Origin of the sequence: Micromonospora sp. B9E7 (genome assembly GCF_039871815.1) — a bacterium.
Classification (GTDB): Bacteria; Actinomycetota; Actinomycetes; order Mycobacteriales; family Micromonosporaceae; genus Micromonospora.
Map to the genome: position 1 here is coordinate 1 of NZ_JBDPLX010000025.1, position 57,671 is coordinate 57,671.

General features: G+C 71.7%; 46 protein-coding genes and 1 pseudogene (1 of these 47 running past the window's edge). 30 read left to right on the forward strand and 17 right to left on the reverse strand.

What is annotated here, in order from left to right; translation table 11 throughout:
* On the reverse strand, positions 1-1,595 hold a 1,595-nt coding region (locus tag ABGB10_RS28625; RefSeq protein WP_347664106.1), incomplete at its 3' end, for an NAD(P)/FAD-dependent oxidoreductase.
* 146 nt (positions 1,596-1,741) lie between these two features.
* On the opposite strand from ABGB10_RS28625, the gene ABGB10_RS28630 reads away from it, so the two are divergent.
* Complete coding sequence (locus ABGB10_RS28630; RefSeq protein ID WP_347664107.1) at positions 1,742-2,905, forward strand: alkaline phosphatase PhoX; 1,164 nt, start codon at positions 1,742-1,744, stop codon at positions 2,903-2,905.
* Here ABGB10_RS28630 and ABGB10_RS28635 read toward each other — a convergent pair.
* Positions 2,875-3,753, reverse strand: a complete 879-nt coding sequence (locus ABGB10_RS28635; protein WP_347664108.1) for a YhjD/YihY/BrkB family envelope integrity protein — start codon at positions 3,751-3,753, stop codon at positions 2,875-2,877. The genes ABGB10_RS28630 and ABGB10_RS28635 overlap by 31 nt on opposite strands.
* A 51-nt stretch (positions 3,754-3,804) precedes the next feature.
* Here ABGB10_RS28635 and ABGB10_RS28640 point away from each other — a divergent pair, with 51 nt between their 5' ends.
* The 9 genes and pseudogenes from ABGB10_RS28640 (at position 3,805) to ispG (ending at position 14,573) form a co-directional block, all read left to right on the forward strand.
* Positions 3,805-4,356, forward strand: a complete 552-nt coding sequence (locus tag ABGB10_RS28640) for a GNAT family N-acetyltransferase (RefSeq protein WP_347664109.1) — start codon at positions 3,805-3,807, stop codon at positions 4,354-4,356.
* Positions 4,357-4,804: 448 nt separating this feature from the next.
* Complete coding sequence (locus tag ABGB10_RS28645; protein ID WP_347664110.1) at positions 4,805-8,791, forward strand: CARDB domain-containing protein; 3,987 nt, start codon at positions 4,805-4,807, stop codon at positions 8,789-8,791.
* A 69-nt stretch (positions 8,792-8,860) separates the two neighbouring features.
* Positions 8,861-9,044 (forward strand): annotated as a pseudogene (locus tag ABGB10_RS28650) (Scr1 family TA system antitoxin-like transcriptional regulator); the annotation flags it as partial.
* Positions 9,034-9,231 (forward strand): DUF397 domain-containing protein, encoded by a 198-nt coding sequence (locus ABGB10_RS28655; RefSeq protein ID WP_347664111.1) that lies wholly within the window; start codon positions 9,034-9,036, stop codon positions 9,229-9,231. The pseudogene ABGB10_RS28650 and the gene ABGB10_RS28655, both read left to right, overlap by 11 nt.
* A 269-nt stretch (positions 9,232-9,500) precedes the next feature.
* Positions 9,501-10,136, forward strand: coding sequence for a hypothetical protein (locus tag ABGB10_RS28660; protein ID WP_347664112.1), 636 nt, complete (start codon positions 9,501-9,503; stop codon positions 10,134-10,136).
* A gap of 105 nt (positions 10,137-10,241) precedes the next feature.
* Positions 10,242-10,886, forward strand: coding sequence for a Uma2 family endonuclease (locus ABGB10_RS28665; RefSeq protein WP_347664113.1), 645 nt, complete (start codon positions 10,242-10,244; stop codon positions 10,884-10,886).
* A 43-nt stretch (positions 10,887-10,929) separates the two neighbouring features.
* Positions 10,930-12,141 carry a 1-deoxy-D-xylulose-5-phosphate reductoisomerase gene (gene dxr, locus ABGB10_RS28670; protein WP_347664114.1) on the forward strand — a complete coding sequence of 404 codons (1,212 nt, stop codon included), beginning with the start codon at positions 10,930-10,932 and terminating at the stop codon, positions 12,139-12,141.
* Positions 12,141-13,391 carry a site-2 protease family protein gene (locus tag ABGB10_RS28675; RefSeq protein ID WP_347664115.1) on the forward strand — a complete coding sequence of 417 codons (1,251 nt, stop codon included), beginning with the start codon at positions 12,141-12,143 and terminating at the stop codon, positions 13,389-13,391. Before dxr ends, ABGB10_RS28675 begins: the two co-directional genes overlap by 1 nt.
* A gap of 9 nt (positions 13,392-13,400) precedes the next feature.
* Positions 13,401-14,573, forward strand: coding sequence for a flavodoxin-dependent (E)-4-hydroxy-3-methylbut-2-enyl-diphosphate synthase (gene ispG / locus ABGB10_RS28680; protein ID WP_112588507.1), 1,173 nt, complete (start codon positions 13,401-13,403; stop codon positions 14,571-14,573).
* Between the two features lie 112 nt (positions 14,574-14,685).
* Here ispG and ABGB10_RS28685 read toward each other — a convergent pair whose 3' ends face one another.
* A complete protein-coding gene (locus ABGB10_RS28685) occupies positions 14,686-15,279 on the reverse strand; it encodes a PadR family transcriptional regulator (RefSeq protein WP_347664116.1) in 594 nt (197 codons plus the stop codon).
* A gap of 112 nt (positions 15,280-15,391) precedes the next feature.
* Between ABGB10_RS28685 and ABGB10_RS28690 the strand changes: the two genes are divergently transcribed.
* Together ABGB10_RS28690 and ABGB10_RS28695 are read left to right on the forward strand one after the other, a co-directional pair.
* Positions 15,392-16,732, forward strand: a complete 1,341-nt coding sequence (locus tag ABGB10_RS28690) for an MFS transporter (protein WP_347664117.1) — start codon at positions 15,392-15,394, stop codon at positions 16,730-16,732.
* Complete coding sequence (locus ABGB10_RS28695) at positions 16,662-17,501, forward strand: GNAT family N-acetyltransferase (protein WP_347664118.1); 840 nt, start codon at positions 16,662-16,664, stop codon at positions 17,499-17,501. The genes ABGB10_RS28690 and ABGB10_RS28695 overlap by 71 nt, the downstream gene beginning before the upstream one ends.
* Before the next feature lie 270 nt (positions 17,502-17,771).
* On the opposite strand, the gene ABGB10_RS28700 is transcribed toward ABGB10_RS28695, so the two are convergent.
* Entirely contained in the window at positions 17,772-18,338 is a 567-nt protein-coding gene (locus tag ABGB10_RS28700) for a hypothetical protein (protein WP_347664119.1), read from the reverse strand.
* 1,147 nt (positions 18,339-19,485) lie between these two features.
* On the opposite strand from ABGB10_RS28700, the gene ABGB10_RS28705 reads away from it, so the two are divergent.
* Positions 19,486-23,082, forward strand: coding sequence for an ABC transporter ATP-binding protein (locus ABGB10_RS28705; RefSeq protein ID WP_347664120.1), 3,597 nt, complete (start codon positions 19,486-19,488; stop codon positions 23,080-23,082).
* Positions 23,083-23,129: 47 nt separating this feature from the next.
* On the opposite strand, the gene ABGB10_RS28710 is transcribed toward ABGB10_RS28705, so the two are convergent.
* The 4 genes from ABGB10_RS28710 to ABGB10_RS28725 form a co-directional block, all read right to left on the reverse strand.
* Positions 23,130-24,197, reverse strand: a complete 1,068-nt coding sequence (locus tag ABGB10_RS28710) for an NADH:flavin oxidoreductase/NADH oxidase (RefSeq protein WP_347664121.1) — start codon at positions 24,195-24,197, stop codon at positions 23,130-23,132.
* Between the two features lie 70 nt (positions 24,198-24,267).
* Positions 24,268-25,560: a dicarboxylate/amino acid:cation symporter gene (locus ABGB10_RS28715; RefSeq protein ID WP_347664181.1), complete on the reverse strand. Its 1,293-nt coding sequence runs from the start codon at positions 25,558-25,560 to the stop codon at positions 24,268-24,270.
* Between the two features lie 158 nt (positions 25,561-25,718).
* Positions 25,719-26,429, reverse strand: coding sequence for a DUF998 domain-containing protein (locus ABGB10_RS28720; RefSeq protein ID WP_347664122.1), 711 nt, complete (start codon positions 26,427-26,429; stop codon positions 25,719-25,721).
* Positions 26,422-27,387 carry a glutathione S-transferase C-terminal domain-containing protein gene (locus ABGB10_RS28725; protein ID WP_347664123.1) on the reverse strand — a complete coding sequence of 322 codons (966 nt, stop codon included), beginning with the start codon at positions 27,385-27,387 and terminating at the stop codon, positions 26,422-26,424. The genes ABGB10_RS28720 and ABGB10_RS28725 overlap by 8 nt, the downstream gene beginning before the upstream one ends.
* 106 nt (positions 27,388-27,493) lie before the next feature.
* On the opposite strand from ABGB10_RS28725, the gene pcaF reads away from it, so the two are divergent.
* The 5 genes from pcaF to ABGB10_RS28750 all read left to right on the forward strand — a co-directional run bounded on the left by pcaF (position 27,494) and on the right by ABGB10_RS28750 (position 34,449).
* Complete coding sequence (gene pcaF / locus ABGB10_RS28730) at positions 27,494-28,699, forward strand: 3-oxoadipyl-CoA thiolase (RefSeq protein WP_347664124.1); 1,206 nt, start codon at positions 27,494-27,496, stop codon at positions 28,697-28,699.
* 101 nt (positions 28,700-28,800) lie between these two features.
* A complete protein-coding gene (locus tag ABGB10_RS28735) occupies positions 28,801-29,613 on the forward strand; it encodes an SAM-dependent methyltransferase (protein ID WP_347664125.1) in 813 nt (270 codons plus the stop codon).
* A gap of 4 nt (positions 29,614-29,617) precedes the next feature.
* Entirely contained in the window at positions 29,618-31,828 is a 2,211-nt protein-coding gene (locus ABGB10_RS28740; protein ID WP_347664126.1) for an EAL domain-containing protein, read from the forward strand.
* A 112-nt stretch (positions 31,829-31,940) separates the two neighbouring features.
* Positions 31,941-32,441 carry a DUF456 domain-containing protein gene (locus ABGB10_RS28745; RefSeq protein ID WP_347664127.1) on the forward strand — a complete coding sequence of 167 codons (501 nt, stop codon included), beginning with the start codon at positions 31,941-31,943 and terminating at the stop codon, positions 32,439-32,441.
* A gap of 421 nt (positions 32,442-32,862) precedes the next feature.
* Positions 32,863-34,449: an amino acid permease gene (locus tag ABGB10_RS28750; RefSeq protein ID WP_347664128.1), complete on the forward strand. Its 1,587-nt coding sequence runs from the start codon at positions 32,863-32,865 to the stop codon at positions 34,447-34,449.
* Between the two features lie 14 nt (positions 34,450-34,463).
* Here ABGB10_RS28750 and ABGB10_RS28755 read toward each other — a convergent pair whose 3' ends face one another.
* Positions 34,464-35,609 carry a PQQ-dependent sugar dehydrogenase gene (locus ABGB10_RS28755; protein WP_347664129.1) on the reverse strand — a complete coding sequence of 382 codons (1,146 nt, stop codon included), beginning with the start codon at positions 35,607-35,609 and terminating at the stop codon, positions 34,464-34,466.
* A gap of 91 nt (positions 35,610-35,700) precedes the next feature.
* Between ABGB10_RS28755 and ABGB10_RS28760 the strand changes: the two genes are divergently transcribed.
* From ABGB10_RS28760 to ABGB10_RS28785, 6 genes are all read left to right on the forward strand, one after another.
* Entirely contained in the window at positions 35,701-37,065 is a 1,365-nt protein-coding gene (locus tag ABGB10_RS28760) for a glutamine synthetase family protein (protein ID WP_347664130.1), read from the forward strand.
* 120 nt (positions 37,066-37,185) lie between these two features.
* Positions 37,186-38,541 carry an aldehyde dehydrogenase family protein gene (locus ABGB10_RS28765; RefSeq protein ID WP_347664131.1) on the forward strand — a complete coding sequence of 452 codons (1,356 nt, stop codon included), beginning with the start codon at positions 37,186-37,188 and terminating at the stop codon, positions 38,539-38,541.
* A gap of 5 nt (positions 38,542-38,546) precedes the next feature.
* Positions 38,547-39,314, forward strand: a complete 768-nt coding sequence (locus ABGB10_RS28770; protein WP_347664132.1) for a 3-oxoacyl-ACP reductase — start codon at positions 38,547-38,549, stop codon at positions 39,312-39,314.
* Entirely contained in the window at positions 39,311-40,102 is a 792-nt protein-coding gene (locus ABGB10_RS28775; RefSeq protein WP_347664133.1) for a gamma-glutamyl-gamma-aminobutyrate hydrolase family protein, read from the forward strand. Before ABGB10_RS28770 ends, ABGB10_RS28775 begins: the two co-directional genes overlap by 4 nt.
* Entirely contained in the window at positions 40,062-40,613 is a 552-nt protein-coding gene (locus ABGB10_RS28780) for a pyridoxamine 5'-phosphate oxidase family protein (protein ID WP_347664134.1), read from the forward strand. The genes ABGB10_RS28775 and ABGB10_RS28780 overlap by 41 nt, the downstream gene beginning before the upstream one ends.
* A 193-nt stretch (positions 40,614-40,806) precedes the next feature.
* The gene (locus tag ABGB10_RS28785; protein WP_347664135.1) at positions 40,807-44,466 is read left to right on the forward strand and encodes a SpoIIE family protein phosphatase; all 3,660 of its coding nucleotides are present in this window, start codon (positions 40,807-40,809) and stop codon (positions 44,464-44,466) included.
* A gap of 20 nt (positions 44,467-44,486) precedes the next feature.
* Here ABGB10_RS28785 and ABGB10_RS28790 read toward each other — a convergent pair whose 3' ends face one another.
* Positions 44,487-44,801: an STAS domain-containing protein gene (locus ABGB10_RS28790; protein ID WP_347664136.1), complete on the reverse strand. Its 315-nt coding sequence runs from the start codon at positions 44,799-44,801 to the stop codon at positions 44,487-44,489.
* A gap of 95 nt (positions 44,802-44,896) precedes the next feature.
* Here ABGB10_RS28790 and map point away from each other — a divergent pair, with 95 nt between their 5' ends.
* Together map and ABGB10_RS28800 are read left to right on the forward strand one after the other, a co-directional pair.
* Positions 44,897-45,754 (forward strand): type I methionyl aminopeptidase, encoded by an 858-nt coding sequence (gene map / locus ABGB10_RS28795; RefSeq protein WP_347664137.1) that lies wholly within the window; start codon positions 44,897-44,899, stop codon positions 45,752-45,754.
* The gene (locus ABGB10_RS28800; protein WP_278137977.1) at positions 45,751-46,464 is read left to right on the forward strand and encodes a VIT1/CCC1 transporter family protein; all 714 of its coding nucleotides are present in this window, start codon (positions 45,751-45,753) and stop codon (positions 46,462-46,464) included. The genes map and ABGB10_RS28800 overlap by 4 nt, the downstream gene beginning before the upstream one ends.
* 6 nt (positions 46,465-46,470) lie before the next feature.
* Here the strand turns inward: ABGB10_RS28800 and ABGB10_RS28805 are convergent, their stop codons facing one another.
* The 7 genes from ABGB10_RS28805 to ABGB10_RS28835 form a co-directional block, all read right to left on the reverse strand.
* On the reverse strand, positions 46,471-47,208 hold the full coding sequence (locus ABGB10_RS28805; protein WP_347664138.1) for a nucleotidyltransferase domain-containing protein: 738 nt from the start codon (positions 47,206-47,208) through the stop codon (positions 46,471-46,473).
* A 207-nt stretch (positions 47,209-47,415) separates the two neighbouring features.
* Positions 47,416-47,916: a nitroreductase/quinone reductase family protein gene (locus tag ABGB10_RS28810; protein WP_347664139.1), complete on the reverse strand. Its 501-nt coding sequence runs from the start codon at positions 47,914-47,916 to the stop codon at positions 47,416-47,418.
* A 101-nt stretch (positions 47,917-48,017) separates the two neighbouring features.
* Complete coding sequence (locus tag ABGB10_RS28815; protein WP_347664140.1) at positions 48,018-50,786, reverse strand: FtsX-like permease family protein; 2,769 nt, start codon at positions 50,784-50,786, stop codon at positions 48,018-48,020.
* Positions 50,783-51,496, reverse strand: coding sequence for an ABC transporter ATP-binding protein (locus ABGB10_RS28820; protein ID WP_347664182.1), 714 nt, complete (start codon positions 51,494-51,496; stop codon positions 50,783-50,785). The genes ABGB10_RS28815 and ABGB10_RS28820 overlap by 4 nt, the downstream gene beginning before the upstream one ends.
* Positions 51,497-51,513: 17 nt before the next feature.
* On the reverse strand, positions 51,514-52,116 hold the full coding sequence (locus ABGB10_RS28825; RefSeq protein ID WP_347664141.1) for a PadR family transcriptional regulator: 603 nt from the start codon (positions 52,114-52,116) through the stop codon (positions 51,514-51,516).
* Between the two features lie 52 nt (positions 52,117-52,168).
* The gene (locus ABGB10_RS28830; protein WP_347664142.1) at positions 52,169-52,606 is read right to left on the reverse strand and encodes a ferritin-like domain-containing protein; all 438 of its coding nucleotides are present in this window, start codon (positions 52,604-52,606) and stop codon (positions 52,169-52,171) included.
* A complete protein-coding gene (locus ABGB10_RS28835; protein ID WP_347664143.1) occupies positions 52,603-53,130 on the reverse strand; it encodes a hypothetical protein in 528 nt (175 codons plus the stop codon). The genes ABGB10_RS28830 and ABGB10_RS28835 overlap by 4 nt, the downstream gene beginning before the upstream one ends.
* Positions 53,131-53,284: 154 nt before the next feature.
* Between ABGB10_RS28835 and rimP the strand changes: the two genes are divergently transcribed.
* The 4 genes from rimP to infB all read left to right on the forward strand — a co-directional run.
* Positions 53,285-53,974, forward strand: coding sequence for a ribosome maturation factor RimP (gene rimP / locus ABGB10_RS28840; protein ID WP_347664144.1), 690 nt, complete (start codon positions 53,285-53,287; stop codon positions 53,972-53,974).
* Positions 53,971-55,014, forward strand: a complete 1,044-nt coding sequence (gene nusA, locus ABGB10_RS28845) for a transcription termination factor NusA (RefSeq protein WP_347664145.1) — start codon at positions 53,971-53,973, stop codon at positions 55,012-55,014. Before rimP ends, nusA begins: the two co-directional genes overlap by 4 nt.
* Positions 55,015-55,030: 16 nt before the next feature.
* Positions 55,031-55,363 (forward strand): YlxR family protein, encoded by a 333-nt coding sequence (locus tag ABGB10_RS28850; protein WP_347664146.1) that lies wholly within the window; start codon positions 55,031-55,033, stop codon positions 55,361-55,363.
* Positions 55,364-55,456: 93 nt separating this feature from the next.
* Positions 55,457-57,671, forward strand: the 5' portion of a protein-coding gene (gene infB, locus ABGB10_RS28855) for a translation initiation factor IF-2 (RefSeq protein ID WP_347664147.1). The gene runs 803 nt beyond the window's last position; only the first 2,215 of its 3,018 coding nucleotides appear in the window; it begins with the start codon at positions 55,457-55,459; its stop codon lies beyond the right edge, outside the window.

A 57,671-nucleotide genomic window follows, 5' to 3' on the forward strand; every position in this document is an offset into this window, starting at 1 on the left:
GGGTAGGGCAGGTCGGCGAGGATTCTCTGGGCGGCGTTGTGGCCGGCGGCGCCGATGACGCTGCCGGCCGGGTGGCAGCCGGCGCTGCCCGCGTACACGCCGTCGATCCCGGTGGCGTACGGCATCCGGTCGGTGAACGAGACCGTGTTGTCGACGTGGTGGATGTGCCCGCCCGTGATGCCGAAGTGCTCCTCGATGCCGGGCGGGGGCAGTGGCACCGCGTCGGCGATCAGGTCACCGGTGCCGGGGGCGTACCGCTCGACGATCTCGACCAGCCGGTCGACGTAGCCGGGCAGCTCCGCGTCCCAGGTGGTGCCGGTCAGCTCGTAGGGGACCGACTGGACGAACAGCGCCGACGAGTGGTGCCCGGCGGCGTCGGAGAGCGACGGGTCGACGGTGGTGTGCAGGTACCACTCGATCGTCGGCTCCGCCGGCAGTCGCCCGGCCTGCACGTCCGCCCACATCGCCCGCAGCGCGGTCATCGGCGAGGTGGCCTCCCCGCCGACCAGCGAGGCGGAGCCGGGCAGCAGGTGGATGGTCGAGCCGAACGGGCTCGGCGTGCCGGCCGGTAGGCAGGAGAACCGGGGCAGCCCGGTGAGCGCCAGGTTGAGCTTGAGGGTGGTGCCGGGGCGGCGGACCGCCGTCATCCGTTCGCCGAGTGGCGCCGGGAGCGCGCCGTCGGGCAACAGGTCCATCAGCCGGTACGGGTCACACGCGCCGAGCACCACCCGGGCGGCGACCTGTCGGCCGTCGGCCAGCACGACTCCGCTCGCCGCGCCGCCGTCCAGGGTCACCGCGCTCACCGGCGTACCGGTCAGGATTGTCGCCCCGGCGGCGCGTGCGGCCTCGGCGAACGTCCGCGAGACGGTGCCCATCCCACCTTCGGCGATCATCCAGGTGCCGCCCGAGCCCGGGAGTCTGCACATGTTGTGCACGAGGAAGTTGTGGCCGGTGCCGGGGTCGTCCGGGCCGGCGTTGAGGCCGGACAGCCCGTCGGTCACCGCGTACATGCTGACCAGCAGTTCGGAGCGGAACTCGAACCGGGCCAGGTAGTCGGCGACCGAACCCTGCACGAGGTCGACGAAGACCTGCCGCAGCGCCGGTCGGACGTGTCGCTCGGCGGTCTCCTGGACGCTCAGTGGCTCGGCCAGCCAGGCCGGGGCGAGGTCCTCGCGCAGCGCCGCCAGCTCGGCCTGCATGGCGTCGTCGGCGGCGACGTCGGCGGGGGAGAAGAACTCGGCGAGCTGCGCCCGGGTCGCGGCGGTGTCACTGCCGAAGAGCAGGTACGGCGAGCCGAGGCCGCCCGGCGTGGGTAGGAAGTAGTGCGGGTCGCGGCGCAGCACCGGGATCCGTACGTCGAGGGTGGCGAGCAGCTCCGGCGGCATCAGCCCGAGCAGGTACGAGCCGGTGGAGTGCCGCAGCCCGGGCACCTTCGGGAACGGGTTCTCGGTGCGGGTCGCGCCGCCGAGCACGTCGGCGGCCTCCAGCACCAGGACGTCCAGGCCGGCGCGGGCCAGCAGCACTGCGGAGACCAGGCCGTTGTGCCCGGCACCGATGATCACGACGTCGGCGCGGGCCGGAATCTCACTGCTCATGCCGCGGCAGCCTAGTCCGCCTCGCCCGGGAAGGTCAGCCCAACGCCTGCCGACCCGTCACCCCTCGTTCATCGGGCAGTGGCTGCGATCGATGCCGGTGCGGTCCTACCGTCGGTTGGACATCGACCACACCGGGAGGTTCACCGATGGACCGTCGTACCGTCCTGCGTTCCGCCGTCGCCGGCGCCGCCGCCTTCTCCGGCAGCCTCTGGGCGGGCGCTGCGCTGGCCGCCCCCGCCCAGCCCGGCCCCGGCCCGTACGGGGACCTGTTGGCGGCCGACGTCAACGGCATCCAGTTGCCGGCTGGTTTCACCAGTCGGGTTGTCGCTCGTTCTGGTCAGCGGGTCGCCGGCACCTCGTACCTCTGGCACTGGGCTCCGGACGGCGGCGCCTGTTTCCCCGCCGGCGACGGCTGGATCTACGTGTCGAACTCGGAGGTCCCGTTCGTCGGGGGCGCTTCGGCGGTCCGCTTCGGCGCGGATGGTTCGGTCGTCTCGGCGTACCGGATCCTCGGTGGCACGAACGTCAACTGCGCCGGTGGCGCCACCCCGTGGGGCACCTGGCTGTCCTGCGAGGAGGTGCCGCTCGGTCGGGTCTTCGAGACCTGGCCGGACGGCAGCCGGTCGGCCGAGGAGCGGACCCGGATGGGTCGGTTCACCCACGAGGCCGCCGCCTGCGACCCGGACCGCAGGGTGGTCTACCTGACCGAGGACGAGGACGACGGCTGCTTCTACCGCTTCGTGCCGGACACCTGGGGCGACCTGCGTACCGGTCGGGTGCAGGTGCTCTGCGCACCGGCCGACCAGGTCGCCGGGCCGGTCACCTGGCGGGACGTCCCGGACCGGGACGGCTTCCCGATCCCCACCCGGTTCCAGGTGGGAGCGGCGAAGCACTTCGACGGTGGCGAGGGCTGCTGGTACGACCGGGGCACCTGCTGGTTCACCACCAAGGGCGACAACCGGGTCTGGGCGTACGACGCGGTCAACCAGCGTCTCGACCTGGCGTACGACGACTCGTTGGTGCCGGTCGGTACGGCGCCGCTGACCGGGGTGGACAACATCACGGGCACCGCCTCCGGTGATCTCTACGTCGCCGAGGACGGCGGAAACATGGAAATCAACGTCATCACGCCGGCCGGAGTGGTGGCGCCCATCGTGCGGCTCATCGGGCAGTCCTCGTCGGAGATCACCGGCCCGGCCTTCTCCCCGGACGGCTCCCGCCTGTACTTCTCGTCCCAGCGCGGCACCAGCGGTGCGTCAACCGGCGCCAACGGCATCACCTACGAGATCCAGGGCCCCTTCCGCCGCTGACCCCGGGCGGGGCGGGTGCGGTTGGGGCGGTGGGTGCGCCAGTGGGCGAGGGCCAGGGTGGCGGAGTAGCCGGCCAGGACGATCACGTGGAACAGGTACAGCCAGAGGAGGACGGCCACGCCGGCGCCGATCTCGTCGAAGCCACCGAACGGCACGCCCAGGTCCAGGGGGAGCGAGGCGAACAGCACGAAGCCGTGCAGGAATCCGGAGAGGTTCGCGGCGGTGAACGACCCGATCGCGAGCGTGGAGAGCCAGTCCGGTGAGGCCGGCCCGACCACCCGGAACACCCACAGCAGCACCGGCGTGAGCACCAGCCAGACCGCCAGGAACGACAGCACCACGCCGAGCACACCGAACCAGCCGCCCTGGCGGACGAGGCCAGTGGTGAGGGGGAGCGCCAGCAGGATCGACAGCAGCAGCGCGGGGGCCGGCGCGAGCAGCGGCAGCAGCAGCAGCCGGCCACGCCAGCCGACCAGGTGCTCGTCGGAGCGGGGCGCGGCCACCGACACGAATGCCCGGCGCAGACCTTCGCCGTACAGCGACGCGGGCAGCAGTGCGGCCAGCGCCAGCAGCGGGGTCAACTCCACTCCGGCGTTGACCAGCGCGTCCACCGCCCGGGGCGCGCCGATCGCGGTGGGTAGGGCCTCCACGGCGTGCGAGGTGAGCCGGCGTACCCGCTCGGCCCCGGCCAACAGCGCGGTGAGCCAGATGGCCAGGAGGGCGACCGGCACCACCGCGACCGCCCCGTAGAAGGTGATCGCGGCGGCGTGCAGCGACAGGTCCCGCCCCCGCACCGGGCGGAACGCGGCGCTGGTGATCCGCTTCGCCCGCTGCCATCCGTTGCCCATCGCCGTCTCCTTCCCTGTCGTCGGTGCCGCCACTCCTTAAGATCGCCGGTCATGACTGTTCTCACCACCGAACGCCTCATCCTGCGCGACTGGACCGATGATCCGGACGATCTGGCCCGGATCTACGACATCTACTCCCGTCCGGAGATCACCCGCTGGCTGGCCGTGTCGCCCGGCCTGCCGATGACCGACCCGGCCCAGGCCGCCGAGCGGCTGCAGGTCTGGCGGGACCGGCACGCCGCCGACGGCGGCCGGTACGGCACCTGGGCGATCGAGGTGCGCGAGACCGGTCTGGTGGCGGGCACGCTGTTGCTCAAGCCGCTGCCGGGGATCGATGAGGCAGTGCTCACCGAGGACATCGAGACGGGCTGGCACCTGCACCCGGACTCGTGGGGTCACGGGTACGCCACCGAGGCCGCTCGTGCGCTCGCGGCGCGGGAGTTCGCCACCGGTACCTCGGAGATCCACGCGCTCGTGTCGCCCGGGAACGAGCCGTCGATGGCGGTCTGCCGGCGACTCGGGATGACGCACGTGGGCCAGCGCACCGACTGGTACGGCGGCGAGTTGTTGGAGACGTTCGTGCTGACCGCGCCAGATGCCTGATCGTTCCGGTACGAGCTGACGCAAGATCCGCGCAAGTTCGGGGAAGGTATCGCCTCCGGTCGTCGGGAGGCAGCGCCTTCCGCGAACTTGTGGGCAGGCCGGGCGCGGGCGGGGGACGTCAGGGCAGCCAAGCCCGTCAATAGTCACGGTGGTCGAAGTGTTGACGCTCTCGTAGCACGTCAGTAACCTTTGGTCAAAGTAACGCAAGATTTCGACAAAGGTGTGCACGGTTCTGCGCATGCTATCGGAAGATTCAACGGGCCTCCTCGGGGGGCCCGTTGATGGTCGTACCCATCTGGTGTTCCAGGACGAGTGGTGCCCCCGCGCCACCCGTACCGCCCCGTCTCTCTCGACACCGGCCTCTCGCATCGGCCGGCGCTGCACCGCCGCACCCCCACCCCCGTGGTCCAGCCACCGCGGCAACCGTCCCCCGACGACAAGGACAGTGATGAGACGAACGAATCTGTTCAGGATGGTGGCGGCCACGGCCGCCGCTGCGCTGATCGCCACGGCCGGGGCGACCGCCGTCGCGACCCCGGCCGCCGCAGCCCGCCCCGCCGATGTTGCCCGCCCCGCCGCCCCGGCAGCCGCAGCGAGCAGCGACTTCGCCCCGGCCGCCACCAACCTCGCCCAGGGCCGCCCCACCCAGGAGAGTGGCCACGCCGACGTCTACGACTCGTCGAAGGTCGTCGACGGCAACGCGGGCAGCTACTGGGAGAGCGTCAACAACGCCTTCCCGCAGTGGGTGCAGGTCGATCTCGGCTCATCGCAGAGCGTCAACCAGGTCGTACTGAAGCTGCCGACCTCAGGCTGGGCGACCCGGACGCAGACGCTGAGCGTGCGCGGCAGCACCAACGGTTCGTCCTTCACCGACCTGGTCGGGTCGCAGACGTACACCTTCAACCCGGCGAGCGGCAGCACCGTCACGATCAACTTCAGCTCGGCCTCCACCCGCTACGTCCGGATCACCGTCACCGCCAACAGCGGCTGGCCGGCCGGGCAGCTCTCCGAGCTGGAGGTGTACGGCAGCGGCGGCACCACCCCCGACACCACCGCGCCGAGCGCGCCGGGCAACCTCTCGTACACCCAGTCGGGCACCACCATCAGCCTCAACTGGGTCGCGTCGACCGACAACGCGGGCGGCAGCGGCATCGCCGGCTACGACGTCTACCGCAACGGCGCGTTCCTCCAGTCCGTCGGCAACGTGACCACCTTCAACGACACCCAGCCGGCCACGGCGACGGTGTCCTACTACGTGCGGGCGCGCGACGCCGCCGGCAACCTGTCCGGCAACAGCAACACGGTGACCCGCACCGGCAGCGGCGACACCACCGCGCCGAGCGTCCCGGGGACGCTGTCGCAGAGCACGTCGGGCAGCACGATCACGCTCAACTGGGGTGCCTCCACCGACTCCGGTGGCAGCGGTCTGGCCGGCTACAACGTCTACCGGGGCGGGAACCTGATCGCGACCCTGGGCACCGTCCTCAGCTACCAGGACACCCAGCCGGCCACGGCCACCGTGTCGTACCACGTCCGTGCCCGCGACGGCGCCGGCAACCTGTCCGGCAACAGCAACACCGTCACCCGGACCGGAAGCAACCCGCCCGCCTGCACCAACGTGGCGCAGGGCAAGAGCATGACGGCGAGCGGCTCCACCTTCAGCTTCACCCCGGACAAGGCGAACGACGGGCAACTCGGCACCTACTGGGAGGGCGCGGCCAGCTACCCGCAGAACCTGACCGTGGCACTGGGCGCGAACCACTCGATCTCCGGCGTCACCGTCAAGCTCAACCCCGACTCGGCCTGGGGTACCCGTACCCAGACCATCCAGGTCCTCGGCCGCGACCAGGCGTCGTCGGCGTACACCAGTCTGGTGTCGGCGGCGGCCTACCAGTTCGTGCAGGGCACCAACGTGGTGACCATCCCGGTCAGCGCGACCACCGCGGACGTGCAGTTGCGGTTCACCGGCAACACCGGCGCGCCCTCCGGGCAGGTCGCGGAGCTCGAGGTGTGCGGCACGCCGGCGCCCAACCCGGACCTGGTCGTCAGCTCGGTGACCTGGTCGCCGACGTCACCCAGCGAGGTCAGCGCGGTCACCCTGTCGGCCGTGGTGCAGAACATCGGATCCGCCGCCGCAGCAGCCACCACTGTCAACTTCAGCCTGGCCGGCGCGGTGGTGGGCAGCGCCACGGTGGGCGCGCTCGCCGCCGGCGCCTCGACCACCGTGTCGTTCAACGCCGGTACGCGGCCGATGGGCAGCTACGCCGTCTCGGCGGTGGTCGACCCGACGAACACGATCGTCGAGCAGAACAACGGCAACAACAGCTTCACGGCGCCGTCGCCACTGGTCGTCGCGCAGGCCCCGGGCCCGGACCTCCAGGTGCTCAGCATCGCCTCCAATCCGCCGAACCCGGCGGTCGGGGCGTCCGTCACTTTCACCGTGGCGGTCCGCAACCGGGGCACCACCGCGACCGGCGCGACGACTGTCACCCGGCTGGTGGCGGGCAGCACGACCCTCAACACCAACACCGCCTCGATCGCGGCCGGCGCGACGGTCAACGTGGTCGTCAGCGGCAGTTGGACCGCCACCAGTGGCGGTGCCACCCTCACCGCCACGGCGGATGCCACGAACGTGGTCGCGGAGACCAACGAGACCAACAACGCGTTCAGTCAGTCGATCGTGGTCGGGCGTGGCGCGGCGGTCCCGTACGTCTCCTACGAGGCGGAGGCCGGCCGTTACCAGGGCACGCTGCTGGAGACCGACCCGCTGCGTACCTTCGGCCACACCAACTTCGCGAGCGAGTCCTCGGGCCGCAAGTCGGTGCGGCTCAACAGCACCGGTCAGTTCGTGGAGTTCACCTCGGCCAACCAGGCCAACTCCATCGTGGTGCGTAACTCCATTCCGGACGCTCCCGGTGGCGGCGGCATCGAGGCGACCATCAGCCTCTACGTCAACGACGTCTTCTCCCGGAAGCTGACCCTGTCGTCGAGGCACAGCTGGCTCTACGGCAACACCGACGGGCCCGAGGCGTTGACGAACACCCCGCAGGCCGACGCCCGGCGGCTCTTCGACGAGTCGAACGCGCTGCTGGCGCAGTCGTACCCGGCGGGCACCCGGTTCAAGTTGCAGCGCGACTCGGGTGACACCGCCTCGTTCTACGTGATCGATATGATCGACCTGGAGCAGGTGGCGCCTGCGGCGAGCCAGCCGGCCGGCTGCACCTCGATCACGTCGTACGGTGCGATCCCGAACGACGGGCTCGACGACACCGCCGCCATCCAGCGGGCGGTGACCGACGACCAGAACGGTGTCATCGGCTGCGTCTGGATTCCCGCCGGGCAGTGGCGGCAGGAGCAGAAGATCCTGACCGACGACCCGCTGAACCGGGGGATGCACAACCAGGTCGGCATCAGCAACGTCACGATCCGGGGCGCCGGCATGTGGCACTCGCAGCTCTACACGCTGACCGAGCCGCAGAACGTGGTGGGCGGCATCAACCACCCGCACGAGGGCAACTTCGGCTTCGACATCGACAAGGACACCCAGATCTCCGACATCGCCATCTTCGGCTCGGGCCGGATTCGTGGCGGTGACGGCAACGCCGAGGGTGGCGTGGGTCTGAACGGTCGCTTCGGCACCGGCACGAAGATCAGCAACGTCTGGATCGAGCACGCCAACGTGGGTGCCTGGGTGGGCCGTGACTACGACAACATCCCCGACCTGTGGGGGCCGGCCGACGGGCTGGAGTTCAGCGGCATGCGGATCCGCAACACGTACGCCGACGGCATCAACTTCAGCAACGGCACGCGCAACTCGCGGGTGTTCAACTCGTCGTTCCGCACCACCGGTGACGACGCCCTCGCCGTCTGGGCCAACCCGTACGTGAAGGACCGCAACGTCGACATCGCCCACGACAACCACTTCGTCAACAACACCATCCAGCTGCCCTGGCGAGCGAACGGTATCGCCATCTACGGCGGCTACGACAACTCGATCGAGAACAACCTGATCTACGACACCGCGAACTACCCGGGCATCATGCTGGCGACCGACCACGACCCGCTGCCGTTCTCCGGCACGACGCTGATCGCCAACAACGGGCTCTACCGCACCGGCGGCGCGTTCTGGAACGAGGACCAGGAGTTCGGTGCCATCACGATCTTCCCGGCCACTCGGGACATCGTCGGGGTGACGATCCGGGACACCGACATCATCGACTCGACGTTCGACGGCATCCAGTTCAAGAACGGTGGCGGCAACATACCGAACCTCGCCATCACCAATGTGCGGATCGACAAGTCGAACAACGGTGCCGGCATCCTCGCGATGAGCGGCGCGCGCGGTAACGCCAACCTGACGAACGTGACCATCACCAACTCGGCCGACGGCAACATCGTCATCCAGCCGGGCTCTCAGTTCGTCATCAATCCCTGATCGACACGCTCTCCAGGAAGTCGGGGTGTCCGCAGGCTGCGGACACCCCGACTTCCACAATCCCGAGTCGAGGTACGCGAGCCGGAGCCGACGACGATCTACATGGACGGTCCGTGCGGCGCGGTCTACCTTGACAAGACCCACGAGATTCTACGAGGACGCATGGCGCTCCCTCGGCGAGCGGGCGCTCAGCGCCGACGAGTCCCGCGCGATGATCGCGGCCATAGCGAAGGAGATGACCGATGGTGCGTGACGGAGTCTGGCGCACGTCGACCCGATCCGGCAGCGAGGGCGACTGCGTCGAGGTGGCATGCTTCGCCGACTCGGTCGGCGTACGCGACAGCAAGGACCGGCAGGGGCCAACGCTGACCTTCACCGATTCGGTCTGGCCGGCCTTCATCGCGTCAACCCGCGCATCGCAGTCGAACAACCGCCGCTGAGCGGCTCGGCGAACTCGTTCACCGAGATCTTGGAAGAATTCGGCCCCGGGAGGGGCGATTTCCCTCCAAGATCTGTCGCAGGTCCGGGTTAGCCTCCCCGCGATTTTGGGGAGGGGTGCGGGGTGGACGCCTGGGATCGCACAGGCCGCCGCTCGCTGCCGCCCGCACACCTTGGACACTTCTCGTTACGCCGTAACGAAAAATGTCCAAGATCTGCACGAACCACTCGTGCGGGCAGCAGCTGGGGGATCTCCGGGGAGGGGTCTGTCGTGATCGATCACCACGCCTACCTGAACATTCGCGCCCGCTGCGGAGCCACCTTCGATCTGTCGGTCAGGTTGCCTGATCAGGTCTTCCGTGAGATTGGCGGTGAGTCACTGTTCTGCGAGTTCGATGCGGTCCTCGCCCCGGAACTCTGGCCGGCGCTCTGCGCGATGGCCCGCTGGCATGGCGACGAGCACGTCGAGCTGCTGGTCCTTGAGCCGGATTGCGATACGTACTACCTGTCGGAGTATCAGTCGTATCCGGCCCTGTCGTTGTCCGTCGAGGCCAGCGAGGACGACTACTGGGCGCTGATTGGTCACGAGGCTGCCAGCGACATCTTCGGTTCGATCGCGATTTCGGCGAACGTCATCGCGGTGACAGGACCTTCCCGCAGGTGGGGATGCTGGGGTGAGCGGGATCCCGAAGTGGCAGTCTTCCGGGGTTTCCCCACCTTGGCCGTACGCGGCGAATGGCAGGAGCAGTTCGCGCCCATGCTGGACGCATCCGGCGCGCTGCAGGCATACCTCCCGCTGGCCTTCCCCGGTTGGACCGTCCCGGACTTGTGGGCCGCAACCCTGGCCGCCAACTACGGCGACGGGGTCGTGCCATCCCGGCCCATCAATCAGGACCAGTGCGGCTGACCGTCAGCCACTTGGGTGACGCACTGGGTGTGCGATGACGCGCTTCTGGGGCTGCGATGGCTAGGCTGACCTGAGCAGGATGTCCCGCTGAGAAGGTGAGCCTGGATGGCCCAGGCGGCGTACGAGCCGGAGCCGGTGCCACAGCACTCCGAGCCGTCGTTCGACGTGCTGCGGTGGCACGACGAGCCGTGGACCGCGCAGCTCGCCCTCGACCTGTTGCCGGAGACCAACGGCCCCAAGGTTGAGGTCCTGAGCGGAAGCGTGATCGTGACACCACACGCCGGGTACGACCATAAGGACGCGGAGCTGGACCTCGCCTACCTAATCAAGCAGGCGGCGCGTCGCGCAAAGCTGTGGCTCTACCTTGCGACGAACATCGTCTCGGGCCAGGATCTCTTTATCCCGGACATCGTCATTCTCGACGCTCCGGGCGGCGGTCGAACGACGATGGACATCGGGCACGCCGTTCTTCTCGGGGAGATCGTCTCCCCCGGAAACCGGCGCAAGGACATCATCGACCGCCCGCGTGAGTACGCGGCCTCGGGCGTGCCCTTCTTCCTCCGGGTCGACCTGCGCAATCGGGTGCCCACCATCGCGTTGTACGAGCTGACCGAGGGGGAGTACCGCCCGGTGGCTGCCGCTGCGGCGGGGACACGCTTCGTCATGCGGGAGCCGTTCGAGTTCTCCATCGACCTGGGCGACCTGCTCGGCGAGGAGGCGCTGCCGGATGCGTCGGACGGGGACGCCTGAGGCTCCCAGCGGGCGCGCAGCGACGGTGGGGGAGAATGGCCGGGTGACTTCCCCCCGCGACCTAGTCCTGCTCGGGTCCACCGGTTCGATCGGTACGCAGGCCATCGACATCGTTCGGCGCAACCCGGACCGGTTCCGGGTGGTCGCCGTGGGTGCGGGCGGTGGCAACGTGGAGCTGCTCGCCGCGCAGGCCCTGGAACTGGGTGTCGAGGCGGTCGGGGTGGCCAGGGCTTCCGCCGCCCAGGATCTGCAGCTCGCGTTCTACGCCGAGGCGAGCCGGCGCGGGTGGGCCACCGGGGACTTCAAGCTTCCCAAGATCGTGGCCGGCCCGGACGCGATGACCGAGCTGGCCCAGTGGCCGTGCGACATCGTGCTCAACGGGGTGGTCGGCTCGCTGGGCCTCGCTCCTACGCTGGCCGCGCTGCGTGGTGGTCGTACCCTCGCGTTGGCCAACAAGGAGTCGCTCGTGGCCGGCGGCCCGCTGGTCAAGGCCGCGGTGACGCGGCCGGGGCAGATCGTGCCGGTCGACTCGGAGCATTCGGCGCTGGCCCAGTGTCTGCGCTCCGGGACGCGTGGTGAGGTGCGTCGGTTGATCGTCACGGCCAGCGGCGGGCCTTTCCGGGGTCGGCGGCGCGACGAGTTGACGCAGGTCACACCCGAGCAGGCGCTCGCGCACCCGACCTGGAACATGGGCCCGGTCGTCACGATCAACTCGGCGACCATGGTCAACAAGGCGCTTGAGGTGATCGAGGCGCACGAGTTGTTCGACGTGCCCTACGCCGACATCACCGTGATGGTGCACCCCCAGTCGGTGATCCACTCGATGGTCGAGTTCGTCGACGGGTCGACGATCGCCCAGGCCAGCCCACCGGACATGCGGCTGCCGATCGCGCTGGGCATCGGCTGGCCGGACCGGGTGCCCGAGGCCGCCACCGCCGTCGACTGGACGGCCTCGCACACGTGGGAGTTCGCGCCGCTCGACGACGAGGCGTTCCCGGCCGTTGCGCTGGCCAAGGCCGCCGGGGAGGCCGGTCGCAGCCGCCCGGCGATCTACAACGCGGCGAACGAGGAGTGCGTGGCCGCGTTCGTGGCGGGCCGGCTGCCGTTCCTCGGCATCGTCGACACCCTCGAACGCGTGTTGGAGGAGGCTCCGGACTTCGGCGAACCAGGTACCGTCGAGGACGTGCTCGCGGCCGAGTCGTGGGCACGCGCGCACGCGCAGGAGATCATCGCGGGTTCGGTGGAAGGAGCTTGATGTCGTACCTGCTCGGGGTGGTCCTCTTCGCCCTGGCCATTCTCATCTCGGTGAGCCTGCACGAGGCGGGTCACCTGCTGACCGCCAAGGCGTTCGGGATGAAGGTCACGAAGTACTTCGTCGGCTTCGGCCCCACCATCTGGTCGTTCAAGCGGGGTGAGACCGAGTACGGCCTCAAGGGCATCCCCCTCGGCGGCTTCTGCAAGATCGTCGGGATGACGCCGCAGGACGACGACGTCGAGCCGGGCGACGAGTCACGGGTGATGTGGCGCTACCCGGTCTGGAAGCGGACGATCGTGATGGCCGCCGGGTCGATCACGCACTTCGCGCTCGCCCTGGTCACGATCTGGATCCTGGCCGTCTCCGCCGGCCTGCCCAACCCCGACTTCCCGACCACCGACGCGCAGGCCCGCCAGGAGCCCGCCGTCATCCGGCTCAGTGACTGTGTGGTGGCGGAGAACTCGGTTCGGGCGTGCACGCCCGCCGACGCCGCCAGCCCGGCCGCCCAGGCGCAGTTGAAGAACGGCGACCGGATCACCTCGGTCAACGGTGCCCCGATCAACTCCTACGGCGACCTGCTCACCACGTTGCGCGGGCTCAAGCCGGGCGACACCGCGCAGATCGCATACGTCCGCGACGGGCAGCCGGGCACCACCAGCACGGTGCTCGCGCAGACCCAGCGTCCGCCGCTGGACAACCCCAACGGCGCGACCGCGCCGGTGGCCGCGCTCGGCGTCGGGCTCGTCCCCAGCACCCCCACCCGCGTGACGTACGGCCCGATCGGCGCGTTCGGCGCCACCGCGGACTTCACCGGTCAGCTGGCCGTCGGCACGGCCCAGGCGCTGCAGCGGCTCCCGCAGAAGGTCCCCGCCCTGTGGACCGCCCTCACCGGCGGCGAGCGGGACATCGATACCCCGATCAGCGTGGTCGGCGCCAGCCGACTCGGTGGCGAGGCGGTCGAGAACAACGCCTGGCTGGTCTTCTTCATGCTCTTCGTGTCGCTGAACTTCTTCATCGGCGTGTTCAACCTGCTGCCGCTGCTCCCGGTGGACGGCGGCCACATCGCCATCGCCTGGTTCGAACGCGCCCGCTCCTGGGTGTATGCGCGGATCGGCCGGACCGACCCCGGCCGGGTGGACTACCTCAAACTGATGCCCTTCACGTACGCGGTGATCCTGATCGGTGGCGCGTTCACGCTGCTGACCATCGCCGCGGACGTCGTCAACCCCATCACGCTCTTCTCAAGGTGAGTGCCTGAAGTGACAGCTATCAGTCTCGGTATGCCAGCCGTGCCGCCCCCGCCGCTCGCTCCCCGCCGGGCCAGCCGCCAGATCATGGTCGGTTCGGTCCCGGTCGGTGGCGGTGCGCCGGTGTCCGTGCAGTCGATGACCACGACCCTCACCTCCGACATCAACGCCACCCTCCAGCAGATCGCCGAGCTGACCGCGTCCGGCTGCCAGATCGTCCGGGTGGCCGTGCCGTCCCAGGACGACGTCGAGGCGTTGCCCGCGATCGCCAAGAAGTCGCAGATCCCGGTGATCGCCGACATCCACTTCCAGCCGAAGTACGTCTTCGCCGCGATCGACGCCGGCTGCGCTGCCGTCCGGGTCAACCCGGGCAACATCCGCCAGTTCGACGACAAGGTCAAGGAGATCGCCCGCGCCGCCGGGGCGGCGGGGGTGCCGATCCGCATCGGCGTCAACGCCGGCTCGCTGGACAAGCGGCTGCTGTCGAAGTACGGCAAGGCCACCGCCGAGGCGCTCGTCGAGTCGGCGCTGTGGGAGTGCTCGCTGTTCGAGGAGCACGGCTTCCGGGACATCAAGATCTCGGTCAAGCACAACGACCCGGTCGTGATGATCCGCGCGTACCGGCAGCTCGCCGAGCAGTGCGACTACCCGCTGCACCTCGGTGTCACCGAGGCCGGCCCGGCGTTCCAGGGCACCATCAAGTCGGCGGTCGCCTTCGGCGCGCTGCTCGCCGAGGGGATCGGCGACACGATCCGGGTGTCGCTGTCCGCCCCGCCGGTCGAGGAGATCAAGGTCGGCAACCAGATCCTGGAGTCCCTCGGTCTGCGCGAGCGGGGCCTGGAGATCGTCTCCTGCCCGTCCTGCGGGCGGGCCCAGGTGGACGTCTACAAGCTCGCCGAGGAGGTCACCGCAGGCCTGGAAGGGTTGCCGGTGCCGCTGCGGGTCGCCGTGATGGGCTGCGTCGTCAACGGTCCCGGCGAGGCCCGCGAGGCCGACCTCGGTGTCGCCTCCGGCAACGGCAAGGGCCAGATCTTCGTCAAGGGGCAGGTCGTCAAGACGGTTCCCGAGGCGCAGATTGTGGAGACGCTGATCGAGGAGGCGCTGCGGATCGCCGACGAGATGGGCGCCGAGCTTCCCGAGGAACTGCGCGGGCTGGTCACCGGCCCGACGGTCACCGTGCACTGATTTTCCAGTTGGAAAGAGCGGCCGTTCCCCACGCGGGGAACGGCCGCTCTGCGTTTGTGCTTTCGTGCTTCTGCGCGCCGTGGTGTGCCTGGCGCTGTGGTGCGGTCTGGCGTCACTCGGATTCGGCGAGGATCGCGTACAGCTTGCGGCGCGTCTCGTCGAGCACCTGGGCGGCCCGCTCGCGTTGGTCGTCGGTGCCGTTCATCATCACCTGGCGCAGGGCGTTCATCGCCTGCGCGCCGGAGTCGCGGATGTCGTGCCAACTGCTCACCGTGCCCTGGGCGACGTCCGCCCAGGCCGGGCTCTGCGCCGCCTCGGTGGCCTCCGCCTGACCGGCCTCGGTGACCGTGAAGCGCTTCCGCCCGCCGCCGGACTCCTCCGTGCTGGCGACGATCACGCCCTCGTCCTCCAGTAGCTGGAGGGTGGGGTAGATCGACCCGGGGCTCGGCCGCCACGCACCGCCGGTGCGGGAGTCGATCTCCTGGATCATCTCGTAGCCGTGCATCGGCCGCTCGGTGAGCAGAGCCAGCACGGCGGCCCGGACGTTGGGGCGTCGCCCCCGACCCCGTCCGCGACCCCGACCGCCCCAGGGGCCGCCGTGTCCGTGCTCGTGGCCATGCCCGTGCGGACCGGGCGGAACCGGCGGGAAGCCGAACCCCCGCATCCGGGCCTCGTGCATCGGGTGGTGCTGTCGATGGAACCTCATCAGGTTCTCCCTCTCTTTGTACTGTCGCTGATGCATCAACGATATATCGGCAATGCATCGTCGACAACCTCATCCTTGTAAACCGTACGTACGTCTTGCTAGCGTCCCGGTCATGCGCCTGCTTCCCCCGCCCGGTCCGGCCCGGGTCCTCACCCTCGGCACCCTGGTCAAGACCGTCGGACGTGGCCTCTGGCTGGTCGCGAGCGCGCTCTTCCTCACCCGATCGGTGGGCCTGTCGGCGACCCAGGTCGGCATCGGGCTGACCATCTCGGCGCTCGTCGGGGTCCTGGCCAGCGCACCGAGCGGTTACCTGGCCGACCGCGTCGGCCCGCGCGGCGTCCAGGTCGGTGCGCTGTTCACCGCCGGCGCACTGACTGTCGGCCTGATCGGTGTCCGGTCGTTCCCCACATTCGTGCTGGTGGGAGCCGCCACCGCGCTCGCCGACGCGGTCGAGCGTGGGGCCCGGGGCGCCTTGATCGCCGGAGCGATCCCGGCCGACCAACGGGTACGCACCCGCGCCTACCTACGCGCCACCACCAACGTCGGGATCTCCGTCGGCGCGGTCCTCGGCGGCTTCGCCATCGCCGCCGACACCCGAACCGGGTACGTCGCACTGATCCTGACCACCGCAGCCGCGTCACTCGCCGCCGCGGTGGTCTTCGTCCGACTGCCCAGCGTCGCCCCGGTCGCCGCCCCGACGCACGGCCCCCGACTGATCGCCCTGCGAGACCGCCCGTTCCTCGCTTTCACCCTGGTCGACGGGCTGATGTCCATGCACTTCAGCCTGCTCACCATTGCCCTGCCGCTGTGGATCGCCGAGCACACCCGGGCGCCCGTCTGGATGATCTCCGCGTTGACGTTGGTCAACACCGGTCTGGTGGTCCTCCTCCAGGTACGCGCCGCGCGCACCGCCGCCACCCTGCCCGGAGCCGCCCGCGCCGCCCGTCGAGCGGGCGTGGCCATCGCCCTGGCCTGCGTACTCTTCGCCGCCAGCGGCGCGCTCCCCGCCGCCGGGGCAATGGGCCTGCTCGGCGTCGGGGCGCTCGCCCACGTGATCGGGGAACTGTGGCACTCCGCCGCAGGCTGGGGAATCTCCTTCGGGCTCGCGCCGACGAACGCCCAGGGGCAGTACCAGGGGGCGTACGGCATGGGCTACGAACTCGGCAAGATGCTCGCCCCGGTGGTGGTGACCAGCCTCGCGCTCGGTTGGGGCGTACCGGGCTGGTTGGTGCTCGGTGCCCTGTTCCTCCTGCTCGGGGCCCTGGTGCCGCCCGTCGTCCGGTGGGCCGAGCGGACCCGCCCCGCCAGCGAGCCGACCGAGCCGGTGCCGGCCTTGTCACTCGACCCGCGGACCGGGGGGTCGATCTGGCAGGCTGGTAGTCGTGCTGACGGTGCCGGTACGGCAACTGGGGGAATCGGAGCGCCGCGCGGTCGAGCGACTACTCGACCATGACCCGTTCGCGGGCGCGCAGGTCGCCGAGCGAATCGCCGCGCGCGGCCTCTCGTGGTGGCGGGCCGAGGGCAGAATCCTGGGGTACGGCGCCCGGCGCAACCTGGAATCACTGTGCTGGCTCGGTGGCAACCTGACCCCGGTGCTGGCGAGCGACGCGGCGGTGGCCGCCTTCGCCGACCTGCTCGCCGGCGAGGAGCGGCTGTGCTCCTCCATCGTCGGCCGGGCCGATGCCGTGCTCGGGCTGTGGGACCGGCTCTCCGACACCTGGGGGCCAGCACGAGACGTCCGCCCCAACCAGCCACTGCTGGCCGCCGACACCCTGCCCCCCGTACCTGCCGACCCGGAGGTACGCCAGGTCCGCTCCGGCGAGGTCGACAAGCTCTTCCCGGCGGCGGTGGCCATGTACACCGAGGAGGTCGGCGTCTCCCCGCTGGCCGAGGATGGCGGACGTAGCTACCGCAGGCGGGTGAACGACCTGGTGCGAGCCGGTCGGGCGTACGCCCGCTTCGTCGACGGCAAGGTCGTCTTCAAGGCCGAGTTGGCCGTGGTGACCAAGCGGACGGCGCAGGTCCAGGGCGTCTGGGTGGCACCCGAGTGGCGGGGCCGCGGGATCGCCACGGCAGCCATGGCAGCCGTGGTCCGCGACGCGCTGCTGCGGGTCGCCCCCACGGTCAGCCTGTACGTCAACGACTTCAACCTCCCGGCCCGCCGGGTCTACGAACGCTGCGGGTTCCAGCCGATCGGCACCCTCGCGACGGTCCTCTTCTGACCAGTGGGTGTCTGGTCGCGGCTGGGCTGATCCGCGGCAGTGCGCGCTGCACTCTCCCCCGGGGGTGGGTGCCTGGTCGCGGGTCGGGCTGATCCGCAGAAGCGTCCGATGCATACTCCCCGGCGCGTGCGGGTCGTGTACCGCCCCATAGATCTTGGACACTTTCCGTTACGCGAGAACGGAATCTGTCCAAGATCTGGGTGTGGAGATGCCGCTGGCCGGCACCCCTGTGGTGGGGTGCCGGCCAGCGGTCGGGTCGTTCGGTGGGGGTCAGCTGTTCCAGTGCTGGCCGACCAGGTCGGTGGCCTGCTGCTCCCACTGGGCGTAGGCGTCGGGGTAGGCGGAGACCTGCACGGTCTGTGCGGCCTCGGTCAGGGGCATGTCCTGCCAGCCGTCGACCTGCTTGAGGCCCTTGAGGAACGCGGTCGTGGAGTACTCGGGGTCGGTGATCTGCTCCGGCGTGCCCCAACCCGAGCTCGGGCGCTGCTGGAACAGGCCCAGCGAGTCGTGGTCGTTGGCATCGCCGAGGTGGCCGAGGTTCTCCAGCTTCGACTCCTGCAGGCTCGTCGCGATCGAGATCACCGCGGCGCGCTCCGGGAGGCCGGCCTTCTTGGTGGCGGCGATGATCGCCTTGACGTTGGCGGTCTGCTCGTCGTTGAGGGTGATGTGCGACTGGTCGCCCTGCGGCTTCGGCGCCGCCGTCTGCACGGCGGCAGCAACCGGCTTGGCGTCCACCGTCGGGGTGGCGGCGTGGGCGGCGATCGGGCCGGCGAAGACACCACCGGCGAACGCGAGACCAGCAACAGACAGCATGCTCTTACGGATGATCGTGTTCATGGGGGTAGCTCCTTCGGGGGTAAGGACACCCGCACACATGCTGCGGGTGTGAGCACCTCGTCCGGCGCTGCACTAACAGGGGGAAAGTCTGGGGGGATCGGCGGCCTGCGAGCGGGGGGCTCGGGCGCCGGGTCCATGTGTAACGACCCGCGGGGCGGGGTCATTCCGGGTCGGCCCAATCCCGTGGCACCCGGTGGAGCGGGGCGCCGGTCGGGCCGGGGTCCGGGTGTAACGACCCGCGAGGCGGGGCCATTCCCGGGTTTGTCCGTCCCGTGGCACCCGATGTAGCGGGGTGCCGGTCGGGCCGAGGTCCGGGCGTAACGACCCGGGCCCGGAGGTCATTCCCCGGGGCGGCCGGTCGAGCCAACGGCCGTGGTCCTGCGATCGTCAGGGTGTGTAACGACCCCGGCCCAACCATGATTCCGGCCCCCGGGTGCCGTCGGTCACCACCCAACAAGGCCCATACCGGACAAGGCGCCCAGTCAATCCGGCGGCGACGCCCTGCCACCCCGACACCTGGCCCCGAATAACCAACGACCGCATGATCGACTCGACTTCATTGATGTCGGGGTGTCCAGGGCGGTCCGACACCGCGACTTCATGAAACCCGAGTCGATCATCGCAGTTCCGGTCACGCAAGTAGGCGTTGAATCGGGCATAAGGCCTATTTCTGGTCAGTCGCGTTCGTCTGGCACGGCTCGATCCGCAGCCCGGAGATCGCCGAGTAGGCCGCGTACTTCTACGGCGACGGCTTCTTCGCGTGGCATGCCGGGACCTGCGTCGAATCCGGCGTCGTTGCCGTTCAGGTCGTGCGCGTCGAGTGTGCGGCGGCGCTGCCCGGCGGGTCTCGGGTTGGTGTCGGGCCACGTTGTCCCGGGGGTGGTCGGTTGGGTGGCACGCCCGGCGGGTCTCGGGTCGGGCGTCGTGCGGCGTTTTCCGGGGTGGTTGTCGGTTGGGTGGCGTTCCGCCGGGGCGGGTTGGGTGTCGGGTGGCGTTACGCGGTGGGGTCGTCGAGGTTCGGGATGGCGTTGCGCGGTGGGTGGGGGAGATGGTCGATGCCCTGCTCAGAGCCCGGAAAATCGGTTGAGATGAGGCGCCGACGCCGGCAGGCTGAAGTCTCCGCCACCCCACGTCCGGAGGACTTTCCATGCGCCTGCTCCGAGATCTGTGGGGCACCTCGACGCGCCGTATGACGGTTGTGGTCATCCTGATCGTGCTCGGCGCCGCCGGTCAGGCCGGTGCCTCGGCGTTGGCGGGCGCGGTGCTCGTGCACCGGTCGGCTGGTTTTTTCGCCGTGCTGGCCGCGGCACTGGTCGCCGTGGTCCTCACCGACCTCGCGGTGAGTCTGCTGATGGCTGGCCTGACCGCCGACTGGTCCGCCGACGTGCGTCGCCGGCTCTGTCGAGTCGCACTCGGGCAGGACCTGCCGACGCTGGAGACCACCCCGGTGGGCGAGTTGCTCGACCGGATCGACGGGGATGTCTACCAGGTGGCGTCGGCGATCCGTAACCAGGGCACGCGGCTCGCGCAGGGGCTCTGCGTCGGTCTGTTGTCGATGGTCGTGGCGCTGGCCGTGTGGTGGCCGGCCGGGGTGGCGATGCTGCTGCTCACCGTGGTGCTCGCCCTCAGCCTTCGCCGCCCGACGGCACGGATCGGTCCGGCCCGGATGGCCGAGGAGGAGGCGTGGTCAGACCTGGCCGCGGTGATGGAGGAGGCGGTGCACGGCCAGGACGACGTACGGACCAGTCTGGCCCGACCGTACGTGCTGCGGCTGTATGCGCGGCGGGCCGCCGCCGTGCTGTCCCGGGGTCGCCTGGTCTGGGTGCTGTCCGCCAAGGTGGCGGCGGCCGCCACCGCGACGATCCGGGCCGGCATCGGCGTGGTGGTGCTCGGCGGGGCCTGGGCGCTGGCCACCGGCCGGGTCGACGCCGCCCGCCTCACCGCCATCTGGCTGCTGGCGCTGGCCTTCGGCGCCACCGCGGAGCACGTCAGCCGGATGGTGCCGGAGATCCAGGAGGCTCTCGGCGCGTGGGCTCGGGTGCAGTTGCTCCAGCGGGCTCGGCAGGAACCCGTCGGCGGTGCCAGCCCGACCGAGGGTGACCTGCGCATCGAGGACCTGACATTCAGGTATCAGGAGAGTGGTCGGGGGGCCGCGCTGCGCGGGCTCAGCCTGACCTTCGCGCGCGGCCGCTCGTACGCGCTGATCGGGCGAACCGGCTCGGGTAAGTCGACGCTGGCGAAGGTGCTCACCAGGGCGGTCGACGTGCCGCCGGGAACGGTCTTCCTCGGCGGCACCGACCTGGGTGACCTCGACGTCGAGCAACTGCGCCGCTGGGTGGCACTGGTGCCGCAGCGCACCGAGATCCTGGCCGGCACGCTCGCCGAGAACGTCGCGCTCTTCGACCCGGATCTGCTCGACGCCGCGGCCCGGGCGCTCGACGAGTTGGGCCTGGCGGGCTGGATCGCCGAGCTACCGGACGGCTTGGCGACCCGGCTGGGGGAGGGCGGGCATGTGCTCTCCGCCGGTCAGGAACAGTTGGTGGCGTTCGCCCGGATCCTGGTCCGTGATCCCCATGTGGTGATCCTCGACGAGGCCACCGCGCGGCTCGACCCGGTGACCGAGGCGCGGGTGCAGCGAGCCACAGAACGACTGCTGCGCGACCGGATCGGGATCGTCATCGCGCACCGGCTCTCCTCCGTGCGCCGCTGCGACGAGGTGGTGGTGCTGGCCGACGGCGCGGTGGTCGAAGCCGGCCCGCTGGAGACGTCGACGCGCTTCGCCGAGTTGCTGGCCACCAGTCACGCCGCCGCGTACGCCACGGCGGCGCCGGCCGGCCGTGCCGGCGTCGGCACCGATCTGCTGGTCGGCCCCGACCCGAACGACGCCTGGCCAACCGGGCCGTCGACCGGGTGGCCCGAGCCGACCGAGCCAGCGTCCGTACGGGCCGAGCCGACCATCGGGCGGGCCGAGCCGACCGAGCCGACGACCGGGCGGGCCGAGCTGACCGAGCCGACGACCGGGCCGGTCGGGGCGAACCGCGCGGACCCGCCGCCACTGCCGCCCGTGCCTCCGGCCCGGACGTTGCGGGAGATCTTCCGGCTCTGCATCAACGATCCCCGGTACGGGATGGCCGCGATCGGGCTGTTCCTCGGGCTCAGCCTGTTGGGGCTGGACGGGCCGGTGCTGCCCTGGCTCTGGGCCGATCTGGTCGACGGGACCGGCAGCCCGTACCTGCCGGCGTTGGGGATCATGGCCGGGCTGCTGGTCACCATGCCGCTGCCGTACTATACCCATGTCTGGTTCCCGGGTTGGTGGGTGCGGCAGATGCTGCGGATCGGCCTGCGCCTGGTGCACGGTCAGACCGGGCCGCGCCGGGTCAGCTCGCACACCCCGGCCGAGGTCGTGGCGCAGGGCGGCGACACCGAGCGGGTGGTCCAGCTCGCCGACAACGTGCTGGACCAGGCGGTCGCGCTGGTCCTGGTCGTCGCCATGACGGCGGTCACCGGCAGTGTCGTACCGGGGCTGTTCTTCCTGGGCACGATGGTCGTCTCCGGGCTGGCCGCGACGCTGTTCGGGCCGAAGCTCGAACGTGCGGCCCGGGCCACGGTGACGGCGCGAGCCGCCTTCGCCACGGCGCTGGTCTCCGCGCTGTCCGCGGCGCGGACGGTGAAGCTCGCCGGCGCGACCACGGCGGTGCTACGCCATCTGGCCAGCCTGGACGTGCTGCGCAGCGACCGGCAGCGGCGGGAGATCTCGGTGCAGGTGTGGGCGCGTTCCACGCCGTCGATGGCCAGCGGGCTGTTGCCGATCGGCGCGTGGGCGCTCTACCTGAGCGGCGGACTCTCCGCCGGGGCGGTGCTGGTGGCGGTCTCCACGCTGGGCGCGGCCCGCTGGTTCGCCTGGACCACCGCGTCGTTGATCTCCCAGCTGCCGTCGGCGCGGGTCTGGACCCGGCGCACGGCGGCGATGACCGGAGTGAGCGCGTACTCCGCGGGGGTTCCGGCGGTCGACCTGGCCGCCGGGACGGCGCCCGCGCCGACGCCACCACCCCGGCACCCGCTGCGCCGCCTGGAGCTGCGCGGCTTCGGAGTGGTGCACTCCGACGGTACGGTGGCCGTCCGGAATGTGGACCTGACCGTGCAGCGTGGGCAGTTGGTGCTGGTGGTCGGGCCGGTGGGGTCGGGCAAGTCCTCGTTGCTGCGGGCGCTGGCCGGGATCGTGCACCACACCGGTGAGCTGGCCTGGAACGGTGACCCGGTCACCGAGCCGGAGCTGTTCCTGCGGCCCAACCAGGTCGGCTACGTCGGCCAGTTGCCCCGGGTGCTCTCCGGCACGGTCGCCGAGAACATCGCGCTCGGGCACCAGGTCGACGCGGCGGGTGCGGTCAGCACCGCCCAGCTCGACCACGACCTGGCCGCCGCAGGCGGTGGGCTCGGGCTGCTCATCGGGCACAAGGGCACCCGGCTGTCCGGCGGGCAGTTGCAGCGGTTGGCGCTGGCCCGCGCGCTGGCACCGCGTACCGAATTGTTGGTCGCCGACGACGTGTCGTCGGCGCTGGACGTCACCACCGAGCTGGCGCTGTGGCAGGCGTTGCGCGACCACGGGGTGACCGTGGTCGGCTCGACCGCGAAGCGCGCGGCGCTGGTCCGGGCCGATCACGTGGTGGTGTTGCTCGGTGGGGCGGTCGCGGCCCAGGGCACCTGGCAGGACCTGGAGGGCGACTGGTCGCACCTGGCCGGCTGACGGTCGGGCGGATGCCGAGGTACGGCAGCCGCCCGACCACGTCGGTGTCAGTAGGCGCGGGCGTACTGGTCGGGTCCGCTGTACGCGACGCCGAGCTTCGCGGCGGCCCGGCGCGGCCAGTACGGGTCGCGCAGCAACTCCCGGCCGAGCAGCACCAGGTCGGCTTCGCCGCTGGCGACGATCTGCTCGGCGTGCTCGGGCTCGACGATCAGGCCCACCGCGCCGGTCGGCACGCCGGCCTCGCGGCGGATCTGGGCGGCCAGCGGCACCTGGTAGCCGGGGCCGAGTGGGATGCGCTGCTCGACGCTGACGCCCCCGGACGACGCGTCGACCAGGTCGACGCCGACGCCGGCCAGCTCGCCGGCCAGCACCACGCTGTCCTCGACCGTCCAACCGCCCTCGACCCAGTCGGTGGCGGAGATCCGGGTCAGCACCGGCACGTCCTCGCCCACCGCGGCGCGCACCGCGCGGGCCACCTCCAGGGTGAGCCGCATCCGGGCGGTCCGGTCGCCGCCGTACGAGTCGGTGCGGTGGTTGGTCAGCGGCGAGAGGAACTCGTTGAGCAGGTAGCCGTGCGCGGCGTGGATCTCCACGGCGGCGAAGCCGGCGTCCAGCGCCCGTTCGGCGGCGGTCGCGAACGCCTCGACCACACCGGTTATGCCGGCCTCGTCGAGGCTGGTCGGCGTCCGGTAGCCGGCGGTGAACGCCTCGGAGCCGGGCGCGACGGGCGTCCATCCGCCCTCGGCGTCCGGGACGCCTCCGCGTTCCGGTGCCCACGGCCGGTACGTGGAGGCCTTGAACCCGGCGTGCGCGAGCTGCACGGCCGGCACCGCGCCGTGGGCGGCGACGAATGCGGTCACCGGCCGCCAGGCGTCGACGTGGGCACCGGACCACAGCCCGGTGTCCTGAGGGCTGATCCGGCCCTCGGGGAGTACGGCGGTCGCCTCGGTCAGCACCAGACCGGCACCGCCGACCGCGCGGCTGCCGAGGTGGGTCAGGTGCCAGTCGGTGGGCAGACCGTCGGGGCCGGCTGAGTACTGGCACATCGGCGCCATCGCGATCCGGTTGGGCAGGGTGACCGCACGCAGGGCCAGGGGGGTGAACAGGGAGCTCATGGGGGACATCCTCTCGGACGACGGAGACGGGCCCCTCGGGGAGGGACCCGTCTCCGTCGGTGGGTTCTGGTCAGGCGGGAACAGGGCTCAGTTCGGGCCGGGCCTCCGCGACCGGCTCCGGCTCGGTCAGGTCGCGTCGACCGGCGGACTCGTACGCGACCCGGTCGAGGGTGCCCTCGCGGGCGGCGACGACGGTCGGCACCAGAGCCTGCCCGGCCACGTTGGTGGCGGTGCGGATCATGTCCAGGATCGGGTCGATGGCCAGCAGCAGGCCGGCGCCGGCGAGCGGCAGACCCAGCGTGCTGAGGGTCAGGGTCAGCATCACGATCGCGCCGGTCAGGCCGGCGGTGGCGGCCGAACCGACCACCGAGACGAAGGCGATCAGCAGGTAGTCGGTCACGCCGAGCTGCACCCCGAACACCTGGGCCACGAAGATCGCGGCGAGCGCCGGGTAGATGGCGGCGCAACCGTCCATCTTCGTGGTGGCGCCGAACGGCACCGCGAACGAGGCGTACTCGCGGGGCACGCCGAGCCGCTCGACGGAACGCTGGGTCACCGGCATGGTGCCGACCGAGGAGCGGGACACGAAGGCCAGCTCGATCGCCGGCCAGGCGCCGGCGAAGAAGCGCAGCGGGTTGAGCCGGCCGGCGAGGATCAGCACCAGCGGGTAGACCACGAACAGCACGATGGCGCAGCCGACGTAGACGGCGGTGGTGAACTTGGCGAGGGGCGCCAGCAGGTCCCAGCCGTACGAGGCGACGGCGTTGCCGATCAGGCCCAGGGTGCCGATCGGGGCGAGGCGGATGACCCACCAGAGCGCCTTCTGCACGATCTCCAGCAGGGAACGGTTCAACGCCACGAACGGCTCGGCGGCTTCACCGACCAGCAGGGCCGCGGCACCGATGACGACGGCGAGGAAGACGATCTGCAGGACGTTGCCCTCGACGAACGCGCCGACCGGGTTGGTGGGCACGATGCCGGTGAGGAAGTCGGTCCACGAGCCGGTCTTCTTCGGCGCGGCAGCGCCACCGAGGTCGAGGCTCACGCCCCGGCCGGGGTTGGTGAGCAGGCCGAGCCCGATGCCGATGCTCACCGCGATCAGGGCGGTGATGCCGAACCACATCAGGGTCTTGACGGCGAGCCGGGCGGCGTTGGCGACACCGCGAAGGCTGACCACGCTGACCACGATGGCGGTGAAGACCAACGGCGGCACCGCCAGCTTGAGGAGCTGGACGAAGAGGCTGCCGACGGTGTGCAGGGTGCTGGTCAGCCAGTTCAGGTCGTTGGTACGGGCCAGGAAGCCCAGCGCGACGCCGAGCACGAGGCCGAGCAGGATCTGCACGGAGAAGGGAATCTTGCGCAGGCTGAAGGGCATGTTCTATCCATTTGTCCGGTCTGATTCAGGGCAGGCGTGAAACGCAGCTAGCCCGGACAGATGCCACTGGCCTGCAGTCGGAGATCGACATACAGGCGGACAGTGAGGCCCCAGACATTGGTCATCGCTCGTCGACGTTACGCCGATTACCGCTCATCGCAAGGAGCCGTCGGCGTGAGGCTCCTTACGGGGGTTGAACTTTCCGCTGCCAGGGCCAGTGCGGTGGCCGTGGCCAGGCCCCACAGCACGGCGAGTGCCAGGATCAGCCGCTCCAGGACGCCCACGAACGTGCCCCGGCCGAGGACGAGCATCGCCAGCCCCACTGCGGCGCAGAGCGGCAGGGCCAGCGCGGCGGCCATGCCGGCCAACCGGCGTACCGCACGGCCCGCCGGCCCGGACACGGCGAGCGTGACCATGGCGAAGACCACCGCCGCGGTCGCCGCTATGCTCGCGCCGCCATGCACCAGATCCGCCACCGTCGCCCGCTCGAACGGCGGCAGCGGGCAGCCGGCGGAGCAGGTCACCGCACCGGACACGGCGGTGCAGACGGCACCGGTGGCGAGCAGCGCCGGGGCCGCAGCCCACACCCCGGGGGGCAGCGCCGCGCCGACCAGCAGCAACGCCGCGGCCAGAGCGAGGATCCCGATCCGGTACGTCGTGGCGTGCGCACTGCCGGCGATGCCCGCCTCGCTGACGTACCCGGTGAGCCCTGGACCGGGGCCGGCGACCACGGCGACCGTCACCGCGACCGCACCGGCCACCGCGCAGCCGGCCGCGGCGGACCCGGCGACCCGGCGGGCGACGTCGGCGTGGATCCTCGGCGCGGTCGTGCTGCCGGGCCGGCCCGGCTCAGCCACGCCCGTGCGGGGTGCCCCAGCCGGACTCGTCCGGCCCGAGCGGCACGATTCCGGTCGGGTTGATCTCCCGGTGGGTGCCGTAGTAGTGCCGCTTGATGTGGTCGAAGTCCACCGTCTCGCCGAAGCCCGGGGTCTGGAACAGGTCCCGGGCGTACGCCCACAGCACCGGCATCTCGGTCAGCTTGCTGCGGTTGCACTTGAAGTGCCCGTGGTACGCGGCGTCGAAGCGGACGAGTGTGGTGAACAGCCGCACGTCGGCCTCGGTGATCGCGTCGCCCATCAGGTAGCGCTGCCCGGCGAGGCGTTCGGAGAGGACGTCCAGCCGGGCGAAGAGAGCCCGGAACGCCTCGTCGTACGCCTCCTGGGAGGTGGCGAACCCGCACCGGTAGACGCCGTTGTTGACGTCGGTGTGGATCTCGGCCATCAGCGCGTCCATCTCGGGACGCAACTCGACCGGGTACAGGTCCGGCGCGGCGGGCGCGTGCAGCCGCCGCCACTCGGTGGAGAAGTCGAGGGTGAGCTGCGGGTAGTCGTTGGTGACGACCCGGCCGGTCAGGGTGTCCACCAGCGCGGGCACGGTCACCCGGCCGGTGTAGTCCGGGTCGGTGGCCAGGTACGCCTCGGAGAGGAAGCCGACGCCGAGGACCGGGTCGAAGCCGTCCGGGTCCAGGGCGAACGCCCAGCCCCGCTCGTCCCGGATCGGGTCGACGGTGCCCAGCGAGATCGCGTCGTCCAGCCCGAGCAGACCGCGCACGATTCTCGCCCGGTGCGCCCACGGGCAGGCCCGGCACCAGATCAGCCGGTACCGGCCGGCCTCCAGCGGCCAACGGTCCTGCTCGTCCGGGCCGCCGCCGGGTGGCGAGGTCGAGTCGGCGGTGACCCGCCCGGTGAACCGGTTGGGCTGGCGGACGAACGCGCCGCCGCCGCTGGTCTCTGCGCTGAACTGGGCCCGAGCCATGCCGTCAACCTATCCGCTGCCGGCGCGGATATCCTGGCGGCCGGCAGCCCCCGCGACCCGGTGGGCGTGCCCCACCCCCGCCGTCTGCACCCCCGAAGGACTCGCGATGACCGTGGCATACCTGGTGGCCGGTGTCCGCACCCCGATCGGCCGGTACGCCGGCGCGCTGGCCGGCGTCCGCCCCGACGACCTGGCCGCGCACGTGATCCGTGAGCTGGTCGCCCGCCACCCGTCGGTGGACTGGGCGCGGGTGGACGACGTCGTGCTCGGCTGCGCCAACCAGGCCGGCGAGGACAACCGCAACGTGGCCCGGATGGCGGCGCTGCTGGCCGGCCTGCCCGAGGAGGTGCCGGGCAGCACCGTCAACCGGCTCTGCGGCTCGGGTCTGGACGCGCTCGCCACCGCCGCCCGGTCCATCGTCGCCGGGGACGCGGAGCTGGTGATCGCCGGCGGGGTGGAGAGCATGAGCCGTGCGCCGTTCGTCATGCCGAAGGCGACGTCTGCGTACTCCCGGTCGGCCGAGGTGTACGACACCACCCTGGGCTGGCGGTTGGTGAACCCGCTGATGCGCGACGGGTGGGGTGTCGACTCGATGCCGGAGACGGCGGAGAACGTGGCCGCCGAGTACGGCGTCAGCCGGGCCGAGCAGGACGCCTTCGCGTACCGCTCACAGCAGCGCGCGGCCAAGGCGCAGGCCGACGGCCGGTTCGCCGAGGAGATCGTGGCGGTGTCCGTGCCGGCCGGCCGTCGGGAGACCCGGCTGGTCGAGGTCGACGAGCACCCCCGGGAGACCACGCTCGCGAAGCTGGCCGCGCTGCCCACGCCGTTCCGCGACGGCGGCACGGTGACCGCAGGCAACTCCTCGGGCGTCAACGACGGAGCTGTCGCGCTGCTGGTCGCCAGCGAGGCGGCGGTGCAGCGGTACGGCCTCACGCCGCTGGCCCGGGTCAGCGGCGCGGCGGCGGCCGGCGTACCGCCCCGGATCATGGGGATCGGCCCGGTGCCGGCGACCCGCAAACTGCTCGACCGGGTCGGCGTCGAGCTGGGCGCGGTGGACGTGGTGGAGCTGAACGAGGCGTTCGCCGCGCAGTCCGTGGCGGTGCTGCGGGAGCTGGGGCTGCCCGTGGACGCCGAACACGTCAACCCGAACGGTGGCGCGATCGCGCTGGGGCACCCGCTCGGTGCCAGCGGCGCGCGCCTGGCGCTGACCGCCGCCCTGGAGTTGCGCCGTCGCGGAGGTCGCAGGGCTCTGGCCACCATGTGCATCGGCGTCGGTCAAGGGATCTCGCTGTTGCTGGAGTCAGCCGCCTAGAGTGGTCCACACCACACGACCCGCGGGTCTGCCGGTGGTCGTGCACGTCCGTCGACGCCGGTGCCGTCCCGCGCCGCGGCGACGAACTGGGGAGCACACCGATGCCCGACGGACTGCCGACCGAGATCGATCTGACCAGGCCGAGCGCGGCCCGGGTGTACGACTATTTCCTTGGCGGGGCGCACAACTTCGAGATCGATCGGCAGTTGGCCGAACAGATCGCGAGCATGACCCCGAACCTCGCCGCCACCATGCGGTCCGGCCGTGAGTTCCTGCGCCGGGCCGTCCGGGTGCTGCTCGACGCCGGAATCGACCAGTTCCTCGACATCGGCTCCGGAATTCCCACCGTCGGCAACGTGCACGAGGTGGCACAGGGGGTGAACCCCAAGGCCCGGGTGGTGTACGTCGACATCGACCCGGTCGCCGTCGCCCACAGCCGGGAGTTGCTCGCGGGCAACGAGCTGACCGGGGTCATCCACGCCGACCTGCGCGAGCCGGAGCGGATCCTCGCCGAGACCCGGCAGCTCGGGCTGATCGACTTCAGCCGGCCGATGGGCATTCTGCTGGCCGGGGTGGTGCACTTCATCCCCGACGGCGACGGGCCCGAGGCGATCCTGGCCGCCCTGCGGGCCGCCGCCGCGCCGGGCAGTTTCCTGGTCCTCTCACACTCCACTTTCGAGGACCAGCCGCAGGAGATGCTCGACGCTCAGCGTCTCTCCGCGCGGACGGACACCGAGATCACCCTGCGCTCCCGCGCCCAGGTGACCGGCTTCTTCGGCGCCTGGACGGTCCTGGAACCGGGCGTGGTGCACATGCCGCTCTGGCGGCCCGACTCACCGTCCGACGTGGACGAGCACCCGGAGCGGTTCGGCGCCTTCGGTGGCGTCGCCCGGTACGACCAGCCCGCCGGCTGATCCCATGGCCGCCGTCCCGGACCCCGCCGGGGTCGATGCCGGCCGGGACCCCTCCGGGGTCGATGCCATCCCGGACCCCGCCGGGGTCGATGCCGGCCGGGCCGACGTCCAGGGGTACGCCGCCGACTGGGCCCGCGCGGTACGCCGCCTCGGTTTCGTGCCGCTCAGCGCGGCCGAGACCGAGCGGCTGCTGCTGGTGCACACGATCCGGCTGGCGCAGGCGGTACGGGCGGAGCCGTTCACCGCCCGCCCCGCCGAGGAGGTCGGCGCGGCGCTGGTGGAGGCACACCTGACCGAGCCGCAGGCCCTCGACTGGACGATGCACGCCCTCGGTGCGGACTTCCTGCACCGGGTGCTGGGGGCCACCGACCGGCCGGCGGACCTCGCCGACCGGATGGCGGCCCTGCAGGGTGGGCTGGCCGCCGGATTCGCCCGAGCGCTTCGCGACCGTACGTTCAGTCAGCAGGAGCGGATCGCCCGCTCGGCCTGGCAGGCCCGCGACGAGGTCGAACAGGCGCTGCGCGACAGCGAGGCACGGTTTCGGGCGGTCTTCACCGGTGCCGCGATCGGGATCGGCATCGCCGGCGTGGACGGCCGGATCATCGATGTCAACCAGGCGTTCGCCGACATGCTCGGCTACTCGATCGAGGAATTGTGCGAGACCAACGTGGCGGCGTTGTTCCACGCCGACGACGCCGCCGGCATGTGGGAGCTGTACCAGGAGCTGATCGAGGGCAAGCACGACGCCGCCCGGGTGGAGAAGCGTTACCACCGCAAGGACGGCAGCATGGTCTGGACCGATCTGGCCGTCTCGCTGATCCGGCACGACGACGGCCGGCCCCGCTTCACCGTCGCGATGATCGAGGACATCACCCAGCGGTACGAACTCCAGCAGCGGCTGCGCTTCCAGGCGCTGCACGACCCGCTGACCGGGTTGCCCAACCGGACGTTGTTCTTCGACACGCTGGGTCGGGTCCTCGACAGCGCGGGCACCGGGCAGCGGGTCGGCGTGTGCTTCCTCGACCTGGACGGCTTCAAGGCGATCAACGACAGCCTCGGCCACGACCTCGGTGACCAACTGCTCGTGATGATCGCCCGGAGGCTCAACGCGTGCGTGGCCGACCACGGCCACCTGGTCGCCCGGATGGGCGGCGACGAGTTCGTGATCCTCGTCGACGGAGGGGACGACGTGGACGACGCGGTGGCCGTCGCGGAGGCGGCACTGGCGGCCGTCGCGGCCCCGGTGCACGTCGGTGACCATCAGTTGGCCGTCTCGGCCAGCGTGGGGATCGTGCAGTGCCCGGCTTCGGAGACCAGTCCGTCCGAGCTGATGAAGGCGGCGGACACCACGCTCTACTGGGCGAAGGCGGCAGGCCGGGGCCAGTGGGCGGTCTACGACCCGGAACGCAGCGCCCGGGACATCGCCCGCTCGGCGCTGGTCGCCGGGCTGCCCGCCGCGCTGGACCGGGGCGAGTTCGTCCTGCACTACCAGCCGATCGTGTCACTGCTGGAGGGCAGCATGCTCGCGGTGGAGGCGCTGGTCCGGTGGGAGCACCCGGAGCTGGGCCTGATCGGACCGGACCAGTTCATCGGGCTGGCCGAGGAGACCGGCCTGATCGTCCGGCTCGGCGAGTGGGTGCTCCGGCAGGCCTGTCAGGACGCCGAGCGGTGGTGGCGGGACTTTCCCGACGCCCATCTGGTGGTCAGCGTCAACCTTGCCGCGCGGCAGGCCGACGACCCGGCGATCGTGGACACCGTGGCGGACGCGCTGCACACCAGCGGCCTGCCCGCGGACCTTCTCCAACTCGAGTTGACCGAGAGCGCGGTGATGGGCAGCGCCGACGAGCCGTTGCGCAGCCTGTACCGGCTCGCCGCGCTGGGTGTGCGGCTGGCCGTGGACGACTTCGGCACCGGGTACTCCAACCTGGCGTACCTGCGGCGGCTGCCGATCCACTGCCTGAAGCTAGCCGGCCCGTTCGTCGAGGGCATCCGTGCCGACAATGCTGCCGACCACCGCGACGAACGGATCGTCGACGCGTTGGTGCGGTTGGCGCACGCGTTGGAGTTGTGGGTGACCGCCGAGGCGGTGGAGACCGGGGAGCAGGCGGAACGGTTGCGGGCGCTGCGCTGCGACACCGGGCAGGGCCGGTTCTTCGGTGCCCCGGCCCCGGCCGACACGATCACCGCCCGGCTGCGTGGCGACGTGGGGGCGTGAGCCGGCGGGTGCAGCAGCGTGGCGCGGAGCAGCGGCACGGGCGAGGCGGGGTGCTGGCGTGAGTGGGCGGGCGACCGTTGCGGCCTGACCGGTGGCAGGGGAAGGTGACTGCGTGAACCTGACCGACTCGCAGACGGCGGTGACCGTGGTCGCCGGGTTGGCCATCCTGGCCGGGCTGGCCGGCGTGGTGGTGCCGGGCCTGCCGGCGTTGCCGCTGTGCTGGGGTGGCGTGCTGCTCTGGGCGATCTTCGGCGGTGCCGGCATGGGTGGCTGGGCGGTGTTCGCCGCCGCCACGGTGGCCGCCGCGGGTGGCGTCGTGATCAAGTACGCGTGGCCCGGCCGGAACCTGAAACGCACAGGTGTGCCGACGTCCACGCTGCTCGCCGGCGGGGTGCTCGGCATCATCGGGTTCTTCGTGGTGCCGGTCGTCGGGTTGGTGCTCGGCTTCGTCGGCGGGGTGTGGGCGGCGGAACGCCTGCGGCTCGGCAGCAACCGCCTCGCCTGGCCGTCCACTGTGCAGGCGCTCAAGGCCGCCGGCCTCTCGATGCTCGTGGAGTTCCTGGCTGCCCTGATCATCGCCGCCCTCTGGGTTGCCGGCCTCCTCCTCACCTAGACGAGACACCCCACCCCACCCACCCCCCACCCCACGGCGTTGATCAAGAGCTTTGCGTCATGCAGGGCCCGAAATCTGACGCAAAGCTCTTGATCAACGCAGGGAAGGCCGCAGGGAAGGGCGCGGGGGTGGAGGGAGGGGGTGTGGGGGAGGGGCGCGGGGCACTTTTCGGGTACGGCGGGAGCGCCGTACGTGAGAGAGAGGCGTGCCCCGCGCCACCGGGGTCCGGGCGGTCCGAGTGCCCGGCGTCGGCCCTGATCGGGCCTGGTCACGGGGTCAAGGATGCGTGCCGGGAGGGTTGGACGGCAACGCATTTAGCCCGATGGCGGTGACATTCCCACCGGCCATGTATTGACCGTCTTGATCGGCCGGGATCACACTTTGCCCACTCGCACGCGGAACCACCTCAGGGAGGTGTGCAGTGGCAACGACCCCCGTGCCGACCGCCGAGCAACCGATGGACGACGATGCCCGACGGCTCGCCGAACTCGGCTACAAACAGGAGCTGCGCCGCAAGTGGAGTGGCTTCTCCAACTTCGCCATCTCGTTCTCGATCATCTCGATCCTGGCCGGCTGCTTCACCACCTTCGGCCAGGCGTGGAACAACGGCGGGCCGGTCGCCATCTCCTGGGGCTGGCCGCTGATCTCGCTGTTCATCCTCATCATCGGCTTCTGTCTGGCGGAGCTGGTGTCGGCGTACCCGACCGCGGGCGGGATCTACTGGTGGGCGGCCACCATGGGCCGCCCGGTTCACGGCTGGTTCACCGGCTGGTTGAACCTGATCGGTCTGGTGGCGGTCACCGCCTCGGTGGACTACGGCTGCGCGACGTTCCTCAACCTCACCCTGTCGGCGCTCTTCGACGGCTGGGCCGGGACGCTACGCCAGACGTTCGTCCTCTTCGTGATCATTCTGGTGCTGCACGGCCTGATCAACATCTTCGGGCACCGGATCATCGACGTACTCCAGAACGTGTCGGTCTGGTGGCACGTGGCCGGCGCGGCCGTCGTGGTGGCCATCCTGGTCTTCGTCCCGGACAACCACCAGAGCTTCCAGTTCGTGTTCACCGAGCGGTTCAACAACTCCGGCTTCGGTGACGGGGACGTCGGCGGCCTGACGTTCTGGTTCTACGTGCTGCCGCTGGGCTTCCTGCTGACCCAGTACACGATCACCGGCTTCGACGCCTGCGCGCACGTCTCCGAGGAGACCCGCGGCGCGTCGCAGGCCGCCGCGCGTGGGCTCTGGCAGTCCATCTTCTATTCGGCGGTCGGCGGCTGGATCCTGCTGCTGGCGTTCCTCTTCGCGGCCACCGACGTCGAGGCGGTGAACGCCGCGGGTGGTTTCTCCGGTGCCATCTTCGAGTCCGCGCTGACCCCGGTCTTCTTCAAGATCGTCATCATCATCTCCACCATCGGCCAGTTCTTCTGCGGCATGAGCTGCGTGACCTCGATGAGCCGGATGGCGTACGCGTTCAGCCGGGACCGGGCGGTGCCCGGTTGGCGGCTCTGGTCGACTGTCGACCGCAACGGCACCCCGGTCAACGCGATCATCGGCGCCACCCTGGCCGGCCTGGTGCTGACCCTGCCGGCGCTCTACGAGAGTTCGGCCGGCATCCCGGTCGCCTTCTACGCGGTGGTGTCCGTCGCCGTGCTCGGGCTCTACCTGTCGTTCCTCATCCCGATCGCGCTGCGACTGCGGATGGGCGACCGGTTCATCCCCGGCCCGTGGACGTTGGGACGGAAGTACAAGCTGCTCGGCTGGATCGCGGTCATCGAGATCGCGATCATCGCCGTCTACTTCGTGCTGCCGATCGTGCCCTCCGGAGTGCCCGGCAACGACGGGTTCACCTGGTCGGCGGTGAACTACGCGCCGCTCGCCGTCGGTGGGGTGCTGCTGGTGGTCGCCGTCTGGTGGTACGCGTCGGCCCGGAAGTGGTTCACCGGTCCGGTGCGTACCGTCGAGGACCCGGCGGACGAACGACGGTCGGCGGCGGTCGACGGGCCGGGCTGATCCGGCTACCCGGATCAGGGCTGCGCGGGGACGGCGGCGTGGGATCCGGCACGACCGGCGGGCGGCGGCTGCCGCTCGCCGGTCGTGAAGCGCAGGATGCGGTCGTCCGTTGGTGCCGGTGTGCCATTGCCGTCACGATTGCTGGTGGCCACCCAGAGGGAGCCGTCCGGGGCCAACTCCACGGTACGAAGCCGGCCGTAGGCACCCACCAGTTCGGCGACCGGAGTGCCAACCGTGCCAGCGGCGCTGACCGGGATGGTCCACAGCCGGGCGCCGCGCAGCGCGGCGACGAACAGCGTGCCGTTGGCGAAGGCGGCGCCACTCGGCGACGCCTGTGCCGGGGGCCAGACCACCACCGGCGTGCGGAACCGGGGGTCGGTGCTCGGGCCCTCCACGATCGGCCAGCCGTAGTTGCCGCCCCGGACGATGACGTTGACCTCGTCCCAGGTGTTCTGACCGAACTCGGTGGCGAACAGGCGCCCGCGTGGGTCCCAGGCCAGCCCCTGTACGTTGCGGTGCCCGTAGCTGTAGACCGGCGAGCCGGGGAACGGGTTGTCCGCCGGGATGGCGCCGTTCGGCCGGATCCGCAGGATCTTGCCGTTGCGGCTGGCCAGATTCTGCGCGTTGGCGGGGACACCGGCGTCCCCGATGCCGGCGTAGAGCAGCCCGTCCGGGCCGAAGGCGATCCGGCCACCGTCGTGGAACGACGCCCGAGCGATGCCGCTAATGATCACCTGCTGGGTCTGCGGCGCACTGAGCCGGAACCGCGTGATCCGGATGTCGGAGGCGGTGGTGAAGCAGACGTAGACCCACCGGTCCAGCCGGTAGCGCGGCGAGACGGCCAGGCCGAGCAGCCCCGCCTCGCCACCGGCGACCACTCCGGGGATCTGGGCGACCTGCACGGGCGGCTGCCCCGGTCGTACCCGCAACACGGTGCCCAGGTCGCGCTGTGCCACCAGGGCGCTGCCGTCGGGGAGGAAATCGAGCCCCCACGACACGTCGAGCCCTGTCGCGACGACCTCCGGGGCGGCGAAGTCGAAGCTGTCGGCACCCAGTGTGATGACCGAACCGGGTGCCGGTTGCGCCGCCGCCTCGTCGTGCACCGTCGTGCCCAGCGCGGTGACGAGGACGACGACGGCCGTGATTGCTCGCAGACGCATGACAGCTCCTCGCGTGGTTTGCCGTCGACCGGGCCCGGGGCATTGACGGTGATCCGGATTGCCAGTAGACCTTGGTGATGGAGGCCCTCTGATGAGCAGAACGCCGTTTTCGCTGGAAGAGTTGCGGGTCGCCGTCCAAGCCGGCGAGATCGACACCGTGGTGCTCGCCCTGGTCGACATGCAGGGCCGATTGCAGGGCAAGCGGTTCCACGCGCCGTTCTTCCTCGACCAGGTGGTGGCCAACGGCAGCGAGGGCTGCAACTACCTGCTCGCCGTGGACGTCGACATGAACACCGTCGACGGGTACGCGATGTCGAGCTGGGAGCGCGGCTACGGCGACTTCGCGATGGTGCCGGATTTCGGCACGTTGCGTCGGATGCCCTGGCAACCCGGCTCCGCGCTGCTGCTGGCCGACCTGACCTGGCTCGACGGCTCGGGTGACGTGGTGGCCTCGCCCCGGCAGATCCTGCGTCGTCAGCTGGACCGGCTGGCCGAGCACGGGCTGACCGCCTACGCCGGCACCGAGTTGGAGTTCGTGCTGTTCCGCGACTCGTACGAGGACGCCTGGCAGCGCGGTTACCGGGACCTCACCCCGGCCAACCAGTACAACGTGGACTACTCGTTGCTCGGCACCGCCCGGGTGGAGCCGCTGCTGCGCCGGATCCGCACCGAGATGGCCGCCGCCGGGCTGACGCCGGAGAGCGCCAAGGGCGAGTGCAACCTCGGCCAGCACGAGATCGCGTTCCGGTACGACGAGGCGGTCGCCTGCGCCGACCATCACGTGATCTACAAGAACGGCGCCAAGGAGATCGCCGCCCAGGAGGGCATGGCGATCACCTTCATGGCCAAGCCGAACGAGCGGGAGGGCAACTCCTGCCACATCCACTTCTCACTGCGGGACAGCAGTGGGGGTTCGGCGATGCTCGGTGACGGGCCGGCGCACCTGTCGCCGACCGGGCAGCGGGTGCTCGCCGGGCTGCTGGCCACCATGCGGGAGTTCAGCCTGCTCTTCGCCCCGAACATCAACTCCTACAAGCGCTACCAGCCGGGATCGTTCGCCCCGACGGCTCTGCGGTGGGGGGTGGACAACCGCACGTGCGCGCTGCGGGTGGTCGGGCACGGGCAGGGCATGCGCGTCGAGAACCGGGTGCCCGGCGCGGACGTCAACCCATACCTGGCGATCGCCGGGCTGGTCGCCGGCGCGCTGCACGGCATCGACCACGAGCTGGAGCTGGGCGACGAGTGCACCGGCAACGCGTACGACGACCCGGAGGCCGAACGGGTCCCCGGCACGCTGCGCGACGCTCTGGCCCTCTGGGAGGGCTCGGCGGTGGCCCGGGAGGCGTTCGGCGCGGAGGTGGTGGCCCACTACGCCAACCAGGCGAGGGTCGAGCTGGCCGCCTTCGACGCCGCGGTGACGGACTGGGAGCTGACGCGTGGTTTCGAACGTCTCTGACGCGCCGCCCCGGCCCCGCCGCGTCGATCATGGACTTGTGGTGGGCGGAAAGTGGCGCTCGGCGGCCTTTGTGAGGCACCACAACTCCATGATCGACGGTGGGAGCGAGGGGCGGGGCGCATGACGGTTCTGGTGGATCCGGCTTCCGGACAGGGGTTTCGGGAGGTTCCCGGGGCTTCTGTCGGGGAGGTGGACTCGGCGATTTCCCGGGCTGCCGTGGCCTTCGAGACGTGGCGTCGGGTGGGGGCGGGGGATCGGGCGCGGATGCTGCGGCGGTTCGCCGCAGTGGTCGACGCGCATCTGGACGAACTCGCCGCGCTGGAGGTCCGCAACTCCGGGCACACCATCGGCAACGCCCGGTGGGAGGCCGGCAACGTCCGGGACGTCCTGGACTACTACGCCGGGGCGCCCGAGCGGTTGACCGGACGGCAGATCCCGGTGCCGGGCGGGCTGGACGTCACCTTCCACGAGCCGCTCGGTGTGGTCGGCGTGATCGTGCCGTGGAACTTCCCGATGCCGATCGCCGCCTGGGGGTTCGTACCGGCCCTCGCCGCCGGCAACACCGTGGTGCTCAAACCCGCCGAGTTGACGCCGCTCACCGCGCTGCGGCTGGCCGAGCTGGCCCGTGAGGCCGGCCTGCCCGACGACGTGCTCAGCGTCGTACCGGGCGAGGGAGCGGTGGTGGGGGAGCGGTTCGTCAGCCACCCGGCGGTCCGCAAGATCTGCTTCACCGGCTCGACCGAGGTCGGCACCCGGATCATGGCCGGCTGCGCCGCCGAGGTGAAGCGGCTCACCCTGGAGCTGGGCGGCAAGAGCGCGAACATCGTGTTCGCCGACGCCGACCTGGAACGCGCCGCCGCGACCGCGCCGGGCGCGGTCTTCGACAACGCCGGCCAGGACTGCTGCGCACGGTCGCGGATCCTCGTCCAGCGGCCGGTGTACGACCGGTTCCTGGAACTCCTCGAACCGGCGGTACGCGGGGTTCGGGTCGAGGACCCGTCCCGGGACACCGCCGAGATGGGTCCGCTGATCTCCGCGGCCCAGCGGGACCGGGTCGCCGGCTACCTGACCGGCGCGACCGTCGCGTTCACCGGATCCTGCCCCGACGGCCCCGGGTTCTGGCACGCGCCCACGGTGCTGCTGGCCGACTCGCCGGCCGACCGGCACTGGCGGGAGGAGATCTTCGGGCCGGTGGTCTCGGTGCTGCCGTTCGACGACGAGGCCGACGCGGTCCGGCTCGCCAACGACACCGAGTACGGCCTCTCCGGCTCCATCTGGACCCGGGACGTGGGTCGGGCGCTGCGCCTGGCCCGCGCGGTCGAGGCGGGCAACCTCAGCGTCAACTCGCACTCGTCGGTGCGCTACTGGACCCCGTTCGGCGGGATGAAGCGCTCCGGGCTCGGCCGTGAGCTGGGCCCGGACGCGCTGCACTCCTTCACCGACGTCAAGAACGTGTTCATCGCGACAGAGGAGTGATGCGGGTGCAGGGTCGGTTGCAGGACCGGGTGGCCGTGGTCACCGGCGCGGGCAGTGGCATCGGGTTGGCCACCGTGCGGCGGTTCGCCGCCGAGGGGGCGCGGGTGGTCTGCGTGGACATCGACACGGCGGCCGGTACGAAGGCGGCCGAGGAGTGCGGCGGCGAGTTCGTGGCCACCGACGTGGCCGACGAGTCGGCGGTACGCGACCTGTTCGACGGGGTGGCCGACCGGCACGGCCGGGTGGACATCGCATTCAACAACGCCGGCATCTCCCCGCCCGACGACGACTCCATCCTGGACACCGGCCTGGACGCGTGGGAGCGGGTGCTCCGGGTCAACACGACGAGCGTCTACCTGTGCTGCAAGTACGCGATCCCGCACATGCGTCGCCAGGGCAAGGGCTCGATCATCAACACGGCCTCCTTCGTGGCGCTGATGGGCGCGGCGACGTCGCAGATCGCGTACACCGCGAGCAAGGGCGGGGTGCTGGCGATGACCCGGGAGTTGGGTGTGCAGTTCGCCCGCGAGGGCATCCGGGTCAACGCGCTCTGTCCCGGCCCGGTGGCCACCCCGCTGCTGTTGGAGTTGTTCGCCGCCGATCCGGAGCGGGCCGCCCGCCGGCTCGTGCACGTGCCGATGGGCCGGTTCGGGCAACCGGAGGAGATCGCCGCCGCGGTGGCGTTCCTCGCCAGCGACGACGCCTCGTTCATGACCGCCGCGCAGTTCGTGGTCGACGGCGGCATCACCGGCGCGTACGTCACGCCGCTATGAGGCCGCTGATCGGGATCAGCGCGTACGTCGAGCCGGCCGACTGGGCGGTGTGGAGGGGCGTGCCGGCCGTGCTGCTGCCGCAGGCGTACGCGCGGGCGGTGACGGCCGCCGGTGGCCGGGCGGTGGTCCTACCGCCGGACGACGTGGACGGCGACGTGGTGGCGGTCCTGGACGGGCTGCTGTTGGCCGGTGGCGCCGACGTGGGTCCGGGGCGGTACGGCCAGCGGCCGGAACCGCGTACCGAGGCCCGGCCGGACCGGGACGCCGGCGAGCTGACCCTGTTGGCCGCCGCGCGCACCGCCGACCTGCCCGTGCTGGGTGTGTGCCGGGGCATGCAGTTGCTCGCCGTCGCCTACGGCGGAACCCTGCACCAGCACCTGCCCGACGTGGTCGGTCACGAGGCGCACCGTCCGGCGCCCGGTGTCTACGGCAGCCACCCGGTGCGGTTCGCGCCGGGAAGCCTGGCCGCGACGGTGCTGGCCGGGGTGGACCGGGTCAACTCCTACCACCACCAGGCAGTCGCCGATCCGGGCCGCCTGTCGGTCACCGGTTGGGCCGAGGACGGCGTGGTGGAGGCGGTGGAGGATCCGACCCTGCCGTTCGTGCTCGGTGTGCAGTGGCATCCGGAGAACGAGCCGGATCCGCGGCCGATCACCGCGCTGGTGCGCGCCGCCCGGCAGCGGGTCGACGGCGGGTGTGACGCTCGTCGCCCCCGCGCGGTGGTGTCGCAGGTGGGAGGATCGACGCATGGGCAAGGTCTATCCGGAGATCGACGGTCGACTGGGTGACTTCATCACGGCTCAGCCGGTCTTCTTCGTGGCCACCGCGCCGTCCGGCGCCGAGGGGCACGTCAACGTCTCACCGAAGGGCATGCGGGGCACCTTCGTGATCCTCGGGCCGCACCGGGTGGCGTACCTCGACTACCACGGCAGCGGAGCGGAGACCATTGCCCACCTGCGGGACAACGGCCGGATCACGCTGATGTTCTGTGCCTTCGACGGGCCTCCGAAGATCGTCCGGCTGCACGGCCGGGGCAGCAGCGTCGCCGTGACCGACGAGACCTTCGCCGACCGGCTCGCCGAGTTTCCCGCACCTCCGGACGTGCACGCCGTCCGGGCGGTGATCACCGTCGAGGTGCAGCGGGTCAGCGACTCCTGCGGCTACGCGGTGCCACTGATGGACTTCCGCGCCGAGCGTGATCTGTTGCTCACCTCACACTCCCGTCGTACGGACGAGGATCTGGTGGTCTACCGGGCCACCAGGAACGCGGCAAGCATCGACGGGCTGCCGGTCTTCTGACTGGTCGGGGCGCGTCGACCAGCGCCGTTCAACGCCGCTGCACACCCGTCCTGTCCGGTGCCCGACGGCTCGCACGAACGTCACCAGCGTCCATCTGTCGTGATGCGTTACGTTGCTGGTCCGCTGGGGTACAAGTCGGAGCACAGCGGGTGAAGATCAACGGTCGCGGGGTACGACCGGAGCGGGAGGCTGCATGAGCTCGGCCCAGGGGGGTGCGGACGAACGGCATCCCGCCGCGTCCGGCAGCGAGACCTCCCCGATGCTGGCGGCGGCGTTCGCGGCCGGTGGTGAGTTGGGCGAGCAACTGGCGAGCTTCGAATGGTCCTCCGGCCCGCTGGGCGCGCCCGGCCAGTGGCCTGCCGCGCTGTCCAACGCGGTCGGCATGATGCTCGCCTCCAGCGCGCCGGTCGTCATGTTCTGGGGCGACGACCAGCGCGCCTTCTACAACGACGCGTACCGGCCGACCATCGGTGCCAAGCACCCCGACGCGATCGGCCAACCGGCCCGCACGTACTGGGCGGAGACCTGGCCGGTACTCGGCCCGCTGCTCGACGGCGTCCGGAACACCGGGCGCTCCTACCGCGGCGAGGACCACCCGTTCCTGCTGGACCGGCACGGCTTCGTCGAGCAGACCTACTTCGACGTCTCGTACGACCCGATCCGCGGTGCCGACGGCTCGGTCGGTGGCGTCTACTGCATCGTCAGCGAGACCACCGGACGGGTGCTCGGCGAGCGCCGGCTGCGGGCACTGGCCGAACTGGGCGCCGAGCTGAACGACATCGGCAGCTCCGCCGAACTTGGCCGAACCGCGGCCGAGGTGCTCGGCCGGTACCGGGCGGACGTGCCGTTCGCCCTGATCTACCTGGCCGACGACAGTGGTCAACTCGCCGTGGTCGGTTCCACCGGAAGTGTCCCGCCCGCCGTCGGCACCATCGCGCAGGTGCTGGCCCGGGTGACCGCCGACGGCACGCCCGCCACGGTCGAGGTGGCCGACCTGCTCGACCCGCCGCCGGTCGACGCCGCCGACCAGGCGCTCGTACTGCCGCTCACGGCGACCAACCAGACGGTGGGCGCGCTGATCGTCGGCGTGGGCCGTCAGCTGCCGCTCGGCGACGACTACCGAAACTTCCTCGACCTGGTCGCCGCCCAGATCTCCCGTGCGGCCGGCACGCAGCGGGCGTACGAGCAGGAACGGGCCCGGGCCGCCGAGTTGGCCGCGCTGGACCGGGCGAAGACCAACTTCTTCGCCAACGTGAGCCACGAGTTCCGCACCCCGCTGACCCTGGTGCTCGGCCCGCTGGAGGACATGCTGGCCGACCCGGCGCTACCCGCCGCCTTGACCGAGCGGCTCACCACGATGCACCGCAACGCGTTGCGCCTGCTCAAGCTCGTCAACACCGTGCTGGACTTCTCCCGACTGGAGTCCGGTCGGCTCGCCGCCCGCTACCAGCCCACCGACCTCGCCGGCTACACGGCCCGGCTGGCCAGCACCTTCCGGTCGGCCACCGACCGGGCCGGGTTGCGGTTGGTGGTGGACTGCCCGCCGCTGCCGGCGCCGGTCTTCGTCGACCGGGACATGTGGGAGAAGATCGTCCTCAATCTGGTGTCCAACGCGGTCAAGTTCACCTTCGACGGCGAGGTCCGGGTGCAGGTCCGGGCCCTGGACGGCGCGGCCCGCCTGGAGGTGACCGACACCGGCATCGGCATCGTTCCGGACGAGATGCCGCACGTCTTCGAGCGGTTCCACCGGGTGTCCGGTGCCCGCGCACGCACCCACGAGGGCACCGGGATCGGGCTGGCGCTGGTCCGGGAGCTGGTCGAGATGCACGGCGGCGAGGTCGGGCTGACCAGCCGGGTCGACGAGGGCAGCAGCTTCACGGTGACCATCCCGACCGGTTCGGACCACCTGCCCGCGGACCAGGTGGTCACGTTCGGCCACCTGCCGACGGGTGAGCCCGAGCAGGCTCGCCTCTACGTGGCGGAGACCGCGTTGTGGACCGGCACCGGCCCGGCGCCCGAGTACGACAGCCAGCCGACCGACGGCACCCCGGCCGGCCGGATCCTGGTCGTCGACGACAACGCGGACCTGCGCGAGCACGTCACGCGGCTGCTCTCCCCGACCTGGGAGGTGGTCACCGCGAGCGATGGGCTGGCCGCGTTGCCACTGGCCCGCGAGGGCGGGTTCGACCTGGTGCTCAGCGACGTGATGATGCCCCGACTGGACGGGTTCGGGTTGGTCGGCGCGCTGCGCGCGGACCCACGTACCCGGCATGTGCCGATCGTGCTGCTCTCCGCCCGGGCCGGCGCCGCGGAGGCCGTCGCCGGCCTCTCCGCCGGTGCCGACGACTACCTCACCAAGCCCTTCGCCAGCCAGGAGCTGATCGCCCGGGTTCGGGCCAACGTCGAGCTGGGCCAGCTCCGCGGGCAGATCATCCGCCGGCTCCGGGCGCTGGCCGACGCCGCGGTGGCGGTGAACACCGCCCGGTCCACCGGCGACGTGCTCCAGGTCGCCGCCCGGCACGCGCTCAGCCTCGCCGAGGCCGCCCGAGTGGTGATCACCGCGGCCGGCGCCCGTTCCGAGGCGGACGGCGGTGGCAGCACCGCCGCGGACCCGTCCTTCGTGACCGAGCTGACCGGTACCGCCGGTGACGCGCTCGGCGAGCTGCGGGTCTGGCGGCCCGCCGGCGACGACGCGCAGGCCGACGACGCCGCGCTGACCCAGCTGGCCCGGCTGGTCGGGGTGCGGCTGGAGAACGCCCAGCTCTACGAGGCCGAACACCGCATCGCCACCACCCTGCAACACAGCCTGCTGCCGCGATCGCTGCCGCAGCTGCCCGGGGCGGTGCTGGCCAGCCGCTACCTGCCCGGCACCGCCGACGTCGAGGTCGGCGGTGACTGGTACGACGCCTTCGCCCTCGACAACGGCGACCTGGTGCTGGTCATCGGCGACGTGGTGGGTAAGGGCGTCCAGGCCGCCGCCGCGATGGGGCAACTGCGCAACGCGCTGCGGGCGTACCTGCTGGAGGGCTACGGCCCGGGCGAGTCGTTGACCCGCCTCAACCGGCTGGTCGGGTCAACCGAGCGCCGCTCCTTCGCGACGGTGCTCTGTCTGCTGTTCGACCCGCGTACCAACCGTCTGCGGTACGCCAGTGCCGGTCACCCGTCCCCGCTGCTGATCAGAGGAGGCGACGTGGCGCTCCTGCACGTCCGCGCGCTCGGCCCGCCGGTAGGCGCCATTCCCGACGCGACGTACGAGGCGGTCGAGGCCGCGTTGTCCCCCGGCAGCCGTCTGCTGCTCTACACCGACGGGCTGATCGAGGACCGACAGCTCGACATCGACGGGGCGCTGGCCCAGCTGCGCCTGGACGCCGCGACCCCCAGTGAGCACCTGGCCGACCTGATCGACGCGGTGGTCGAGCGGGTCGCCGGGCGACCACGCCGCGACGACGTGGCGGTTCTCGCCCTGGAGGCGGCGGAGTTGAACCGCTTCTCGTTGCGGCTACCGGCGGACCCGACCCGGCTGAGCGTGCTGCGCAAACGTCTGGAGGACTTCCTGGTCGCCCACGAGGTCGGTGAGACCGACGTGTTCGACCTGACCGTCGCGGTCTCCGAGGCCGCCGCGAACGCCATCGAACACCCGGTCCACCCCGCCGAGGCCACGATCAGCGTGGAGGTGGCGATCGAGGACCGGACGGTGACGGCCACGGTGCGGGACAGCGGGCAGTGGCGTGAGTCGACCGGTTCCGGGTTCCGGGGGCGTGGCCTGGCCCTGATCAAGGCACTGGGCGACCTGTCGGTGCGGCGTACCGATGCGGGCACCGAGGTGACGCTGCGCCGGCAGTTACGGGACTGACCGTGCGCCCGGCGGGCCGCTCAGGCCGGGCCGAGCCAGCTCTGCTCGCCCAGGCCGGAGATGTCCAGCACCCGACGGACCTGCCGGGACGGCAGGACGGTGAGCGTGCCCGGAAACTGCTGGGCGAGCCGGACCAGGGCGTGGATGGCGGCCGAGTCGAAGAAGGTGACCGTGCGCAGGTCGAGGGTGATCCGCTCGGCGGGCTCGCGCAGCGCGGTCTGGAGCATCGTGTCCGCGGTCGCCATGTCGACCTCACCGGCGACCACCACACGAAGGTGGTCACCGTCGATCTCCGCGCTGGCCGAGAAGACGGGCGGTGCTCCCCCTTGATCCACGCAGACACCATGGCATAGCCGCACTGGCAGGGCAACAACCTCCCCGGAGCGGCCGTGGCGCGGGTCACCAGCGCCCCCGGCGATAGGCTTGTCGCATGACCGTCCGCCCTCCGCTGACACCCGGCACGCTCTCCCCGCTGCGACCGGTGCCGTCCCAGATCGCCCGACCGGAGTACGTGGGCAAGAAGGCTCCGCAGCAGTGGCGTGGCTCGCACGTGCAGACGCCGGAGACCATCGAGAAGATGCGGGTCGCCAGCCGGCTCGCCGCCCAGGCGACCCAGCTCGCCGGCGAACACTGCAAGCCCGGCGTGACCACCGACGAGATCGACAAGGTGGTGCACGAGTTCCTCTGCGACCACGGCGCGTACCCGTCGACGCTGGGCTACAAGGGCTTCCCGAAGTCCTGCTGCACCAGCCTCAACGAGGTCATCTGCCACGGCATCCCAGACTCCACGGTCATCCAGGACGGCGACATCATCAACGTCGACGTGACCGCGTACATCGGTGGGGTGCACGGCGACACCGACGCCACCTTCTGCGTCGGTGAGGTCAGCGAGGAAGCCCGACTGCTGGTCGAGCGCACCCACGAAGCGATGATGCGCGGCATCCGCGCCGTCGCCCCGGGCCGCCAGATCAACGTGGTGGGCCGGGTCATCGAGTCGTACGCCAAGCGGTTCGGCTACGGCGTGGTCCGCGACTTCACCGGCCACGGCATCGGCGAGGCCTTCCACAGCGGGCTCTACGTGCCGCACTACGACAGCCCACGCCCCACCGACATCATGGAACCGGGGATGACGTTCACCATCGAGCCGATGATCACGCTCGGCACCTATCAGTACGACATGTGGGACGACGGATGGACCGTCGTCACCAAGGACCGGAAGTGGACGGCCCAGTTCGAGCACACCATCGTGGTGACCGACGACGGCCACGAGATCCTGACCCTGCCGTGACCGAGACCCCGGCAGCCCTGCGCGAGGCGCACCACGCCGACGTCTCCGGCGGCTGGCTGCGCCCAGCCGTCTTCGGCGCGATGGACGGCCTGGTCACCAACATCGCCCTGATCGCCGGCGTCGGCGGCGGCGGAGTGTCGCCGCACAGCATCGTGCTCACCGGCACCGCCGGCCTGGTCGCCGGGGCGATCTCCATGGGGCTCGGCGAATACACGAGCGTCCGGTCCGCCAACGAGCAGGTCGCCGCCGAGGTGGCCAAGGAGCGGCGGGAACTGGAACGCCACCCCGAGGCGGAGGCCCGCGAACTGGCCGACGCCTGGGTGGCCCGCGGCCTACCCCGGGACCTCGCCACCCAGGTCGCCGAAGCGGTACGCCGCGACCCGGAGGAAGCCCTACGGGTGCACGTCCGCGAGGAGTTGGGCGTCGACCCCGACGACCAGCCCAGCCCGTGGGCCGCCGCGACCTCGTCGTTCCTGTTCTTCTCGCTGGGCGCACTGATTCCGCTGCTGACCTACCTGTTCGGCGCCACCGACCTGTGGTTGGCACTCGCCGTCGGCGGGATCGGGCTGTTCGCCGCCGGTGCGGTGGTCGCCCGCTTCACCAACCGGCCCTGGTGGACCGGCGGCCTGCGCCAACTGCTGCTGGGTGCCGCCGCGGCCGGCGCCACCTACCTCATCGGCACGCTGATCGGGGTGCACGGCGGGCTGTGACACCCGTCAACCCGTGAGCAGCTCGTCGATCGTCCCGTCGACCGCACGACCACGGGCGGCCAGGTCCTCGGCCTGCCGGGCCAGCACCACACCCACCTCGGTCATGTCCGCCCCGGCCAACCCGGTGCGCCGTACCGCGTCCCCCGGGTCACGGAAGTAGGTGCGACTCAGCAGGCCCGTCACCGTCGCCGCCGCCAGCCGGGCCTCGCCGAGCATCAACAGAGCCTGGTCGGTCTCGTACCACTCGGCGAGCCGGGCCGCCCGGGCGTGCGCCGCGCTGCCCCGATACCAGGCCTGCCGGGCGGCAGTGCTGAACTCCGCCGGCCGAGCCCGGGCCAACCGGCCCAGATGCTCGTCGCGCAGCGTCCGTAACCAACCCGTCGGGTCGTGCAACGCCTGCGTGGTGACGTACCGGTCGGCGGTCAGCGGCCAGAGCGGAGAGATCACCCGAGCCTGCGCCAGGTAGTCCTCCGCGCCGGCCACGGTCAGATCGACCAGCACCCCGTCCACCCGACGGGTCGCCGGCGACGGGCCGGCACCGGACCGGTAGGTGACCACCAACATCCCCGCCTCACGGTCCCCACCGCCGTCGTCGTCACCGTGCGCCAAAGGCCCGTGCACCGCGACCGCGAGCACGTCGGCCGGGAAACGCCGCCGGACCGCCTCGGCGACCCGCTCCGCAACCGCCCACCGTCCATCGTCGAGACCCCGACCGACACCGGTCTGCTCGCTGCTCGCGCTCACGGGGTCACCTCTGTTCGCGACTGCGGGGCTCGCAAGAGCGGCTCACTCCTCGCGCTCACGGGGTCACCTCTGTTCGCGACTGCGGGGCTCGCAAGAGCGGCTCACTCCTCGCGCTCACGGGGTCACCTCTGTTCGCGACTGCGGGGCTCGCAGACCCGGCTCACTCCTCGCGCTCACGGGCTCACCTTCCGCTGGCTGGGCGTCAGCCTAGCCAGCCGGCGGCGGACCGGCGGGCGCGCCGCGCCCGGTCGGCACCAGCCGGAAGATGCGGATGTCCCGGCCGCCGGCCCGCTGCACGTACGTGCGGTACGCGGGCCACTCGGTGACCAGCAGTTGCCACAGCCGGTCCCGTTCGGCGCCGGATGCCGGCTCGGCCCGCACCGGGATCCGCCGGCCCTTCACGTCCACCTCGGCGGCCGGATCGGCGAGCAGGTTCATCGCCCAGCCCGGGTGGTGGGCCTGCCCCCAGTTGGAACCGATCACCACGTAGGCGTCGCCGTCGGGCACGTACAGCAGCGGGTTGCTTCGGGGCTTGCCGGAGCGGCGGCCCGTCGTGGTGATCACCAGGGACGGCATCAGGCCGAGCGCGACCACCCGGCCCCGGGTGAGCCGACCGATCACGCGGTCGGCGGGAACCAGCAGACGTGCGGCGGTGCCGAACCAGCGGTAATGACCAACTCGGCGGGTGAGATTTCCCAGCACTGACACGCGGATCAGTCTGCCGGTTGCCCGGCCCCGGCGGCACCCCCCACACGCGCCCGGATCGCCGACCGGCCGGTCACCGCCGACCGGCGGGCCACGCTGCTCGGTCAGTCCAGCCGCCGTTCGATCGGCAGCCGGGCGCGGGTGAACAGACCGGCCCCGAGCATCGCCACCACCGGCACCAGCACCAGCACGCCGAGCGTGGGCCACGGCACCAGGATCGGGTACGGATCGGAAGCCGGCCAGTCGCTGGCGTACTGCCGGTTGACCGAGAACAGCACGATCGCCGCGGTGCCCAGCCCGGCCACGATGCCGAGCACCGAACCCAGCCCGGCGATGACCCCGGCCTGGCAGATCGCCAGCATCCGGCGTAACGCCGGCGCCGCGCCGACGGCCGCGAGGGTGGTCAGCTCGGCGCGTCCCTCGGCGGCGGCGAGCGCGGTGGCGATACCGGCAGCTCCCACCGTGATCAGGCCGGCCGCCGCCGCGAGCAACAGGAGCAGCGGTGAGACGTCGCGGGGTGCGGAACCCTGTTCCACGTTCAGCGAGAACGTCCCGAACGGGCGCAGGGCGGCGGCGAACCGAGCCTGCTGCTCCTCGTCGGGCGGGGTGGTGGTGCCGATCACCCAGCCGGCCGTTGACCAGCTCAGGTCGAGTTGTCCGGCCGCGGAGGTGGACAGCAGCAGGCGGGGGTGGCCGGTGGCCCGGGGCAGCGCGTACCCCGGGAGGTCACGGAGCGCGGTCGGTTGATCGGGCCCGGTGTCCACCCGGCTGACGCGTACGGTCACCAGACCGTCGTGCAGGTAACGCGGGTCGGTCACCACGACGCCACCCGCGCGCAGCACCGCCGAGGCCGCCGCGGTCGTCGTCGGGTCCGCGCCGGTGAGGAGTGGTAGTGCGCTGCCGTCGTCCACCCAGGGCTCCACGTAGCCCCCGGAGGGGTCCGCCCGGCAGCGTGGGTCGGCCCGGGCCTGCTGGCGGTCCGGCGCGGGAAGGTCGTCGCCGGGCTGCCAGGGGCAGGCCTGGGTCGGTGGGAGCACCGGCGTGATGTCGCAGTAGCCCGTGCGCGCCGCCTCGCAGCCGGGCGCGTAGACGGAGGCAACCGCGTCGACCCCCAACTGATCCCGGGCCGCGTCGACGACCTCGGCCAGCGTGGGCTGCTCGGCCGGCCTGTTCTGGTAGACCATCAGGTGACCGGTCGGCAGCGTCGGCTGGTAGGCGCGTGCGTCACGGGCGCCGTCACTGGCCAGGTACCCGCCGAGCGCCACGCTGCTGGCGACGGCGGCCATCACGGCGCAGATCGCCGGTGCTGCGGCGGCCCGGTTACGGCTGGCGTCGCGCACCGCGATCCGAGGTGCCAACGGCAACACCCGACCGAGGCGGGCGAGCGACCCGATCAACGTGGGCGTGCAGCACACCAGACCCAACTCGCCCAGGATCAGACCGGTGAGGATCACCGCCGGGGAGGTCCGGCTGGCCCCGTACGCCGCCAGCCCGGCCCCGCCGACCACCAGCGCCAGACCGACGAGCAACCACCGGCCCGGGGACACCGGTGGGGTACGTCGCCCGGCGAGCCCGGCGCTGACGTCCTGCCGGGCAGCCGTCCACGCCGGTGCCAGCGCGGCGAGCACCCCGGCCAGCACCGCGACCCCACCGAGCAGCACCAGGGCGGCCGGCCAGCAGCGGTAACCGCCGAAGCGCATGCCGAAGACGTACTGCTCCATCAGCGGGCGACCGGCGAACGCCGCGCCGACGCCGACGAGCAGGCCGGCGGCGGCGCCCAGCACACCCAGCACCACACCGTCGGCCAGCACCACCCGGCGCAGTTGGGCGGCGTCCCCGCCGGCCACCGCGACCAGCGCCAGATCCCGTCGCCGGCGACGGACACCGACGGCGAAGGCCGGCCCGACCAGCAGGACGACCTCCAGCAGCCCGAGGCCGGCGATCAGGACGCCGGTGCTCAGGTCGTTGGCGTCGCTCGCCCCGGTCAACCCGAACCACGTCCGGTTCGCCCCGCCTCCCGAGCCGGTCGAGTGACGCGCGGTGACCACCACTCCCCGCTCGTTCAGCCGGGACACCAGCGCGGCGTCGACGGTCCCGGGTACGTCCGCCAACCAGACGCTGTCCGGCTCCGGACCGGTCCTCGGTACGGCTCCCGGATGCAGCGCCACGACCGGACCGAGGTCGTCGGCGAACTCGACCACCCCCACCACGGTGTACGCCCTGCTCCCGTCGGCGACCGTGACGGCGGCACCGAGGCGCAGGTCCAGGCGGCGCAGTGCCGCCGGACTGACCGCGACCTCGCCGGGCTGGTGCGGTGCCCGGCCGGCCAGGAACCGCACCAGCCCGCGGGCCAGCGGGTCGCCGAGGTCCAGCACCCGACCAGCCACGTCCTCGTCGCGGTGCGGACCGCGCAGGGTCAGCGGGGCGTGCGGGCGTACCTCGGTGACCCGGCTGCCCGGCCCCAGCAGTGCGGTCATCTGGGCTGCGGTGGCCCTCGCCGGGGGCTTCCCGTCCCGCGTGCTCCAGCCCTCACCCCACTCGTCCTGTCCCACCGGACCGCTGGTGACCCACTGCAACTCCGCGTCGGCCACGCCGAGCCGACGGTCGACACGTTCCTGCGGGGTCAGCTCGGCCATGTCGTAGCTCGCCGCGAGGAAGGCCAGCGCGGCCACCGGCAGGGCGATCATCGCGAGGACGAGGACGGTCCGTCGCCGGGCCCGGAGGGACTCGCGCCGCGCGATCCGCAGCGCGGTGCGCCAGGAGCCGGTCAGCTCGGCGATCCGCCGCCGACCGACGAGCGCGGGTGGCTGGACCGGTCCCGCTGGGGAGGGGTCGGTCCGGCCAGGGTCCTGCCGCGTACGGCGGATGGTCACCTGTCGCTGCCGGACAGCAACTGCTCGACGCTGCCCAGCGGTGCCGTCGTGTCGACCAGCACGCCGTCGCGGAGGAACACCACCCGGTCCGCCCAACCGGCATGTCGTGCCTCGTGGGTGACCAGCACTCCGGCGGCTCCCGCGTCGATCCGGCGGCGCAGCAGGTGCAGCACCGCCTCACCGGTCTGTGAGTCCAGTGCGCCGGTGGGCTCGTCGGCGAGTACCAGCCGGCGCTCACCCACCAACGCGCGGGCGATGGCGACCCGCTGCTGCTGCCCGCCGGAGAGTTGGTCGGGGAAGCGGTCGCCCAGCCCGGGCAGGCCCACCTCGGTGAGCGCGGCCCGGGCCAGCGCGCGGGCGCGGCGGCCACTGGTGCCGTCGAGCTCCAACGGGAGCGCCACGTTCTCCAGCGCGCTGAGACTGCCCAGCAGATTGAGCTGCTGGAAGATGTAGCCGATCCGGCGACGACGGAGCTGGGCCAGGCCGCGACGGTCCAGCGCCCCGAGCGGTTGCCCCTCGACCCGGACCTCGCCGCCGGTCGGCCGGTCCAGCCCTCCGGCCAGGGCCAGCAACGTCGACTTGCCGGAGCCGGACGGTCCCATCACCGCGACCAGTTCGCCGGGCCGGACGGCCAGGCTGACGCCGCGCAGCGCATGCACCGCCGCCGGTCCGGTGCCGTGGGTGCGGTGGACGGCGCGGAGGTCCAACACCGCGTCGTCCGCCCCGCTCACCGTCGCGCCTCCTCGCCGGCCCAGGTCGCCGCGTCCCGCGCGCCGGTGTCCGCCGGCCGGGGAACGGGAGGTGGCAGGCCGGTGGGTTGGTGCCGCACCAGGCTGGTCTCACAGTGGTCCAACCAGCGCACCTCCGCCTCGGCCTGGAACACCATCGAGTCCAGGACGAGACGCCAGGGCAGATCCTCCGGCCGGTTGCTGCCGTACTTCAGCCGGGTCAGCTCCTGCAGGGCCCGCATCGTCGCGCTGCGCTGGGCCTGCACCACCGAGCGGACGTCCACCCCGGGTGTGGTCAGCGCCAACGCCAGCTTGATGGCCAACTCGTCGCGGGGGCGATCGGTGCGGCTGATCGGGGTGGCGAACCACAGCGCCAGGTCCGCCCGGCCGGCGTCGGTGATCTCGTACGGGCGCTGCCCGGCCTCGCTCTCCGGCAGCGGGCGCACCAGACCGTCCCGTTCCAGCCGGGACAGCGTGGTGTAGACCTGCCCGATGTTCAGCGGCCAGGTCGAGCCGGTCGACTCCTCGAACGCGGCGCGCAGCTGGTAGCCGTACATCTGGCCGCGTTCGAGCAGGGCGAGCAACCCGTGACGGATGGACATGGCAACGGAGTATGCATACCTGGTATGCGCACCGCAACCGCGGTGGGCCTGTTCAGGCCGGTCGACCGGGAAACGGGACAGTCAGCGGGGCCGACCCGGCCGTCTTGCGCCACCGGGTGGCGCGTACGGCGTACTCCACCAGGGCCGCCAGCGCCTGGTCCCGGTCGGCGCCGGTGGTGGACGCGAGCGCCGCCCGCCAGTGCGCGGCGGCGCGCTCCTCCACCTCGGCGGCGAGCCGCAGGGCGCTCGCCCGGTCGGTGACCGGGAACGGCAGCGCGTAGCCGGCGCGGTCCGGCGGCACGACGCCGCCGGCGGTGGTGAGCTGCACCACCAGGGTGTCGCGCCGACGTCGATGCGCGGCCTCCGCCTCATGTGCCGCCTCCCGTGCCGCACCGGTGAGCCGGACGCCGATCCGCCCGTAGGCGTAGATCGCCGCGTACTCGGCGGACAGGGCGGAGGCGAGTGCCTCCCCGGCGGACGGCTGCCTCACTTCAGTGCCTCCTGGTGGGTGGCGCGGGCGGCGACGATCGACCCGAGCAGTGCGGCCCGCTCTGCGGGTGCTGCGGCGCAGGCGGTGGTCGCGGACTGCTGGGCGGTCTTCTCCAGTGCGCGCAGCGCGGCGAGCGCGCCGGCCGGGTCGTCCGCCGGAGCGGTGGTCGGGGCGGTGGTCCCCGCCGACGGCAGGGCGACGCCGATCACCCGGGCCAGCTCGGTGGCGTGGGCGGTGTGCGCCTCGGCGATCGGGTCGAGCCGGCCGGCCAGGTCGGGGTGCGCGGCGGCGCTGCTCCGGTACGCCTCGGCCAGCGCGAGTGACTCGTCCACCATCGGCCGCAGCGGGTCCGGCGGCGGTGCCGGCTCGTCGTCACGGTCGAAAAGATCACAGCCGGTCAGCGGCGCGGCGGCGCCGCCGAGCACCAGCAGCGCCCCGCCGCGCAGGAGCTTTCGCCGGGAATGTCCGGATGCCTGGTTGCGCTGTGTCGTTCTGCCGATCCCCACCGGGCAAGTGAACACCATGTGCGCCGTTCCAGGGGCCACCGGCGTCGGTGCGCCGCCCGGCCCGACGCCGGGCAGGCGCGTTACGCTCTGCGCAGCCACCGGCGTGTCCGCTCCGGTGGCGTGCCGGCATGGCCGGACGACCGACCACCGTCGACCAGGGAAAGGTGCGGAGATGACGCAGCGTGGCCGTGCCACCAGGCCGACGGGTCGACCCCGCGATGCCGCGGGCCCCCGTGGTGGTGACCTCGCCGGGCGACGTGCCCGGCTGCGAGCCGTGATCGAGCCCGTCGTCAACGACGCCGGCTACGACCTGGAGGACCTGTCGGTCTCCCGGGCCGGTCGCCGGCACGTGGTGCGGGTGATGGTGGACGCCGACGGCGGGATCGACCTGGACGCCGTCGCGGACGTCTCCCGCGCGGTCTCGGCCGCGCTGGACGCCGCGGAGGAGTCCGGTGGCGACATCGTCGCCGGGGAGTACCAGCTCGAGGTCAGTTCGCCGGGCGTCGACCGGCCGCTCACCCTGCCCCGGCACTGGCGGCGCAACGTGAGCCGACTCGTCAAGGTCACCGTTCGGGGCGCGACCGCGCTGCCCGGCCAGCGCGGCGAGCAGCCCGCCGGTGACCGCCAGCTGACCGGCCGGGTGATCGCGGCCGACGACGAGGGCGTGCTGCTGGAGACCGAGGCCGGTCGTGCCTCCTGGGCGTACGCCCAGCTGGGCCCGGGGCGCGTGCAGGTCGAGTTCACCCGCCTCGCCGAGCTCGGCGAGGCGGACGAGGAGTTCGACGACGCGGACGACTCAGACGAGATCGACGATTCAGACGACATCGACGACGAAGATGATGTGGAGGACGAGGAGAGGTGAACATCGACCTCGCGGCGCTGCGCGCACTCGAGCGCGAGCGGGAGATCCCGTTCGACACGATTCTCGCGGCGATCGAGACCGCGTTGCTGACCGCCTACCGGCACACCGACGGCGCCGAGCCGCACGCCCGGGTGGAGATCGACCGTAAGTCCGGTGCCGCCCTGGTGTACGCGCAGGAGATGGACTCCGACGGCAGCCTGGTGCGGGAGTGGGACGACACCCCGCACGACTTCGGCCGGATCGCCGCCATGACCGCCAAGCAGGTGATCCTCCAGCGGCTGCGGGAGGCCACCGACGAGGTGCACTTCGGTGAGTACGTGGGCCGCGAGGGTGACCTCGTCACCGGCGTGGTGCAGGCGCACGAGACGCGTACCGAGAAGGGCATCGTCAGCGTCGACCTGGGCAAGCTGGAGGGTGTGCTGCCGCAGTCCGAGCAGGTGCCCGGTGAGCGGTACGCCCACGGTGAGCGGGTCCGCTGTGTCGTGGTGCACGTCGCCAAGGGCATGCGCGGGCCGCAGATCACTCTGTCCCGGTCGCACCCGGCGCTGGTCAAGAAGCTGTTCGCGCTGGAGGTCCCGGAGATCGCTGACGGCACGGTCGAGATCGGCGCGATCGCCCGTGAGGCAGGTCACCGTACGAAGATCGCCGTACGCTCCACGACCCCCGGGGTCAACGCCAAGGGTGCCTGCATCGGGCCGATGGGTCAGCGGGTGCGCGCCGTGATGAGCGAGCTGCACGGCGAAAAGATCGACATCATCGACTGGTCGGACGACCCGGCCACCTTCGTCGGTAACGCGTTGTCGCCGGCGAAGGCGCTGCGGGTCGAGGTGGTCGACCTGGCCGGTCGAGCCGCCCGGGTGACCGTTCCCGACTTCCAGCTTTCGCTGGCCATCGGCCGGGAGGGGCAGAATGCCCGACTCGCGGCCCGTCTGACCGGTTGGCGGATCGACATCCGCTCCGATGCGGAGCAGAGCGCCCCGGCCGCGCGTGAGGGAGCTGATCACGTGCGGGAGCCGGGCGGAGCGATCTCGGGCGGCTAGGGGTAGACTTCTTCCAGTGGTACGACGCGCGCAGCCGGAGCGCACCTGTGTGGGTTGCCGGCAACGTGCGCCGGCCAGCGAATTGCTGCGGATAGTCGCGGTCAGGGACGAGGCTGGTCACAGCCTCCGGCCTGACCCGCTTCGCAGGCTGCCGGGTCGGGGAGCGAACATGCACCCGGATCCGGCCTGCTTCGCGCTGGCGGTGCGGCGCCGCGCCTTCGGGCGTGCGCTGCGCATCACCGAGGTCCTCGACCACGGTGTGCTGGCAGAGCACGTCGATGCGCCAACCACTACGTCCGGTCATCCCGACCGGGCGAGGGTCGCTAGCAGGGTAGGACGACCGACATGAGCACACGATGAAGTCCCTGAAATGACCAGGCTTCAAGTGCACGAGTGAGGTCGCTGCGGGTGCTGCCCGCACGACCTCGGAGTGAGGAGTGCAGTGGCAGGCAAGGCCCGCGTACACGAGCTTGCAAAAGAGCTCGGGGTCGAGAGTAAGACCGTTCTCGCCAAGCTGAAGGAAATGGGCGAGTTCGTGAAGTCCGCGTCGAGCACCGTCGAGGCGCCCGTCGCCCGGCGACTGCGTAACGCATTCGTCGCGTCCGCCGGGGCTCCGGCACCGGCCGCCCCGTCGGCGCCCGCGTCGACGCCGGCTTCCAACCCGACCCCGACGACGTCCCCGACCCCGGGCGCGCCCCGGGTTTCGGCCAAGCCGATGCCGCCTCGGCGGCCGGCAGCGCCGGCGCCCGGCCCGAAGCCGAAGGGTCCGGTGCCCGCCGCGCCGCAGCCGGCGGCTCCGGTCGCCAAGCCGGCGAGTGCCCACGACATCGAGGTGGCGGCCGCGGAGGCGCGTGCCGCCGCGTTGAAGGCTGAGCAGGAGGCTGCGGTCAAGGCCGCGCAGGCCGCCCGTCAGCAGCAGCGGGAGAACCCCGTTCGCCGGGAGCCTCCGGCAGACGGTGGCAACCGTCCCGGCCCTCGGCCGGGTCCGGCCGCGATGCCGCCCCGTCCCGGTTCGCCGGCAGCTCGTCCGAGCGCGCCTGCTCCGGGTCCGGGTGCCCGACCGGGTGGTCGCCCGCCGGCGCGCGGCGCCGGTAACAACCCGTTCGGCATCCAGGGTGGCCAGCAGCAGCGGCCCCCGGCCGCTGGTGCGGGTGGTCCCCGGCCCAACACCCCGGCGGGCATGCCGCCGCGGCCGAGCCCGAACTCCATGCCGCCGCGGCCCAGCCCGGCGTCGATGCCGAGCCAGCGTCCGGCGGCCGGTCGTCCCGGTCCCGGTGGCGCTGGTCGTCCCGGTGGTGGCGCTGGTCGTCCCGGTGGCGGCGGCGGTGGCTTCCGTGGCGGTCCCGGCGGTGGCGCCGGCGGCGGTGGCGGTTACCGCGGCGGCCCTGGTGGCGGCGCGGGTGCCGGCGGTGGCGGTGGCTACCGTGGCGGTCCCGGCGGCGGTGGCGGTGCTCCCGGTGGCGGTTTCCGTCCGGGTGCTCCGGCCGGTGGCGGCGGTCGTCCGGGTGCGGGTGGTCGTGGCCGTGGCGGCGGTGCCGCGGGTGCCTTCGGGCGTCCGGGTGGCCGGCCGACGCGCGGTCGCAAGTCCAAGAAGCAGCGCAGACAGGAGTTCGACAACCTGTCGGCTCCGACCATGAGCTCGGGTGCCCCCCGGGGTCAGGGTCAGGTCGTCCGGCTGTCCCGCGGCGCTTCGCTGTCCGACTTCGCCGACAAGATCAACGCCAACCCTGGTTCGCTGGTCCAGGAGATGTTCAACCTGGGCGAGATGGTCACCGCGACCCAGTCCTGCTCTGACGACACCCTGCAGCTGCTGGGTGAGCACCTGGGCTTCGACATCCAGATCGTCAGCCCGGAGGACGAGGACCGCGAGCTGCTCGCGCAGTTCAACATCGACCTCGACGCGGAGGTGGCCGAGGAGCGTCTGGTCAGCCGTGCGCCGGTGGTGACCGTCATGGGTCACGTCGACCACGGTAAGACCAAGCTGCTCGACGCGATCCGCAAGGCGAACGTCGTCGCCGGTGAGGCGGGTGGCATCACCCAGCACATCGGTGCGTACCAGGTGCACGTTCCGCACGATGGTGTGGACCGCGCGGTGACCTTCATCGACACCCCGGGTCACGAGGCGTTCACCGCCATGCGTGCCCGTGGTGCCCAGGTGACGGACATCGTGATCCTGGTGGTCGCGGCCGACGACGGCGTGATGCCGCAGACCATCGAGGCGTTGAACCACGCCAAGGCGGCCGACGTGCCGATCGTGGTCGCGGTCAACAAGGTCGACAAGCCGGATGCCAACCCGGACAAGGTCCGCCAGCAGCTGACCGAGTACGGCCTGGTCGCCGAGGAGTACGGCGGCGAGACCATGTTCGTCAACGTGGCCGCCAAGCCGGGCATCGGCATCGAGGAACTGCTCGAGGCCGTCCTGCTGACCGCCGACGCGTCGCTGGAGCTGACCGCTCCGATCGACGGGCCGGCGCAGGGTGTGGCCATCGAGGCGCACCTGGACAAGGGCCGCGGTGCGGTGGCGACGGTGCTGGTGCAGAAGGGCACCCTGCGGGCGGGCGACTCGATCGTCGCCGGTGGGGCGCACGGCCGGGTCCGGGCCATGCTCGACGAGAACGGCAACCAGCTCTCCGAGGCTGGGCCGGCGCGTCCGGTCA

Coding starts and splice junctions, on each gene's coding strand:
- ABGB10_RS28775 (WP_347664133.1), top strand. CDS start 39,311: ATGAGGCCGCTGATCGGGATCAGCGCGTACGTCGAGCCGGCCGACTGG.
- ABGB10_RS28645 (WP_347664110.1), top strand. CDS start 4,805: ATGAGACGAACGAATCTGTTCAGGATGGTGGCGGCCACGGCCGCCGCT.
- ABGB10_RS28690 (WP_347664117.1), top strand. CDS start 15,392: ATGCGCCTGCTTCCCCCGCCCGGTCCGGCCCGGGTCCTCACCCTCGGC.
- ABGB10_RS28785 (WP_347664135.1), top strand. CDS start 40,807: ATGAGCTCGGCCCAGGGGGGTGCGGACGAACGGCATCCCGCCGCGTCC.
- ABGB10_RS28675 (WP_347664115.1), top strand. CDS start 12,141: ATGTCGTACCTGCTCGGGGTGGTCCTCTTCGCCCTGGCCATTCTCATC.
- ABGB10_RS28825 (WP_347664141.1), bottom strand. CDS start 52,116: ATGTCCATCCGTCACGGGTTGCTCGCCCTGCTCGAACGCGGCCAGATG.
- ABGB10_RS28735 (WP_347664125.1), top strand. CDS start 28,801: ATGCCCGACGGACTGCCGACCGAGATCGATCTGACCAGGCCGAGCGCG.
- ABGB10_RS28740 (WP_347664126.1), top strand. CDS start 29,618: ATGGCCGCCGTCCCGGACCCCGCCGGGGTCGATGCCGGCCGGGACCCC.
- ABGB10_RS28835 (WP_347664143.1), bottom strand. CDS start 53,130: ATGGTGTTCACTTGCCCGGTGGGGATCGGCAGAACGACACAGCGCAAC.
- ABGB10_RS28655 (WP_347664111.1), top strand. CDS start 9,034: ATGGTGCGTGACGGAGTCTGGCGCACGTCGACCCGATCCGGCAGCGAG.
- ABGB10_RS28765 (WP_347664131.1), top strand. CDS start 37,186: ATGACGGTTCTGGTGGATCCGGCTTCCGGACAGGGGTTTCGGGAGGTT.
- ABGB10_RS28705 (WP_347664120.1), top strand. CDS start 19,486: ATGCGCCTGCTCCGAGATCTGTGGGGCACCTCGACGCGCCGTATGACG.
- ABGB10_RS28710 (WP_347664121.1), bottom strand. CDS start 24,197: ATGAGCTCCCTGTTCACCCCCCTGGCCCTGCGTGCGGTCACCCTGCCC.
- rimP (WP_347664144.1), top strand. CDS start 53,285: ATGACGCAGCGTGGCCGTGCCACCAGGCCGACGGGTCGACCCCGCGAT.
- ABGB10_RS28755 (WP_347664129.1), bottom strand. CDS start 35,609: ATGCGTCTGCGAGCAATCACGGCCGTCGTCGTCCTCGTCACCGCGCTG.
- ABGB10_RS28665 (WP_347664113.1), top strand. CDS start 10,242: ATGGCCCAGGCGGCGTACGAGCCGGAGCCGGTGCCACAGCACTCCGAG.
- ABGB10_RS28640 (WP_347664109.1), top strand. CDS start 3,805: ATGACTGTTCTCACCACCGAACGCCTCATCCTGCGCGACTGGACCGAT.
- map (WP_347664137.1), top strand. CDS start 44,897: ATGACCGTCCGCCCTCCGCTGACACCCGGCACGCTCTCCCCGCTGCGA.
- ABGB10_RS28630 (WP_347664107.1), top strand. CDS start 1,742: ATGGACCGTCGTACCGTCCTGCGTTCCGCCGTCGCCGGCGCCGCCGCC.
- ABGB10_RS28760 (WP_347664130.1), top strand. CDS start 35,701: ATGAGCAGAACGCCGTTTTCGCTGGAAGAGTTGCGGGTCGCCGTCCAA.
- ABGB10_RS28780 (WP_347664134.1), top strand. CDS start 40,062: ATGGGCAAGGTCTATCCGGAGATCGACGGTCGACTGGGTGACTTCATC.
- pcaF (WP_347664124.1), top strand. CDS start 27,494: ATGACCGTGGCATACCTGGTGGCCGGTGTCCGCACCCCGATCGGCCGG.
- ABGB10_RS28635 (WP_347664108.1), bottom strand. CDS start 3,753: ATGGGCAACGGATGGCAGCGGGCGAAGCGGATCACCAGCGCCGCGTTC.
- ABGB10_RS28685 (WP_347664116.1), bottom strand. CDS start 15,279: ATGAGGTTCCATCGACAGCACCACCCGATGCACGAGGCCCGGATGCGG.
- ABGB10_RS28700 (WP_347664119.1), bottom strand. CDS start 18,338: ATGAACACGATCATCCGTAAGAGCATGCTGTCTGTTGCTGGTCTCGCG.
- ABGB10_RS28725 (WP_347664123.1), bottom strand. CDS start 27,387: ATGGCTCGGGCCCAGTTCAGCGCAGAGACCAGCGGCGGCGGCGCGTTC.